Here is a 40586-nt window from a genome sequence, read left to right as displayed (position 1 = left end):
GGCACACCCGCCATCTTCAGCACGTTCGGCACATGACCGCCCCCACACCCCTCGATGTGGAACGCATGGATCGTCCGCCCGTCGAGCACCCGCAACGTGTCCTCGACGGAAAGACACTCGTTCAGGCCGTCACTGTGCAACGCCACCTGAACATCGTGCTCCTCGGCCACCCGCAGCGCCGTGTCCAGAGCACGCGTATGCGCACCCATGTCCTCATGCACCTTGAAACCCGACGCCCCGCCCTCCGCCAACGCCTCCACCAACGGCGCCGCATCAGAAGACGAACCACGCCCCAGGAAACCGATGTTCACCGGCCACGCGTCGAACGCACCGAACGCATGCTTCAGAGCCCACGGCGAGTTGACGCCAACCCCCCAGACAGGACCGAACTCCTGTCCGATGATGGTGGTCACACCCGAGGCGAGGGAGGCCTCCATGATGCGGGGGGACAGCAGGTGGACATGGGTGTCCACGGCACCGGCGGTGGCGATGAGGCCCTCGCCGGAGACGATCGACGTGCCGGTGCCGACGACGATGTCGACTCCGTCGAGGGTGTCGGGGTTGCCCGCGCGCCCGATGGCATGGATCCGGCCCTCACGGATACCGATCGACACCTTGCGGATGCCCTGAACCGCGTCGATCACCAGGACGTTGCTGATCACGACGTCGCAGGTCTCGCGGACGGCCGCCGCCTTGAGGTGAAGACCGTCGCGGGCGGTCTTGCCGAACCCGGCCAGGAACTCGTCACCCGGCTTCTGCGCGTCCGACTCCACCCGGACGACCAGCCCCGAGTCACCCAGGACCACCCGGTCGCCCGCACGGGGTCCGTGCACCGATGCGTACTCGTACGGGTCCATCACGCCTCAACTCCCAGGTAGCCGCAGGCCGCGGCGCGTCGCAGGGCCTCTTCCTTCGCGCCGGGCGCGTCCAGCGGTCCGTCGACCAGACCGGCGAAACCGATGGCGACGCGCGCGCCGCCGATCGGCACGAGGCCGACCTCGGCGTCACCGCCCGGGTCGAAGCGGAAGGACGCCCCGGCGGGGATCGCGAGCCGCATGCCGTAGGCGGCGGCCCGGTCGAAGTCGAGGCGCGGATTGGCCTCGAAGAAGTGGAAGTGCGAGGTCACGCTCACCGGGACCGTCGCCGTGTTGCGGACGTGCAGGCTCAGCGCGGGCGGTTCCGCCGCCTCGGTGGGGCCGGGCAGCAGCGCGCCCGGGGCGCTCTCGCCCAGCGAGGGACCGCCGATCGGGTCGGAGACGACCGCGAGCCGCGAGCCGTCGTCGAAAACGGCCTCGACATGCACTTCGGTGACGACATCGGCCACACCCGGCAGTACGTCGTCCGGGCCGAGCACGGACCGGGCGGCGGCGATCGCCTCGGCGAGCCGCCTGCCGTCGCGGGCCGCCTCGCAGACGGTGTCCGCGATGAGGGCCGTCGCCTCCGGCACGTTGAGCCGCAGGCCCCGTGCCCGGCGGGCCCGGGCGAGCTCCGCCGCGCCGAAGAGCAGCAGCCGGTCTCGTTCCGTGGGGGTCAGTCGCACGTCCACACACCTCCTGTTTGAGCGACACTCTAAACGTTCGACGCTTCGTATCCAAGCATTGACGAACGCGTCGGTAGTGGGTCACATTGAGCGCCACTCTAAATCCTGTCCACCCGCTTGCCCCGCAGGGAGCCCCATGCCGATCGAACAGCGCGGAGTCGACACCATCCCCGAGGCGGAACGCACCAGCGGCCCGCGAGACCTGTTGGCGATCCTCCTCGGCTCGAACCTCTGCCTCGGAGTGATCGTCTTCGGCTGGCTGCCGGTCTCCTTCGGCCTCGGGCTGTGGGCGTCGGTGACCTCCGTCGTCACCGGCACGCTCGTCGGCGTCGCCGTGACCGCCCCGCTCGCCCTCGTCTCGCTGCGCACCGCGACGAACCTCTCGACCTCCAGCGGCGCCTTCTTCGGCGTCCGCGGCCGGCTCGTCGGCTCGGTCGTGGGTCTGCTGCTCTCGCTCGGCTACACGGCGCTGACGCTGTGGATCGGCGGCGACGTGGTGGTCGGAACGCTCGCCCGGCTGACCGGCGTACCGACCGGGGACACCATGCACGCGGTGGTGTACGCGGTGCTCGCCGCCTGCACGGTCGTCTTCGCGGTCTTCGGCTACGGCCTGCTGCTCCGGCTCAGCAAGGGGCTCGCGATCGGCATGACCCTGCTGCTCGGCCTCGGACTCGTCGCGTACGCGGGCGACGTCACCGCGGCCCCGGTGCCCGACACCCCGTATCTGCTCGGCTCGTTCTGGCCGACCTGGGTGCTCTCGGCGGTGGCCGCCGGTCTCAGCGGCCCGGTCGCCTTCATCACGCTGCTCGGCGACTACACCCGCTACATATCCCCCGAGCGGTACAGCCCGAAGACCGTCTGGAGGACCACCTGCGTCGGCCTGGTCCTCGGCCTGCTGATCCCTCAGCTCTTCGGTACGTACACGGCGTTGGCGGCGCGCGGCGCGCTGGACTACGCGGGCCCGCTCGTCGCGGCCTCCCCCGCCTGGTACGTGGTGCCGCTGCTGCTCGCGGCGACCGCGGGCACCGTCGGCAACGCGGGTCTGATGCTGTACTCCATGGGCCTGGACCTGGACGCGATCCTGCCGCGGGCGACCCGGGCGCGGGCGACGCTGGTGGTGGCGGCGGTGGCCACGGCCTTCGTCTTCCTCGGCCACTTCGCCTCGGACGCGCAGTCGGCGATGACGTCGTTCGTCCTGCTGCTGACGGCGATCGGTACGCCGTGGGCCGTGATCACGCTGATCGGGCACGCGCGCTGTCGCGGCGCGTACGACCCGGAGGCGCTCCAGGTGTACAACCGCCGGGCGCGGGGCGGCGCGTACTGGTTCTCGGCGGGCTGGCACCCGCGGGCCACGGCCTGCTGGGCGCTGGGCGCGACGGTGGGCCTCGCCTCGGTGTCGACCCCACTGTACGAGGGGCCGCTGCTCGCCCTGACGGGCGGGATCGACTGCAGCTTCGTGCTGTCGGGCGTGGTGGGCGGGGCGCTGTACGCGGCGCTGACGCCGCGCGTCGCGGTGGCGCCGGAGCCGGCGGCGGAGCCCGCGGTCTGAGCGGCTCCGCGCACCCGGGTGAGTGGACCCGCGTGCGCGGCGATCCCGGGGGCCGTGCCCGCCCGTTCCTCCTCGTACGGAACGGACGGCCACGGCCCCCGGGTCGGGGATGACTAGCCGAGCTGGTGCGTCCAGCCGTGGACGTCCTCGGACTTGCCCGTCTGGATCGCGAGCAGCGCGTCGCGGAGCTTCATCGTGACCTCGCCGGGCTGCCCGCCCGACTGCTGCCACTCACCGCGCGCCGACTTCACCGTGCCGACGGGCGTGATGACGGCGGCCGTACCGCAGGCGAAGACCTCGGTGAGGGTGCCGTTCTCGCTGTCGGTCTTCCACTGGTCGATGGAGACGCGGCCCTCCTCGGAGGTGTAGCCGAGGTCCTTGGCGAGCTGGAGGAGCGAGTCACGGGTGATGCCGGCGAGCAGGGAGCCCGTCAGCGTCGGGGTGACGATCCTGTCCCCGTACACGAAGTACAGGTTCATTCCGCCGAGCTCCTCGACCCACTTGTGCTCCACGGCGTCGAGGTAGGCGACCTGGTCGCAGCCCTTCTCGGCCGCCTCGGCCTGCGCCAGCAGGGAGGCCGCGTAGTTGCCGCCGGTCTTGGCGTCGCCCATGCCGCCGGGGACGGCGCGGACGCGGTCCTCCGAGAGCCAGATCGAGACGGGCTTCACGCCACCGGGGAAGTACGGTCCGGCGGGCGAGGCGATGACGCAGAAGAGGTACTCGTTCGCCGGCCGCACGCCGAGGCCGACCTCGGTCGCGATCATGAACGGACGCAGGTAGAGCGACTCCTCGCCGCCGTGGGCCGGGACCCATGCCTTGTCCTGCTGGACGAGGACGTCGCAGGCCTCGATGAAGGTCTCGACGGGCAGCTCCGGCATGGCGAGCCGATGGGCGGAGGCCTGGAAGCGCCGGGCGTTGGCGTCGGGGCGGAAGGTGGCGACGGTGCCGTCGGGACGGCGGTACGCCTTGAGACCCTCGAAGATCTCCTGGGCGTAGTGCAGGACGTTCGTGGCCGGGTCGAGCGAGAGCGGGCCGTACGGCACGAGCTGACCGTCGTGCCAGCCGCGCCCCTCGGTCCAGCGGATGGTCACCATGTGGTCGGTGAAGTGGCGGCCGAATCCGGGGTTGGCCAGGATCGCCTCGCGCTCCGCGTCGGACAGCGGGCTGGAGGAGGGCTTGAGCTCGATCGTGGGCGTCGTCATGAGTGCTAGTCCTTCACCGGTTGTGTGTGACGGACCGCGCTCACGCCGCTATCAGTGCTCTGCTAGGACGTCCGAGCTTTACCGCATGCCGCGGCCCCACGTTCGATTATCGCCCGTGGGGACCGGTGCACGAAACGGTGTGTGGCGCGGTCCAGGGTCTGATGGTGGCACCCTGCGACCGCATAGGTACAGCCGCCGGGTGCTGGTGCGACCCGGCGGCTGTGTGTGTGGCTCGTCGGGTCAGCTCGCTACGCGTACCGCGAGCGCGTCGCCGATCTCGTCCGTCGTACGGACGGAGTCGCCCCGCTCGGTCAGGTCAGCCGCGACGGCGGCCTCGATGCGGCCGGCCTCGGACTCGTAACCGAGGTGGCGCAGGAGGAGGGCGACGGAGAGCACGGTGGCCGTGGGGTCGGCCTTGCCCTGGCCCGCGATGTCCGGCGCCGAGCCGTGCACGGGCTCGAACATGGACGGGAACTCGCCGCTCGGGTTGATGTTGCCCGAGGCGGCGACGCCGATGCCGCCGGAGACGGCCGCGGCCAGGTCGGTGATGATGTCGCCGAAGAGGTTGTCGGTGACGATCACGTCGAACCGCTCGGGCTGCGTGACGAGGAAGATCGTCGCCGCGTCCACGTGCAGGTAGTCGGTGGTGACCTCGGGGAACTCCTCGGCCACCTTGTTGAAGATGTTGGTCCAGAGGTGACCCGCGTACGCCAGGACGTTGTTCTTGTGGACCAGCGTCAGCTTCTTGCGCGGGCGGGCCTGGGCGCGGGCGAAGGCGTCGCGGACGACGCGCTCGACACCGAAGGCCGTGTTGACGGAGACCTCGGTGGCGACCTCGTGCGGGGTACCGGTGCGGATCGAGCCGCCGTTGCCGGTGTACGGGCCCTCGGTGCCCTCGCGGACCACGATGAAGTCGATCTCGGGCTGGCCCTTGAGCGGGGTCGACACGCCCGGGAGCAGCTTCGAGGGACGCAGGTTGACGTGGTGGTCGAAGAGGAAGCGGAGCTTCAGCAGGAAGCCGCGCTCCAGCACACCGGACGGGACCGAGGGGTCGCCGATCGCACCGAGCAGGATCGCGTCGTGCTGCTTGAGGGCCTCGACGTCGGCGTCGGTGAGGGTCTCACCGGTCGCGTGGTAGCGCTTGGCGCCGAAGTCGAACTCCTTCGTCTCCAGCTTCACGTCCTGCGGAAGCGCGGCAGCGAGGACCTTGAGGCCCTGGGCCACGACTTCCTGTCCGATGCCGTCGCCGGGAATGACTGCGAGATTGATGCTGTGAGACATGTCGGCACCCTACTCCTCGTCCCACCGTCTGACACGCGCAGTCCATCATGTGGACCCATCCGCGCCCGACGGAACCGGAGCCCCGGGCAGGGTGCCCGGGGCCTGCACTCGGGACGTCAGTGCCCGGTGGAGCCGCCGTTGTCACGGCGGTCGAGGGCACGCTGGAGGGCGGCGGCGGCGTTCTTGCGGGCGTCGTCGCCGCTGGGGCGGACGACGGAGTGGCGGACACGGCGGGTGGTCTCAGCGGCCATGAGGGATCGACTCCTTGAGATCAGTGATGATCCGAGATCAGTGGTGATCGAAGGCGCCGGAAGGGGCGGGGAGCGGGCCCGCAGGGGTTGCCTGCACGGGGGGCATCGCGCTCACGACCGCCATTCGCTGATGGAGCGAGACGTTCGGCTCCTACAAAGCTAGGACAGGTGGCCGCATCTGTCTCCACAATTACTCGGACTTCCTACTATCTGAGACGGCGATCGGCTCACACCGGTCGGCGGACGGCCCGCAGTTCCCGGACGAGCGCCCGCACCGCGAGGGATTTCCCCAGCTCAGGGGTGGTGACATAGCCGACGGTCCGAGTCGGTCGCTCCAGGCCGAGATCGGTGATCTCCACCGAGGGCGGTGCTCCGATCAGGGAGAGTTCCGGCATCACGGCCATGCCGAAACCACTGCTCACCATCGAGAGCACCGCTCCGTCGTCCTCGGCCTCGACGGTCGCCGCGGGCAGCCACTCCTGCTCCGCCCACCATCGCCGGGTGTAGGAGGTGCAGTTCTCCGCCCAGTCGACGAGCGGCAGCGAGCGCGGCGACGGATGCCCGGCCGGATGCACCAGCGCGTACGCCTCCTCCACCAGCACGCCCCCGACGAGCCGCGGCGGTACGGGAGAGGTCGTCCCGATCGTCGCGATGCCGAGGTCCGCCCGCCCGTCCAGGACTTCGCCGGCCGTCCCGCGCCCCACCTCCCGTACGATCCGCACCTCCGGGACGAGCTCCGGGTGCAGGGCGGCGAGCCGCTCCAGGGCGCGCGGCAGCAGATGCAGGGCGGCGCTACGGAAGGCGGCGATCCGCAGCGGCCCGGCGACGGTACCGCTCCCGGCCCCGCGCACCTCCGCGGCCATCACCTCCAGGAGCCGCAGCACGCGCCGGGCATGGGCCAGGGCCCGCTCCCCGGCAGCGGTGGGCGTGGCCCCGCTGCGCCCCCGGTCGAAGAGGACAGCGCCGAGCTTGCGCTCGCTGGTCCGTACGGAGTGGGAGACGGCGGACTGGGTCGTGCCGAGCGCCCGGGCGGCGGCCGAGAAGCCGCGCTCGCTCCCGACGGCGAGGAGAACGCGCAACTCGTGCGGCGCGAGGTCGATCATCGGGCTTCCACCTCGGAGTATGAGGAACTTCGATGGATCGGGGCGATCCATCGGAGCAACCTACTGCCCGGCCGCCGGATTCCTTCCTACGGTCTCCCCCATGACGCACAGCACCATGATCACCGTCCACCAGACCGCACGTCCGGACGGCTTCCCCACCGCCGGCCACTTCGCCTTCGTGGAGGCCCCGGTCCCCTCCCCGGCGCCCGGCACCGCGCTCGTCGAGAACCTCCTCTGGTCCGTGGACCCGTACCACCGCGAGGCGATGGACGGGGACGCCCTGTGGACCCTCGGCTCCCCCATGGAGGGCCGCACCCTGGGCCGTGTCCTGGCCTCCCGCACCCCCGCGCTCTCCGCCGGCGACCTGGTCCTGCACCGCAAGGGCTGGCGCACGCACTCCCTCGTCGCGCCCGACGAGGTGCGCGCCGTCCCCGACTTCGAGGGCGTTCCGCTCACCGCGCATCTGAGCGTCCTGGGCGGCACGGGCCTCTCGGCGTACGTCGGCCTGACCCGGATCGCCCGGCTCCAGCCGGGCGAGGACCTGTTCGTCTCCGCCGCCGCGGGCGGGGTCGGCACGGCGGCCGGCCGTTTCGCCCGGCTGCTGGGCGCCGGACGGCTCGTCGGCAGCGCGGGTTCGGCACGGAAGGTCGCGTACCTGACGCAGGAGGCGGGCTTCGACGCGGCCTTCGACTATCACGACGGGCCGGTGGCGGAACTGCTCGCGAAGGCGGCGCCGGAGGGTCTGGACGCGGTGCTCGACGGGGTGGGCGGGGACCATCTGGAGGCGGCGATCGCCTCGCTGCGGGAGCACGGCCGGATCGCCTGGGTCGGCGCCGTCGCGCAGTACCACGCGCTCTCCGCTCCCCCGCCGGCCCCGCGCAACCTCTTCGACCTGGTGGAGAAGAGCATCCGCCTCGAGGGCTTCCTGGTCTCCCACCACGCGGACGCTCAGCAGGAGTTGTACGACTTCGCCGTGCCGCATCTGCGCAGCGGCCGGCTGCCGCTCGACGTGACGGTGGTGAACGGCTTCGAGCACATCGTGGACGCGTTCCTGGGGATGCTGCGCGGCGAGAACATCGGCAAGATGCTGGTGTCCCGATCCAGCTAGCATCGCCATCTAGGTTGCATTCCTACCTAGCTGGTGATGGAATACAGCCATGGCCGCAGACCGCAGATCAAGTTGGCTCAAGGGCGTCCTGGACCTCCTCGTCCTCTCCTGCCTCACGGAGGGCGAGAGCTACGGATACGAGATCTCCAAGGCACTCGCCGAGGCGGGGCTCGGGGAGATCAAGGGCGGGACCCTCTATCCCGTACTGAACCGGCTGGAGGAGGCCGGGCTGGTGGAGGCCGAGTTCCGGGCCGCGGAGCGGGGACCGGGGCGCCGCTACTACCGCCTCACCGAGCAGGGCCGGAGCCACCTCACCACCGAGAGCGGGGCGTGGCTGACCTTCCACACCGCCGTACAGACCATGCTGAAGACCGGGGGAACACGATGAACACCGAGCCGAGCGCGTACTTCGACGAGCTGACCGCCGCGCTGCGCGGGGCCGGCGTACCGGCGGAACAGATCGCCTCCACCGTCGCCGAGCTGCGCGGACACCTCTCCGACACGGGCACGTCGCCGGAGGAGGAGTTCGGCCCGGCCGCCGGCTTCGCGGCGCGACTGGGCGGCACGGCGCCGGTGGCGGCCGAGCCCGCCGAGCAGGCCGAGACCTGGCTCTGGACGGCGGACATCTACAACGACCGGCGCCTGCTCGACCTCCACGGCGACCAGGGCTGGGAGGTCGAGGGGCTCGACACGCTCGGCCGGTTCATGTGCAGGCGCACACCCGGGGCCGCGCTGCGCTGGGAGTACCGCCGTGAGCTGATCAACGGGAAGCGGCGCGACCCGGTGCTGGAGCGACTGACGCCTGAGGGGTGGGAGCTGTGCGGGGAGTGGATGCTCTTCGCCTACTTCAAGCGCCCGAAGGCGGCGAGCGAGGGGCCGGCCGCGGCTCTCGGCACGCTGCCCGAGCGGCCCGGCCGATGGCTCTTCCTCAGCCGCAAGGGCAAGGCGCTGCTCGCGGTCTGGCTGATCATGGTCCTCGCCGCGGTCGTGGCGACCACCGTCGGCGCCTTCGACCTGCCGCCCTACACGGCGCTCTTCGCCGCACTGTTCGGCGCGGCAGGCGGGGCGATCGGCCTGCGCCGGGACGCCGCCAAGGGCTGCCGGGGCTGAGTCCGACACCATCCCCGCTAACCACTTAACTCTCATTGACAGGTTAGAGCCGCGCCTGCTTCACTCTCACCGTCAACCAGTCAGAGCACATTGAGGGGTTAGTGATGACGTCTCCGCTGCAGCCGGTCCACCACCGCACCGTCACCGTCCGCGGCCATGAGATCCACTACCGGGAGGCCGGCCCCGTCGACGCACCCGTCCTGCTTCTGCTGCACGGCTTCCCCACCAGCTCGCACATGTTCCGCGACCTGATCCCGCGGCTCGCCGACCGGTTCCGGCTGATCGCCCCCGACCATGTCGGCTTCGGCCGCAGCGCGGCGCCGCCGGCGGAGGAGTTCGACTACACCTTCGCCGAACTGGCGGCCGTCACGGCCGAGTTCACCGAGGCCCTCGGCCTGGACCGGTTCGCGCTCTACATCCAGGACTACGGCGCCCCCATCGGTCTGCGCCTCGCCCTCGCCCACCCCGAGCGCGTCACCGCGATCGTCACCCAGAACGGCAACGCGTACGAGGAGGGCCTCGGTGACGAGGCCTGGGCGCCGGTCCTCGCGATGATCGCCGACAGGACCCCCGAGACCGAGGAGCCCGTACGCTCCATCCGCTCGCTCGACGGCATCCGATGGCAGTACGAGACGGGCGTCCCGGCCGAGCTCCGCGACCTGCTCAGCCCCGACGCCTGGCACCACGACGCCGCCCTGATGGCCCGGGACGGCCAGGACGCGATCCAGCTCGGCCTGATCGGCGACTACGGTTCCAACTTCGCCCTCTACCCCGCCTTCCAGGAGTACTTCCGCACCACGCAGGTCCCCCTGCTGGCCGTCTGGGGCGAGGGCGACGAGGTCTTCGTACCGGCGGGCGCGAAGGCCTTCCTCGGCGACCTTCCGGACGCGGAGGTCCACCTCCTGCCGACGGGCCACTTCGCCCTGGAGACCCACGCGCCGCGGATCGCCGAGCTGATCGCGGACTTCCTCGCGCGGCGCGTCCCCGTCAGGCCGTAGCCTTCTCCAGATCGCGGACCATCCGCTCCATCCAGTCGGTGAACTCCGCTCGGCCGCGAGCCTCGTCCCCGCACATGGCCGCGACCTGTCCGTCCGTGATCCGGTCGGGTCCCGACACGGTCAGCAGCCGGTGCAGCTCCTTCATCAGGGACGTCATCCGCACCGCGTCGAGGTGGTCGATCGCGTCGACCCCGTGCCCGGGGCCGAGCGTCGTCGAACCAGGCATGTCGTACCTCCTCGCCGAACCCCCTCCCAGCAGCGTAAGCCCCGCGCATGAGAACCGCCCCCGTCCTGGTTTGGGGGTCCAGGAGGGGGGCGGTGTCAGGGGTGGGCCTCAGGGAGGCCCGGGGGGCGTCAGCCCAGGGGGGCGTCAGCCCATGTGGGGGTAGCCGTACTCGGTCGGCGGGACCAGCGTCTCCTTGATCGCGCGGGTCAGCGTCCAGCGCATCAGGTTCTGCGGGGCGCCCGCCTTGTCGTTCGTACCCGAGGCGCGGCCGCCGCCGAAGGGCTGCTGGCCGACGACGGCACCGGTCGACTTGTCGTTGATGTAGAAGTTGCCCGCGGCGAAGCGGAGCTTCTCCATCGTGTACGCCGTGGCGGCACGGTCGCCGGAGATGACCGAGCCGGTCAGCGCGTAGTCCGAGGCCGACTCCATCTGGGTCAGCATCTCGTCGTACTTGTCGTCCTCGTAGACGTGGATCGCGAGGATCGGGCCGAAGTACTCGGTCGTGAAGACCTCGTTCTCCGGGTCGGTGCACTCGATGACGGTCGGGCGGACGAAGTAGCCCTCCGAGTCGTCGTACGTGCCTCCGGCGACGATCGTGCAGGTCTCGTCGGCCTTCGCACGGTCGATCGCGGCCTTGTTCTTGGCGAACGAACGCTCGTCGATGACGGCGCCGATGAAGTTCGTCAGGTCGGTGACGTCACCCATCTTGATGCCGTCGACCTCGGCCGCGAACTCCTCCTTGAAGCCCGAGTTCCAGAGGGAGGCCGGGACGTACGCACGCGAGGACGCGGAGCACTTCTGGCCCTGGAACTCGAAGGAGCCGCGGGTCAGCGCGGTCTTCAGGATCGCGCGGTCGGCGCTCGGGTGGGCGACGACGAAGTCCTTGCCGCCGGTCTCGCCGACGATCCGCGGGTACGAGCGGTAGGACTCGATGTTGTTGCCGACCGTCTTCCACAGGTGCTGGAAGGTCTTGGTCGAACCGGTGAAGTGGATGCCGGCCAGGTCGCGGTGGTTCAGGGCCACCTCGGAGACGGCGATGCCGTCGCCCGTCACCAGGTTGATGACGCCCTTCGGCAGACCGGCCTCCTCCAGGAGCTCCATGAGGAGCACGGCGGAGTGGGTCTGGGTCGGGGACGGCTTCCAGACCACCACGTTGCCCATGAGGGCGGGGGCGGTGGGCAGGTTGCCCGCGATGGCCGTGAAGTTGAACGGCGTGATCGCGTAGACGAAGCCCTCGAGCGGGCGGTGGTCGAGGCGGTTCCACACGCCGGGCGAGTTCGCCGGCGGCTGCTCGGCCAGGATCTGGCGGGCGTACGCCACGTTGAAGCGCCAGAAGTCGACGAGCTCGCAGGGGGTGTCGATCTCGGCCTGCTGCGCGGTCTTGGACTGGCCCAGCATGGTGGACGCGGCCAGCGTCTCGCGCCAGGGGCCGGCCAGCAGCTCGGCGGCGCGCAGGATGATCGCGGCGCGGTCGTCGAAGGACATCGCGCGCCAGGCCGGGGCGGCGGCCAGGGCGGCGTCGATGGCGTCCTGGGCGTCCTGCTGGGTGGCGCCCGCGAAGGTGCCGATGACGGACTTGTGGTTGTGCGGCTGCACGACGTCGACGCGCTCGCCGCCGCCCATGCGCTTGACGCCGCCGATGGTCATCGGCAGGTCGCGCGGGTTGTCGGCCAGCTCCTTGAGCTTGGCCTCCAGACGGGCACGCTCGGCGGAACCGGGGGCGTAGCTGTGCACCGGCTCGTTGACCGGAGCGGGGACCTGGGTCACAGCGTCCATGAGTCTCGTAACTCCTTTTGAGGGGTGGGCTCAGCCCTTGGTGAGGATGGAGCGGACGAAGAAGAGGAGGTTGGCCGGCTTCTCCGCGAGGCGGCGCATGAAGTAGCCGTACCAGTCGGTGCCGTACGCGGTGTAGACACGCATGCGGTGCCCCTCGGCGGCGAGACGGTTCTGCTCCTCGCTGCGGATGCCGTACAGCATCTGGAACTCGTACTCGTCCAGCTTGCGCCCCGCACGGCGGGCGAGCTCCTGGCCGATGGAGATCAGCCGGGGGTCGTGGGAGCCGATCATCGGGTAGCCCTCGCCCTCCATCAGGATCTTCATGATCCGGACGTAGGCCCTGTCGATCTCGGGCTTGTCCTGGATGGCGACGGAGGCGGGCTCCTTGTAGGCGCCCTTCACGATCCGGACCCGGGAGCCGTCGGCGGCGAGGCGGCGGGCGTCCTCCTCGGTCCGGAAGAGGTAGGCCTGGATGACGCAGCCGGTCTGCGGGAAGTCCTTCCGCAGCTCCTGGTGGATGGCGAACATCGAGTCGAGGGTGGTGTGGTCCTCGGCGTCCAGGGTGACCGTGGTGCCGATCTCGGCGGCGGCCGCGACGACCGGGCGGACGTTGGCGAGGGCGAGCTCGTGGCCGCCCTCCAGTGCTTGTCCGAACATCGAGAGCTTCACGGACATCTCGGCGCGCTCGCCGAGGCCCAGCTCCTTCAGGCGGCCGATGAGCTCCAGGTAGGCGTCGCGCGCGGCGTGGGACTGCTCGACGGTGGTGATGTCCTCGCCGACGACGTCGAGGGTGACCTCCAGGCCGCGGCCGGTGATGTCCTGGACGATCGGGATGACGTGGTCGACCGTCTCACCGGCGATGAACCGGTCCACGACCTGCTTGGTCCCGGGGGCGGCCGACACGAAACGGCGCATCTTGTCGCTGCGGGACGCGGCGAGGATCACGGGACCCAGCACGGGGACCTCCAGAAGGGCAGGGTGACGAAGGGTGCCTACCCGAACTTTCGTAAGCAATCGGGAACAGCACGGAGAACCACCGTGAAACCTAAGGATCGCTCCGATCCTCTGCCATCGACAGCTGTCACGCATCCGTGCGCGGCATCTCATACAAATGTCTGAAGGGGTGCGAGAATGGCGCCGTGAAGGGCGATTACCAAGAACTGGTGGACGAGATCTCCGCGCTTCTGGGAGCACCGGCGACGCTGGAGAACCGTGACTTCGGGCTGATCGCCTTCGGCGCCCACGACAGCGACGACGACGCGGCGATGGACCCGGTCCGGACACGGTCGATCCTGACCCGGAAGTCGACGCCGGCGGTCCGCGCCTGGTTCGAGGGGTTCGGCATCACCCGGGCGACGGGCCCGGTACGGATCCCGGCGGCCCCGGACGCCGGGGTGTTCCGGGACCGGATCTGTCTTCCCGTACGGCATCGGGGCGTCGTCCTCGGGTACGTCTGGCTGCTGGACGCCGAGCCCCATCCCACGCACGCCCAGCTCACGGCGGCCATGGAGGTCGCCACCCGCATCGGTGGCCTGCTCGCGGACGAGGAGCGCGCGGGCTCGGACCTCTCCCGCGAGCTGCGGGCGGCCCTGACGGCGGAGCGCGGCTGGCAGTACGACATGGCGCTCGCGGCGCTGCGCACGGCCCTGGGCCCGGACGCGGACGGGCTGCACGCGATGGTCTGCGTGGCGCCCTGGCCGGGCGAGGACAGCCCGTCGCCCCGTACGGTCCCGGCCGCCGCTGCTCTGTGCACCGTGCCGTGGCACCTCCCGCCGGCCCAGGCGGTGCGCGGCGGGACCACGGAGCCGGCCGGGGCCCGGGAGGCGCGCGGCGGCCGGGCCTCGGGCGGAGGCCGGGCCTCGGGCGCGAGCCGGGCCTCCGGCGGGGGTTCGGAAGCGCGTGGGGCCGGGGAGGCGGAGGGGGCGACCTCGGAGCTCGGCGGAACCTCGGGACTCGGCGGCGAGGGTGCCTGGGCGCTCGGCGTGCTGGTGCGGCTGCGGGCGGCGGACAACCTCGCGCCCGCCGCCTCCGCCGCCGGGCGGCTGCGGGACGCCGCGGGCGCGGGGGCCGTCGCCGGTGTCGCGCTCCCGCGCCGCGGGCTCGCCGACCTGGACACCGCCTGGAGCGAGGCCTCGGCGGGTGCGCGGGCGGCGACGGCCCAGCCGGCGCTCGGCCCGCTCGCCGAGTGGTCCGCCATCGGGCCGTACCGCCTGCTCACCGCGCTCCCCCGGACCGCCCCGGACCCGGCGGTCCGCGCCCTGCTCGGCGCCGCGCACAGCGAACTGGCCCACACCGCCGAGGTGTTCCTCGACCACGCGGGCCAGGCGGGCCGCACGGCGGCCGCGCTCGGCATCCACCGCCAGACGCTCTACTACCGCCTCTCGCGCGTCGAACAGCTGACGGGCCTCGACCTGGACGCGGGCGAGGACCGCCTGCTGCTGCACATGGCACTCAAGGCGGCCCGGCTCTGAACACGGGCCGCCCCGGACCGGTTTGTAGGATCTCCCCATGACCACGGGGAGTTGGGCGGCGCCGACGTACACCGAGCAGCTGCTGTACCAGGCACGCGGGGACCGGGCGGCCGTTCTCGACGCTCTCGGGCGAACCCGCCTCTACGTGCTCCTCCCGCGGCTCCACGCCGACGCGCCCGGCTACACCCCGCCGCTCCCCAGCCGCCGTGACAAGGCCGCCCGGCGCACCGTCGTACCGGTGCTGACCGAGGGCATGCTGCCGGCGTGGCACCCGGAGTGGGTCTTCAAACAGACCACGATCGACCGCCTCGCCGCCGCCTGGCCGAACGACCGGTGGTGGCTCGACGTCAACTCCGGCACCCCGTGCGCGCAGACCCTGCCCGCCAGACCCTCGGACCGGCGGGCCTGGCAGGAGGCCGGCACGCAGGGCGGAGGACCCGCCCGGCTGCGCCTGCTCACCCACGCCGGAGAGCATCTGCACGGGCCGGTCGCGCACGCCCTCGCGCTCGGCGCGCACCTCGCCGTGCTCAACGGCCTGGTGTGGAACCGGCTCGGCGCCCAGTACGAGGACTACCCCACCGACGTCTCCCGGCTGCGCCGTCCCTGGGCCGTCCACCACCGCGCGGACTTCCGGGACAAGGTGCGGACCCTGATCGCCACCCGCCTCGTCGGCCGGGTCCCCGAGGCCGTCCTCGGGGTCCGGCGCCGTCTCACCGCGCGGCTGGGCGGCCCGCCCACCGACGAGCAGTGGGCGGCGGCGGTCACCGAGACGTTCCAGCGGGAGGACCCCTACGGCGAGGACCGGGCCGAGGCGGTGGAGTTCCTTCGCCGGATCACCCACTACGAGGGGCGGTTCCGCGTCGACGGCCTCCTCCCGCCGGGCGGCCGGGTCGACACCCTCGCCGCCTTCGACCACGGCCGCGCCGTCAACGTCGTACGGCTGGCGCTCGGCGCGCGCTACTGCGATCCGCAGGAGGCGGAGCAGTCCGTCCTGAGCGTCCTCGACGCCGCCCGGCGCGCCTACGGCTCCTGGGAGGAGTTCTCGCTCGGCTACGTGCTGGCCCGGCTGATCCACTTCGACGAGGGTGACCCCGAGCCGATGTACCGGGAATCCCTCACCCTCCACCGCACGCTCACGCAGGACGCGTCGAGCCCCTACCGGAACATCCCGTGGTCATGAGCCCTCGCCGCCCGCCCGCACCGCAGGGCGCCCCCTGGATCCCGCCGTCCGAGACCGAGCAGCTGCTGTACGAGGCGGGACAGCGCGGCGATTTCGCGGGACAGGTCCGCGTCCTGGCCGGGGCCGAGCTCTTCATCGCCGCCCCCAAGGCCGAGGTGGACGCCGACCCGGACACCGTCTGGTGGCGCCCCCAGCAGGCGGCCAAGGGGCTCGTCGTGCGGCCGGTCCTGACGCGCGGGATGCTGCCGCCCTGGCATCCGGAGTGGGTCTTCCACCAGGTCACCCTGCGCTGGGCCGCCGAGTTCGGCTGGCGCGACCCCCGGGTTCTCCTCTCGGTCAACGGCGGCACCCCCGGCCAGTTGCTGCTGCCCGCCACGCCCGAGCACCGCGCGGGGTGGCTGCGGGTGTACGCCGAGAAGGAGCGGGGTCCTGGCGACCGGTTCGTCGCACTGCGGCACGGCCCCCTGCACGGCCCGCTCGCCTTCGGCCTCGCCTGCGGCGCCCATCTGGCGTTCGGCAACGGCGTCCCGTGGAACGACGTGGGCTCGGCCTACATGGGGTACACCACCATCCTCGACACGCTCCGCGACGGGTGGGACGTCACCGACCGCGCGGGCTGGCGCAAGGAGCTGGACGCCCTGCTCGACGGGCGCAACAGCCCGCCGGAGCCGGACTTCGCCCTCCGGGTCCGCGAGGAGCTGCGGGCCGCCCGTGGAGCGGTGCCCTCGCCGGACGAATGGCGCGAGACGGCCGCCGGGCACGCCCAGGACCTGGGCGCGAGCCCGGTGACGGTGCGGCACATCGAGGCGCTGGTGCGCCGCATCCTGCGCTACGAGGCCCGGTTCCGGGCCGACGGGCTGCTGGCGCCGGACGGGCGGGTGCGCAAGACGGTCGCGTACGACTACGGCCGGGCGGTGAACGTGGCCCGCTGGGGTCTGACGGCCCGGTTCTGCGCGCCCCCGGAGGCGGAACAGGCCGTCGTCCACGCGGGTGCGCTCGCCCGTTCGGCGTACGGGTCGTGGGAGGAGTACTCGGCGGGGTACGCGCTGGGGCGGGTGCTGCGCTTCGACGGGGAGGAGTACGGCTCCTACCACGAGGACAACGTGGCCGCCCACCGTGTCCTGACGGAGCACGAGGGCAGCCCCTGGCGGAACATCCCGTGGCGCTGAGGCGTGGCGCCGCGCCGGCTCCGGGCGTATCCCGCGCCATCACTCCCCCATCAGCACCTTGAGCCCTTCGGTCAGGTCGTCGGCCGTGGGGGCCGTCTCCGGGTCCACCATCCACTGGATCATCACGCCCGTCGCCAGGGCCTGACAGAGGAGCCCCGCGACCCGGGCCTTCTCCGGGTCGGCCTCCGGGTCCAGGCCGAGGAACATCTCGGCCATCCCCAGCCGGCCCTCGCGCTGCGGGTCCTTGATGGCCTCGCGGAGCTTCTCGTCGTCGTCGAGGCGGGTGACGACCTCGGTCTGGAGCTTCCAGACCGGGCGGCTGGCGTCGGCGGCGGCGATGACCTGCTCCCAGACGCCGTGGAAGCGCTCGTACGGGTCGGCGGGGAGCGTCGCGTCGCCCTCACCGCTCCCGGCCGTGCCCACCCGGTTGCCCCACTCCTCCGTGAGCGCGAGGAACGCCTGCTGGAGCAGGGCCTCCTTGGAGCCGTAGTGGTAGCCGATGGAGGCCAGGTTGGTGCCCGAGGCGGCGACGATGTCGCGGGCCGTGGTGCGGGCGTACCCCTTCTCCAGGAGGCAGCGCTTGGCGCCGTCCAGCAGGTCTTCCTTGTGTCCCATGACAGCACTGTACCCGGCGGCTAGACAATCGTGTAAGACGATCGTCTAGCGCACCGGGTACGGGTACCTGTGCGGTCCGGGCCGGGCCCGGACGGGGATCAGACCAGGTTGACCGAACGGGCCGACGCCGCGCCGATCTCCTCCGAGATCTCCGCGAGCACCGCCGGCGGGACGGTGTCGTCCACGGTGAGGACGACGAGCGCCTCGCCGCCCTCCTCCGCGCGCGCCACCTGCATGCCCGCGATGTTCAGGCCGGCCTCGCCGAGGATACGGCCCACGGTGCCGACGACACCCGGGCGGTCCTCGTAGCGGAGCACCACCATGTGGTCGGCGAGCGCCACGTCCACGTCGTAGTCACCGACGGCGACGATCTTCTGGAGGTGCTTGGGGCCGGCCAGCGTGCCGGAGACCGCGACCTCCTCGCCGCTCGACAGCGTGCCGCGCACCGTGACCACGTTGCGGTGGTCGGGCGACTCGCTGGAGGTCGTCAGACGGACCTCGACACCGCGCTCCTGCGCGAACAGCGGGGCGTTGACGTACGAGACGGTCTCGTCGACGACGTCCTCGAACACGCCCTTGAGTGCGGAGAGTTCGAGCACCTTGACGTCGTGCTGGGTGATCTCGCCGTACACCTCGACGTCGAGCCGCGCCGCGACCTCGCCCGCGAGCGCGGTGAAGATCCGGCCGAGCTTCTCGGCGAGCGGCAGACCCGGCTTGACGTCCTCGGCGATGACACCGCCCTGGACGTTGACCGCGTCCGGCACCAGCTCGCCGGCGAGCGCGAGGCGCACCGAACGGGCGACCGCGATACCGGCCTTCTCCTGGGCCTCGTCCGTGGACGCACCGAGGTGCGGGGTGCAGACGACCTGGTCGAGCTCGAAGAGCGGGGAGTCCGTGCAGGGCTCCTTCGCGTACACGTCGAGACCGGCACCGGCGACCCGGCCCTCCTTGAGGGCGGAGAACAGCGCGGCCTCGTCGACGATCCCGCCGCGCGCGGCGTTGACGATCCGGACGGACGGCTTGACCTTGTGCAGGGCCTCGTCGCCGATGAGACCGAGGGTCTCGGGGGTCTTCGGCAGGTGGACGGTGATGAAGTCGGCGACCTCCAGGAGCTCGTCCAGGGCCAGCAGCTTCACCCCCATCTGCGCGGCGCGGGCGGGCTGCACGTAGGGGTCGTACGCGACGATCTTCATGCCGAACGCGGACATCCGCTGGGCGACCAGGACGCCGATGCGGCCGAGACCGACGACGCCGAGGGTCTTCTCGCTGAGCTCGACACCCGTGTACTTCGAACGCTTCCACTCGCCGTTCTTCAGCGCGGTGTTGGCCTGCGGGATGTTGCGCGCGGTGGCGACGAGCAGACCGCAGGCGAGCTCGGCGGCGGTGACGATGTTGGAGGTCGGGGCGTTCACGACCATCACGCCGGCCTTGGTGGCGGCGGAGACGTCGACGTTGTCCAGGCCGACACCGGCCCGGGCCACGACCCGGAGCTTGTTCGCTGCGGCGATGGCCTCCGCGTCGACCTTGGTGGCGGAGCGGACCAGGATCGCGTCCACGTCGGCGATGGCGGGGAGCAGCTCGGCGCGGTCCGCGCCGTTGCAGTGCCGGATCTCGAAGTCCGGGCCCAGTGCGTCGACGGTGGCGGGCGACAGCTCTTCAGCGATGAGTACGACGGGTTTCGAGCTCACGTGAGTCCTCACAGATCCAGTGCGGACGGCCGTCCCGACGGCCGCAGGCGGTGGAGGGGGCTTGCCGCGTGAAAGCGCACGACGCTGTGGGCCTGAACGCGAATGTTGTTGAGCAGTGTAGTGGTGCATCGGCGCCGATCATGCGCCTCGTTGGAAGGATCACCCGTCCGTGGTTGGACGGCCTGTCCAACGGTGTGGCACGGGGCCGGACAGTGTGTCCGGCCCCGTGCCGAAGGCTTACGCCTCCTCGTCGTTCACCCAGCTCATGAGCTTGCGCAGCTCCTTGCCGGTGGTCTCCAGGAGGTGCTTCTCGTCCTGGGTCTTGTACTCGTTGTACTTCTTCAGACCGCCGTGGTACTCGTCCATCCAGTTCTGGGCGAAGGTGCCGTCCTGGATCTCCGCGAGGACCTTCTTCATCTCGGCCTTGGTGGCGTCCGTGATGATGCGCGGGCCGGTGATGTAGTCGCCCCACTCGGCCGTCTCGGAGACGGACCAGCGCATCTTCTCCAGGCCGCCCTCGTACATGAGGTCGACGATGAGCTTCAGCTCGTGCAGGCACTCGAAGTAGGCGATCTCCGGCTGGTAGCCGGCCTCGACCAGGGTCTCGAAGCCCGCCTTGACGAGGGCGCTGGCGCCACCGCACAGGACGGCCTGCTCACCGAACAGGTCGGTCTCGGTCTCCTCGGTGAAGGTCGTCTTGATGACACCCGCACGCGTGCCGCCGATGGCCTTGGCGTAGGAGAGCGCCAGGGCGAAGGCGTTGCCCGTCGCGTCCTGCTCGACCGCGGCGATCGCGGGGACGCCGCGACCCTCCTCGTACTGGCGGCGGACCAGGTGGCCCGGGCCCTTCGGGGCGACGAGCGCGACGTCGGCGCCGGCCGGGGGCTTGATGAAGCCGAAGCGGATGTTGAAGCCGTGCGCGAAGAAGAGGGCGTCGCCGTCCTTCAGGTTCGGGGCGATCGACTCCTCGTAGACCTTGGCCTGGATCGGGTCCGGGATCAGGATCATGATGACGTCGGCCTCGGCGGCGGCCTCGGCGGGCGTCACCACGCGCAGGCCCTGCTCCTCGGCCTTGGCCTTGGACTTGGAGCCCTCGTGCAGACCGACACGGACGTCGACACCCGAGTCACGGAGCGACAGCGCGTGGGCGTGGCCCTGGCTGCCGTAACCGATCACCGCGACCTTGCGGCCCTGGATGATGGACAGGTCGGCATCGTCGTCGTAGAACAGCTCGGCCACTGGGATTCTCCTTGGTGTGCTGGTGTTGCGTCCCACCGTACGGCGGGCGGGGGAAGGGAAGTCTTCTGTCTCGTCAGGCGGACCGGTCGACGGACGCGTCGGCCGGCCGCCCGGGAGGCCGGCCGGGGAGGCCGGTCAGGCGCTGCGGTCGAGGGCCCGCAGGGAACGGTCCGTGATGGACCGCGCACCACGCCCTATGGCGATCGTGCCGGACTGCACGAGCTCCTTGATGCCGAACTGCTCCAGCATCTTGAGCATCGCGTCGAGCTTGTCACTCGAACCGGTGGCCTCGATGGTGACCGCCTCGGGCGAGACGTCCACGGTCTTGGCGCGGAACAGCTGGACGATCTCGACGATCTGGGAGCGGGTCTCGTTGTCGGCGCGGACCTTCACCAGGACGAGCTCGCGCTGGATCGCAGCGGAGGGCTCGAGTTCGACGATCTTCAGGACGTTGACCAGCTTGTTGAGCTGCTTGGTCACCTGCTCCAGCGGCAGGTCCTCGACATTGACCACGATGGTGATGCGGGAGATGTCGGGGTGTTCGGTGACACCGACGGCGAGCGAGTCGATGTTGAAGCCGCGGCGGGAGAACAGCGCGGCGATCCGGGCGAGGATGCCGGGGGTGTTCTCCACCAGGACGGAGAGCGTGTGCCTAGTCATGTGTCGTTCCTCTTCCTACGGCTCTCGGTCTCAGTCGTCTTCGTTGTCGCCGAAGTCGGGGCGGACGCCCCGGGCGGCCATGACCTCGTCGTTGGAGGTGCCCGCGGCGACCATGGGCCAGACCTGGGCGTCCTCGTGGACGATGAAGTCGATCACGACCGGGCGGTCGTTGATGGCGTTGGCCTCTTCGATGACCTTGTCCAGGTCGGCCGGGTCCTCGCAGCGCAGGGCGACACAGCCCATGGCCTCGGACAGCTTGACGAAGTCCGGGATACGGGTGCCCTTGCGGGGCGCCGTGCTGGCACCGACCTGGGAGCCGGTGGCATCGTGGCCGGTCTCGTCGGCGTGCAGGACCGTGCTGGAGTAGCGCTGGTTGTAGAAGAGGGTCTGCCACTGGCGGACCATCCCGAGGGCGCCGTTGTTGATGATGGCGACCTTGATCGGGATGTTGTTGAGCGCGCAGGTGACGAGTTCCTGGTTCGTCATCTGGAAGCAGCCGTCGCCGTCGATCGCCCAGACCGGGCGGTCCGGCATGCCGGCCTTGGCGCCCATGGCGGCGGGGACCGCGTACCCCATCGTTCCGGCGCCGCCGGAGTTCAGCCAGGTGGCGGGCTTCTCGTAGTCGATGAAGTGCGCCGCCCACATCTGGTGCTGGCCGACGCCGGCCGCGTAGATGGTGTCGGCGGGGGCGAGCTGGCCGATGCGCTGGATGACCTGCTGCGGGGAGAGGCTGCCGTCCTCCGGCAGGTCGTAGCCGAGCGGGTACGTCTCGCGCCAGCGGTTCAGGTCGCTCCACCAGGAGGTGTAGTCGCCCTGGTTGCCCTCGCTGTGCTCGGCCTGGACGGCCTGGACCAGGTCGGCGATGACCTCGCGGGCGTCACCGACGATCGGGACGTCGGCGGCGCGGTTCTTGCCGATCTCGGCCGGGTCGATGTCCGCGTGGACGATCTTGGCGAAGGGGGCGAAGCTGTCCAGCTTGCCGGTCACGCGGTCGTCGAAGCGGGCTCCGAGGGCGACGATCAGGTCGGCCTTCTGCAGCGCGGTGACGGCGGTGACCGCACCGTGCATGCCCGGCATTCCCACGTGCAGCGGGTGGCTGTCGGGGAACGCGCCCAGCGCCATCAGGGTGGTGGTGACGGGGGCTCCGGTGAGCTCGGCAAGAACCTTCAGCTCGGCGGTGGCGCCGGCCTTCAGGACGCCGCCGCCGACGTACAGGACCGGGCGCCGGGCGCCGGTGATCAGCTTGGCGGCCTCGCGGATCTGCTTGGCGTGCGGCTTGGTCACCGGGCGGTAGCCGGGCAGGTCGGTCTGCGGCGGCCAGCTGAAGGTGGTCTTCGCCTGCAGGGCGTCCTTGGCGATGTCGACCAGGACCGGGCCGGGGCGGCCGGTGGAGGCGATGTGGAAGGCCTCGGCGATCGTCCTCGGGATGTCCTCGGCCTTGGTGACCAGGAAGTTGTGCTTGGTGATCGGCATCGTGATGCCGCAGATGTCCGCCTCCTGGAAGGCGTCCGTGCCGATGGCCTTGGAGGCGACCTGGCCGGTGATCGCGACCAGCGGGACGGAGTCCATGTGGGCGTCGGCGATCGGGGTGACCAGGTTGGTGGCGCCGGGACCTGAGGTCGCCATGCAGACGCCGACCTTGCCGGTCGCCTGGGCGTAGCCGGTGGCGGCGTGGCCCGCGCCCTGCTCGTGGCGGACCAGGATGTGGCGGACCTTCTGGGAGTCCATCATCGGGTCGTACGCGGGGAGGATGGCGCCGCCCGGAATACCGAAGACGGTGTCGGCCCCCACTTCCTCGAGAGAACGGATGAGGGACTGCGCACCCGTGACGTGCTCGACGGTGGTGGCGGTCTGTCCGCCGCTACGGGCCCGCGGCTGCGGATGGTGCCCGGTGGCCTGCTCGGTCATCAGCATTCTCTTCTCGAAGCAGAGGGTTTTTGCGAGGGTTTGGGAGGAGCCGGTGCAACAAAAAACCCCTCGTGCCGGGAGGCAAGCGAGGGGAGCGCGTCGGTAGCGTTTCAAGCCGGGCCGTCATGGCCCTGCTTCAGCCGACGCGCTTTCCAAGTACGAGAATTCGGGTGCGCATGGCACTGACCCTCCCCCCGACGCACCATCAGTGTCAAGTGGGTGGGACGGGCGTCTCATTATTTGAGCGCATCGGGGGATGGTTTCCGGCCGGAACCGCCTCCCCGCCTGGGACGGGGTACTCCTCCCGGACGAGGGCGCGCCGCAGCCGGTACTCGTCGAGCGGGCCCGAGAACGCCATGCCCTGGCCGTGGGTGCAGCCCATGGCGCGCAGGGCGAGCACCTGCTCGGGGACGTCCACGCCGTCGGCGACGGACTGCAGCCCGAGATCGGAGGCGATCCGGAGCAGCCCGCTGGTGATCTTGCGGAGCCGGGCGGACTCCACCACGCCCTCGACGAGCCCCCGGTCCAGCTTCAGTACGTCGACGGGGAGGCGGCGCAGCGCGTTGATGGCCGCGTAGCCGCTGCCGAAGCCGTCGAGCGCGATCCGGACCCCGAGCCGGCGCAGGACGACCAGACGCTGCTCCAGGTCGTCGAAGGAGACCCGGGGGTCGCTGTCGGCCAGCTCGATCATCAGGGAGCCCGAGGGGAGCTCGTACCGCGTCAGGAGCGCCTCGACGGAGCCGAGCGGCAGCGAGCGGTCGAGCAGGCGGCGGGCGGAGAGCCGGACGGAGACCGGGGTGCGGTGGCCCAGCGCCGCCCGCTCGGCGGCCTGCTCGACGGCCTGCTCCAGGAGCCAGCGGCCGAGCTGGGCGACCCGCTCGCCGTCCTCGGCGACCCGCAGGAACTCGGCCGGGGTGAAGAGGACGCCCTGGGCGGAGCGCCAGCGCGCCTGGGCGGCGACGGCGGTGATCCGGCCGGTGGAGAGGTCCACCACCGGCTGGTGGAGCAGGGCGAACTCTCCGTCGTCCAGCGCGGTGCGCAGCCGGGTGGCCAGTTCGGTCCTGCGGACGATCTCGGCCTGCATCTGCGGGGCGTACATCTCGACGCGGTCCTTGCCGGCCGCCTTGGCCCGGTACATGGCCAGGTCGGCGTTGCGCAGCAGGTCCCCGGCGCCGATGCCGGGCTCGGCGAAGGCGACGCCGATGGAGGCGGCGACCCGCACCTCGTTCCCGCCCTCGACCTGGTACGGCTGGGAGAGCGTGAGGCGCAGCCGGTCGGCGATCTCGTGGACCTGGTACTCGCGGGCCGAGCGGTCGCGTGTGCCGTCGCCGAGGATGAGCGCGGCGAACTCGTCGCCGCCGAGCCGGGCGGCGGTGTCCCCGGCCCGTACGGAGTCCTGGAGGCGGCGCGCGGCCTGGACGAGCAGTTCGTCGCCCGCCTGGTGGCCGAGCCTGTCGTTGACCGCCTTGAAGCCGTCGAGGTCGATGAAGAGCACGGCGGTGCCGGGGTCGGAGGAGCGCCGGCCGGCGAGTGCCTTGCGGACGCGCCCGGTGAACAGCGCCCGGTTGGGCAGGTCGGTGAGCGGGTCGTGCTCGGCGTTGTGCTGGAGCTGGGCCTGGAGGCGGACCCGCTCGGTGACGTCCCGGCTGTTGAAGATCAGCCCGCCCTGGTGGCGGTTGACGGTGGACTCGACGTTGAGCCAGTCGCCGCGGCCCGAGCGGAAGCGGCACTCGATCCGTGTCGTCGGCTCCTCCGAAGGAGGAGCGGCCAGGAAGCGCCGGACCTCGTGGACGACTCCGCCGAGGTCCTCGGGATGGATGAGCGAGGCCAGTTCGGAGCCGATCAGGTCCTCGGCCTCCCGTCCGTAGACCCCGGAGGCGGCAGGGCTGACGTAGCGGAGTATGCCGGTGGGCGCGGCGATCATGATGACGTCGCTGGAGCCCTGCACCAGGGACCTGAAGTGGTTCTCCTTCTGGGCCAGTTCGTGGGTGAGGGCGATGTTGTCGAGGAGCATGATGCCCTGCCGTACGACCAGGGCGAGCACGACCGTACAGCCGGTGAAGACGACCACGCGGTCCACTCTGCGTCCCTCGACGACGTTGTACAGGATGCCGAGCGTGCAGACCGCCGCGGCGAGATACGGGGTGAGGGCGGCCAGCGAGCCGGCGACGGGCCGGCTGTGCTGGCGCTGTCCGCGCGGGGACGGGACGCCCTCGGGCGTCCGGCGCGCTCCCCAGGGGGCATAGGCCAGGAGCAGCGAGCCGGCGAACCAGCCGGCGTCGAGCAGCTGCCCGGAGGTGTAGTTCTCGCGGAGCAGCGGCGAGGTGAACAGGGCGTCGCACAGGACGGTGAGGGCGAGGGCGGCGATGGCGGTGTTGGTCGCCGAGCGGTTCGACTGCGAGCGGCGGAAGTGCAGGGCGAGGACCATGCTGACGAGAACGATGTCCAGCAGGGGGTACGCCAGGGTGAGCGCGGCCCGGGCGACGCTCTCGCCCTCGAAGTGGGCGGTGTGCGCGAGGGCGAGGCTCCAGGAGAGGGTGAGCAGCGAACCGCCGATGAGCCAGGCGTCGAGGGCGAGGCAGACCCAGCCGGCCCGGGTGACGGGCTTCTTGGCGAGGACGAGCAGGCCGACGATGGCGGGCGGCGCGAAGAGCAGGAAGAAGATGTCCGCGACGGAGGGGCTGGGCACCTCCCTGTGGAGCACGACTTCGTACCACCCCCAGACGGCGTTCCCCGCGGCGGCCATCGCCGAGGAGAAGGCGAAGAGCAGCCAGGCGGGGCGGGAACGGCTCTCGTGGACGCGGGCGTAGAGGAAGCACGAGACGCCCGCGGCGAGGGCGGCGACGCTGAGACCGAAGTCGCCCATGATCAGAGCCAGCTGTTCGGAGCCCCAGCCGAGGGCGGCGCCCGTCGCGTATCCCCCGCAGACGAGGCCGAGGAGGATCTGGGCCAGGAACACCGGGGAACCGGAGCGGGCGGGGCCGCGTCGGCGCTCCCCGGGACCGGGGGCGGCGGCGGGCCTCGCGACGCGGCCGCGCTCGATGAGCGCGCCGGGGGCGCTCATCGCCGCCACCGGGCTTTCGTGCGCACCAGGGCGCGGTGATGCGGTGAAGCGCCGGGCGCGAGGACGCGCGGCGCCCGCGGCGTGGCCCGCACCGGCCTCGGCGATGCCTGGGGCGACCACCGCGACGGCTGAAGCCGCCGGGGCGGAGGCTGAGGGTGCCGAGGGCGGGGCGAGGGGGGCCGGGGCGACCGCGTCGCGGTCCGGGGCGTCCGGCCCCTCGGCCGCCGCGTCCGGTCCCGAGACGTCCGGCTCGGCGGTGCGGCGGTCGACCTGGACGGGGAGGCCGGCTCCGCCGGCCGGCCCGCGGAGGCCCGCGCCCGGGTGGGGCGGCCCCGTGCCGTCGTCGCGTGCGAGGGTCGTCGACGGCGGCCCCGCCGCGTCGGATCGTCGGTCCATCGGCCGTACATCACCCGTCGCCCCCCTCGGAATCTGATGACCCGTCACGTTGCTCCCCGGCGTCAGCTCGTACTCGACGCAGCCCCCCGCTCCGGGACGATACACCAGGACCGTCACTCAGGGACAGGGGTGCTGTACGCTGCGTGACGGCCCTGGGGTTCGCGACAGGCGCACTGAGGGGGCGCGCTGCACGGCCGCTCGGCTCAGGTGGTCAGGACCACGTTCGCCAGCCGCTCCCCCGCCGCGAACCGGGTGAGCTGGGCGGCGATCAGCCGCTTGGCCCGGGGCATGAACGCCGAAGTGGAGCCGCCGACATGGGGACTCACCAGAACACCGGGAGCGTGCCACAACGGGTGGCCCGGCGGCAGCGGTTCGGGATCGGTGACGTCGAGCGCGGCGGTGATCCGCCCGCTCTCGACCTCCTTGAGCAGCGCGGCGGTGTCGACGACGGGACCGCGGGCGACGTTCACCAGAAGGGCGCCGTCCTTCATCCGGGCGAGGAACCCCGCGTCGGCGAGATGCCTGGTCGCGGGCGTGAGCGGAGTGGAGAGCACGACCACGTCCGCCTGCGGCAGAAGGGCGGGCAGTTCCGCGAGGGGATGGACGGGACCGCGCTCCGTGGTGCGTGCGGAGCGCGCGACGCGCACCACCCGCGCGCACTCGAAGGGCACGAGCCGGTCCTCGATGGCGGCGCCGATCGATCCGTACCCCACGATGAGGACGGACTTGTCGGCGAGGGCCGGATAGAAACCGTCCCGCCACTCCTCCTTGTCCTGGCCCCTGACGAAGCCGGGGATCCCGCGCAGCGAGGCGAGGATCAGGGCGAGCGTCAGCTCGGCGGTGCTGGCCTCGTGGACGCCCTTCGCATTGCACAGCTCCACGCCCGGGGCCAGCGAGCCGAGACCGGGCGCCACATGGTCCGTGCCCGCCGAGAGCGTCTGCACCGCGCGCACCGAGGTCATCGCGGCGAGCGGCCGGACGGCGACCTCCGAGCCCTTCATGTACGGGACGACGTAGAAGGCACAGCGCGCCGGATCGGCGGGGAAGTCGGGACCGCCGTCCCAGAGACGGTAGTTGAACCCCGACGCGGCCGGGTCGGGAAGCCCTTCGATCTCGTCCGCGGGAATCGGAAGCCACACGTCGGCGGTCGTCTCATCGAGTGTCATGACCGGGAGGCTATGCGAAGAATCCCCCTCGCCATTGGTTACTTTGGGGGCGGCACAGGGAGGGGTACCGGCAGGTGGAGCGCAGGACTATCGGGGCGGCGGCGCTCGACGTGGGCGCGGTCGGCCTGGGCTGTATGCCGATGAACTGGGCCTACAGCGCCTCGCAGCAGCGCGGTGACCGCTCGCTGCGAACGGTGCACGCGGCGCTCGACGCCGGGGTGAGTCTGCTCGACACCGCGGACATGTACGGCCCGTTCACCAACGAGCTGCTCGTGGGACGGGCCCTGAAGGAACGCCGGGCGGAGGCGTTCGTGTCGACGAAGTGCGGTCTGCTCGTGGGCGACCAGCACATCGTGGCCAACGGCCGGCCCGGATACGTACGGCGGGCCTGCGACGCCTCGCTGCGGCGGCTGCAGACGGACGTGATCGATCTCTACCAGCTGCACCGGGCGGACCCCGAGGTGCCGGTCGAGGAGACCTGGGGCGCGATGGCCGAGCTGGTGTCCGCGGGCAAGGTGCGGGCGCTCGGGTTCTGCGCGGTCGGGGCGCGGGCGGCGCGCCGCGGCGGAACGGCACACGTGCACGAGGGAACGATCCGGCAGTTGGAGCGGATCCAGCAGGTCTTCCCGGTGAGCGCGGTGGAGGCGGAGCTGTCGGTGTGGTCCCCGGAGGCGCTGGAACGGCTGCTGCCGTGGTGCGAGGCGCGGGGTGTGGGGTTCCTGGCCGCGATGCCCCTGGGGAACGGGTTCCTGACCGGGACGCTGACGCCGGGCGGTGGCTTCGAGCCGGACGATCCGCGGGCCAGGCATCCCCGGTTCACCGCCGAGATGATGGCCGCGAACCAGCCGGTGGTGGCGGGGCTGCGGCGGGTGGCGGCACGGCACGGGGAGGCCGTCACTCCGGCGCAGGTGGCGCTGGCGTGGGCGCTGGCGCAGGGGCCGCACGTGGTGCCGATCCCGGGGACGAAACGGGAGTGCTGGGCGGTGGAGAACGCGCGGGCGGCGGAGCTGGTGCTCACGGCCGGGGATCTCGCGGAGATCGCGGGCCTTCCCGGGCCGCGCGGATCATGGGACTGAGAGCGCGGGATCGCGAGCGGGGGCCGAGCGCGGGAACCTGATCGGGCCGGGCGGTGTATCAAGGGTAGTGATCGCCGTTCGAAGGGATCGGGACCGTGGGACGAGCTTGTGTGGGAGCCGTGGGGGCCGCCGCCGTTCTGGGGCTGCTGGCGGGTTGTGCGTCGGGCGGCGACGGGGAGGGAGCCGCGTCGCCCTCGGGAGCGCCCTCCGTGTCCGTGTCCGCCACGGATCCGGGGACGCGGGGCTCCGGGGGTTCCGTGCGCGTCGCCGGGACGCTGACCGGGGATCTGGAGTCGCCGTGGGGCGTGGCCGCCCTGCCGGACGGTGATCTCCTCGTCGCCTCGCGTGACGAGCGCACGATCACCCGGGTCGACGCGGAGACGGGAAGAAAGACGCCGGTCGGAGAGGTGCCGGGGGTGGTGCCCGGCGGTGAGGGCGGACTGCTCGGACTCGCCGTGCGGGACGGCCACGTGTACGCGTACTTCACGGCGGAGTCGGACAACCGCATCGTCCGCATGCCGTACGGAGGCGGGGCTTCGGACCGGCTCGGCGCGCCCGAGGTGGTCCTCGCGGGCATCCCGAAGGGGAACGTGCACAACGGCGGGCGGATCGCCTTCGGCCCCGACGGAATGCTGTACGCGGGCACGGGCGAGCGCGGCGAGACGGGGCTCGCGCAGAACGTGGAGTCGCTGGGCGGCAAGATCCTCCGGATGACGCCGGAGGGGAAGCCGGCGCCCGGCAATCCGTTCCCGGACTCGGTGGTCTATTCGTACGGTCACCGCAATGTGCAGGGCCTGGCCTGGGACGCGGACGGACGGCTGTGGGCGGCCGAGTTCGGCCAGAACACCTGGGACGAGCTGAATCTGATCCAGGCCGGAAAGAACTACGGCTGGCCGAAGGCCGAGGGCACGGCGGACGTGTCGGGCTTCGTGGACCCGGTGGCCCAGTGGAAGACGGACGAGGCGTCGCCGAGCGGTATCGCCTACGCGGAGGGCGCGATCTGGATGGCGGGCCTGAGAGGCGAGCGGCTGTGGCGGATCCCGCTGTCCGGAGCGGAACGCTCCGGGGAGCCCGAGGCGTTCCTCGTGGAGGAGTACGGCCGGCTGCGCACGGTCCTGGCGGCGGGTGACGGCCGGCTCTGGCTGACGACGAGCGAGACCGACACCCGGGGCACTCCCGAGGCCGGCGACGACAAGATCCTCCGCCTGGAGGTCGGATAGGGGCCCGATGTTCCACCTGATGGACGAGCTGTTCGCGCCGAGCCAGAAGCACTCGTCCGACGAGCGCCAGCGGCTCGAACTGACCCGGGAGGACCTGGGCGACGCCGACCCCGGGCGGGGCCCGGTCGACCTCGCCTCGGGCGCGGTGACGATACGCATGCCGGCCCTGGTGACCCGGGACGACGAGGACGGGGACGGGGCCGGCGGCGACGAGGACGGCGAAGAGGGCGAGGGGGCCTAGGCGGAGGACGGGCGCTCCAGGCGGAGGACAGGCCCTAGGGGCACCTAGGGGCACCTAGGGGCCCTAGGCGGTCGGCGAGGCCTCCTGTGGCGTCGGCTCCAGGAGGCGGAGACGGTGCGCAAGGGCGGCCGCCTCGCCGCGGCCGGAGACCCCCAGCTTGGCCAGGATGTTGGAGACATGGACGCTCGCCGTCTTCGGGGAGATGAAGAGCTCCTCGGCGATCTGGCGGTTGGTGCGCCCTTCGGCGACCAGGTGCAGGACGTCCTGCTCACGGGGGGTCAGGCCGAAGGCGTCGTCGCCCGGTTCGGGCTCCGGGGCCCGGTCGGGGGTCAGCGGGAGGCGGGCGCGGGCGGCCAGCAGCTCGACGTCCTCGCGGAGCGGGTGCGCGCCGAGGCGGACGGCCGTGGCGTGGGCCTCGCGGAGCAGCGCGGCGGCCTCGTCGCGCCGGCCGCCCTCGGCGAGGAGGGCGTCGGCGAGGCGGTGCCGGGCGTGGGCCAGCAGGTGGGGCCGCTCCAGCGGCTCGTGGGCGGCGACGGTCTCCGACCAGCGGTCCACCCGGTGGCGGCCCTCGGCGCGGTCCAGCTCCGCGGAGGTGTGCAGGGCGTACGCCTCCCAGACGGGTGCCGGGGTCGCCATCCCCCGGGCACAGCGGCGGAGCAGGGCGAGCGTCTCGGCACGGCCCTCCTCGGCGGCGGGCAGGCCGAGGGCGTCCGCCTCCGCGGAGGCGGCGGCGAGGAGCAGCGGCCAGGCCTCGCGGTGGGTGCCGGGCGGGAAGCCGGCCTCGACGGCGGCGGCGAGCACGGTCCGTACGTCCTGGATCCGGCCGGTGACGGCGGCGAGGCTCAGCTCGACCATGCGGGTGGGGATCACGTACTGGGGCATCGGGTCGGCCTCGCCGAAGTACTCGCGTGCGACGGCGAGCTGGGCGACGGCCACGGTCGGCTCGCCCCGGGAGATGGCCAGTTGGGCGAGGCGCAGTGCCACGGCGCCGCGCGGCTTGGACCGGATCCCGGACCGCTCCAGCCACTCGCAGTTGCGCTGCGCCTCGCACCAGAGACCCAGCGAGAGCTGCGACTCGGCCAGGTTGGAGCGGATCCAGCCCTCGCTGTCGAGGAGACCGTGGTCGCGGGTGAGCCGGATGCCGTCCTCGGCGACCTGGACGGCCTCCCGGGAGCGCCCGAGGTTCTCCAGGGAGTGGGAGAGGTTGACGTGGGCGCGGGCGGACTCGTGGTGGAGGCCGAGGGCGCGGGTGCGGTCGCGCACCTCGTCCATGGTGGCGAGTCCGGTCTCGCGGTCGCCGGCGCTGACCTGGAGGGTGCCGAGGGTGAGGCGGGCGGAGAGTTCGATGGACTCGTCCTTGACGAGGCGGGCGTACTCGACGGCCCGTTCGGCGGCGGCGAGGCTCTCGGGGCCGGGCTTGTGGAGCATCCCCCAGCCCGCGGCGACGACGAGCACGCGGGCGTGCACGCCGGACGGGGGCAGGCCCTTGACGAGTTCCTGGGCGGTGGCGATCTCGGCCCAGCCGTCGGAGCGGCCGAGTCCGGAGACGATGCGGGAGCGTTCGGTCCAGAACCAGGCGGACCGCAGCGGGTCGCGCTCCTCGGCCTCGTCCCCTTCGAGGAGCCGCAGCGCCATCTTGCCTGTCTTGAGGGCGCGTTCGCGCTCCCCGCACAGCCGGGCCGCGTACGCGGCCTCGGCGAGCAGGTCGAGATAGCTCAGCGGAGTGGTCTCGGGGTCGCAGCCGCACGGAGGGTAGGCCTCGGCGTAGTCCATCGGCCGCAGGGAGCGGCGCACCTCGTCGGGGGCCTCGTCCCAGAGCTCCATGGCCCGTTCGAGGAGCCGGAGCTGCTCGGCGTAGGCGTAGCGCTTGCGGGTCTCGACGGCGGCGCGGAGCACGGCCGGCAGCGCCTTCGCGGGGTCGTGCGCGTGGTACCAGTAGGTGGCGGTCCGGGTGGCGCGCTCGTCGGCGCGGACGAGGGAGGGATCGGCTTCCAGGGCCTCGGCGTAGCGCCGGTTGAGGCGGGAGCGTTCGCCGGGCAGCAGGTCGTCGCTGACGGCCTCGCGGACCAGCGAGTGGCGGAAGCGGTAGCCGTCGCCGTCCGGGACGGCGATCAGGATGTTGGCACCGACGGCGGCCCTGAGCGCCTCGATGAGTTCGTCCTCGGAGAGCCGGGCGACGGCGGCGAGCAGGGCGTACTCGACGGTGGAGCCGCCCTCGGCGACGATCCGGGAGACGCGCTGGGCGTCCTCGGGGAGCGCCTCGACCCGGACGAGCAGCAGGTCGCGCAGGGATTCGCTGAGGGAGCCGGGAGCGCAGCCGGCCTCGTGGGAGACGACGAGCTCCTCGACGAAGAAGGCGTTGCCGTCGGATCGGTCGAAGACCCCGTCGACGAGGGCGGCGTCGGGTTCGGCGGCGAGAATGCCGGTGAGCTGGCGGCGCACCTCGGCGCGGGTGAAGCGGGCGAGTTCGATGCGCCGGATGGTCCGCAGCCGGTCGAGTTCGGCGAGGAGCGGGCGCATCGGGTGGCGGCGGTGGATGTCGTCGGAGCGGTAGGTGGCGACGACGACGATCCTGCCGCGGCGCAGGGTGCGCAGGAGATAGGCGAGGAGGTGCCGGGTGGAGGCGTCGGCCCAGTGCAGGTCCTCCAGGACGAGCACGATCGTACGGTCGGCGGCGAGGCGTTCCAGGAGCCGGACGGTCAGTTCGAAGAGGCGGGCGGTGGAGTTCTCGTGGGAGGGCTCGTGGCTGCCGACGTCCCCGAGTTCGGGGAGGAGCCGGGCGAGTTCGCCCTCCTGGCCGGCCGCGGCTTCGGCCAGTTCGTCCGGGAGCCGGCGGCTCAGAGCGCGCAGGGCCGTGGAGAAAGGCGCGAACGGAAGCCCGTCCGCGCCGATCTCGACACAGCCCCCGACGGCGACGCAGGCGCCGCGGTCGTGGGCCGTGGCCACGAACTCCTCGATGAGCCGCGTCTTGCCGACGCCCGCCTCGCCGCCGACGAGCAGAGCCTGGGGCTCTCCGTCGGCGGCGCGGACGAAAGCGTCGGTGAGGGCGGTGAGTTCACCGGCCCGGCCGACGAACACGGGGCTGACTGACCTGGTCTCCACGGCGCCGAGCATCGCACAGACGTCCGACGTCCGGACCATGCGGGGCTCACGCGGCCCGGGCGAAGCGGCCGGGCTCGGCGCTCACCCGCCCCTCGGGTTCGTGGGTGCCGGACCGCTCGGCCTTCGCGGCCCGCCGCGCCTTGACGGCCTGGCGGGACAGGCGCTGGGCGGCGGCCTCGCGGATGAGCTCGGCGTGGTGCATGCGGTGCAGTTCGTACGCGAACATCTCGTTCTCCCCGGTGTCGGTATCGCTCCTTGCGATGCCTCGACTCTCGTCTCCCAGGGGGTGCGGCCACATCGGGCGAGTGCCGCATGTTCGGCGTACGGGGGGCCTTAGGAGTGCCGTGGGGGTCCTTAGGGCGCGGTCGGGAGGTTCAGGAACAGGTCGAAGTACATCCCCGCCGACAGGAACAGCCCGATCGCGCCCAGGACGGCGCCGCCGAGGGCCACCGCACGGACCCAGCCGGGCCGCTGCGGGCGGACCAGGACGAGCACGGCGACGACGAGGGCGAGGAACGCGAAGACGCCGTTGACCAGTGCGGTGCTGTGCCAGGCGTCGGCGTAGATCTCGTTGATCTGCTGGGCGGCGGTGCCGCCCTGGGCCTTGATCTGCCCGATGAGCGTCTCGCGCTCGCTGACGACCTTGCCCACCCAGGTGCCGGTCAGGGCGGCGAGCCCGAGGCCGGCCGAGACGACGGCCGCGGCGGCCGCGCCCACGCCGTCGCCGGAGGCCTCGGCGGAGGCAGGCCCGGCCTCGGTGTCGTCCTCGTCGTCGTCGAGCTCGTCGAGTTCGTCGTGCTCGTCCAGCTCCCCCTCCGCGGGCTTCACGGCCTCCGCGGGCTCCGCGGACTCGGCAGCCGCGCCCTCGGCGTCCTTCCGGCCCTTCCCGGCCTGATCGGCCTTATCGGCCTTCCCGGCCTTCTCCGCCGTCTCGTCGGGCGCCGGCGTCTCGTCAGTCTTGATAGTCATGAACCGCACGCTAGGTGCCGCGTATGAGAAGCGCCTTAACGAACAGCAGGGCCTCGGACAGGGGCCTCAGGACGCCTGCTCGGCCCTGAGGACCTTCCACTCCGGCGCGAGCACCGACCAGACCTCCATGTCGAGGCGCTTGCCCCGGTAGGCGTAGCTCTCGCGCAGGACGCCGTCCCGCGTCATCCCGAGCCGTCGGGCCACCGCGATGCTGCTCTCGTTCTTCGAGGAGACCATCCACTCGACGCGGTGGATGGAGCGTTCCCCGATCGCCCAGTCGATGATCGTCCGCGCGGCCCGGGTGACCAGGCCCCTGCCGACGGCCGACGGCTCCAGCCAGCACCCGGCCTCGGCCGTCCCCTGGTTCACGTCCATCGCGCGGAAGAGCACACCGCCGACGAGGGTGCCCTCGCTCCAGATGCCGTAGATCCGGCCCGCGTCGTTCGCGGCCTTCTCGGCGTACGCCTGGAGGAAGGAGCGGGCCGAGTCGAGGTCCGCCACCACGTCGGCGAGGGCGATGTGCTGCCCGACGTACTCCCGCCCCCGGTTCATGTGGGTGAGGAACTCCTCGGCGTACGAGGGCTCCAGCGGCCGCAGTTCGGCGCCGTCGTCACCCAGCGATATCGCGAACACTGTTGTCGTCCTCCGCAGTCGAAACCGTTACACGTTGTGCGGGGATCTTCGCACGGGCGTCGGCGGCGGCGCGGGACTCCGGCGGTTCGATGCTGATCCGGGGCAGCCGGCGGTCGAGCCAGCGGGGCAGCCACCAGTTCGCCCCGCCGAGCATGTGCATCAGGGCCGGTACGAGCAGGGTCCGCAGGACGAAGGCGTCCAGGGCGACGGCCGCCGCGAGCGCGATGCCGAACATGGCGACGACCCGGTCGCCGGAGAGGACGAAGGCGAGGAAGACGGAGATCATGATGACCGCCGCGGAGTTGATCACGCGGCTGGTCTCGGCGAGCCCGACCCGGACGGCGCGCCGGTTGTCGCCGGTCTCCAGCCACTCCTCGTACATCCGGCTGACCAGGAAGACCTGGTAGTCCATGGAGAGCCCGAAGAGCACCGACACCATGATGACCGGCAGGAAGGGTTCGATCGGGCCTGCGCTGCCGAGGCCGAGGAGCTCGCTCCCCCAGCCCCACTGGAAGATCGCGACGACGATGCCGAAGGCGGAGGCGACGGCGGCGACGTTCATGAGCGCGGCCTTCAGCGGGATGCCGAGGGACCGGAAAGCGACCAGGAGCAGCAGACAGCCGAGCGCGATGACGACGCCCACGAAGAGCGGCAGCTTGCCGACGATGATCTCGGCGAAGTCGTCGTAGGAGGCGGTGACGCCACCGACGTGGACATCGAGCGAGGTGCCCTGCTCGGCCGCCGGGAGCACGTCCGTGCGCAGCCGGTCGACGAGGTCGCTCGTGGCCTTCGACTGCGGTGAGGAGTCCGGTACGACGGTGAGGACGGCGGTGTCACCGCCGCTGTTGTGGACGACCGGGGAGACGGAGTCGACTCCGCGTGTGTGCGCCAGCTCGGCGGGCAGCTCGCCCATCGCGACGCGGTCGTCGGCTCCGTCGATGTGGGCGACGAGGGTGAGCGGCCCGTTGACACCGGGCCCGAAACCTTCGGCCAGCAGGTCGTACGCCTGCCGTGTGGTCGCCGTGGCCGGGCCGTTGCCCTGGTCGGAGGTGCCGAGGTGGAGGGAGAACGTCGGCAGGGCGAGGACGAGCATGACGACGGCGGCGACCGCGCCGAGCAGCTTGGGGTGGCGCTCGACGAAGGCGGACCAGCGGGCCGCGAAGCCGGTCGGCAGCTCGGGCTGCGGCCCGTGCTCGGCGAGGTGCCGGCGCTCGCGGCGGGAGAGCGCCCGCATGCCGATGAGGGAGAGCAGCGCGGGCAGCAGGGTGACGGAGGCGGCGACCGTGAGGACCACGGTCAGCGAGGCGGCGATGGCGACGCCGTTGAGGAAGCTGAGCCGCAGGATGAGCATGCCGAGGAGGGCGATGCAGACGGTCGCGCCGGCGAAGACGACGGCACGGCCGGTGGTCGCCACCGCGATCTGTGCGGATTCGGGGACCGAGAGCCCGCGTTTGAGCCCCTTGCGGTGGCGCGTGACGATGAAGAGCGCGTAGTCGATGCCGACGCCGAGGCCGATGAGCATGCCCAGCATCGGGGCGAAGTCGGCGACGGTCATGACGTGGCCGAGGAGCACGATCCCGGAGTACGCGATGCCGACGCTGACGAGCGCGGTGGCGATGGGGAGCGCGGAGGCGGCGAGCGAGCCGAAGGCGAGGAAGAGGACGACGGCCGCGACGACGACGCCGACGGCCTCGGCGACATGGCCGCCGGAGGCTTCGGTGAGGGCGACGGCACTGCCGCCGAGCTCGACCTGAAGGTGGTCGGATGCGGCCCCCCGAGCCGTGTCGACCAGGGCCTGGGCCTGCGCCTTCGGGATGTCGTCGGCCTGCGCGTCGAAGATCACGGGAGCGTAGGCGGTCCGCCCGTCCTCGCTGATCTGCGCCTGGGCGGCCGGGCCGTCGTCGTACGGGGAGGTCACGGACGCGATGCCGGGCAGTTCGGCGACCTCGTCGAGCACCTCGGTCATGCGCTGCTCGACCCCGGTGGCGCGGACGCTGCCCTGGTCGGTGTGCCAGACGATCGTGTTGCTGTCGCCGCCGGAGCCGGGGAAGCCCCTCTCGAGGAGGGCGGTGGCACGTCCCGACTCGGTGCCGGGGACCTCGTAGTCGTTGGAGTAGGCCGAGCCCGCGACCGATGCTCCGGCGACGGATCCGCCGAGGGCGATGAGCCAGAGCAGAACGGCGACGAGGCGGTGCTTGATGCACCACCGTGCGATGGCTGCCAAAGGACGTGCTCCCTGGTGGTTCGTGGATCTTTACCGGGGAACAGCCCGCAAAGAACGCATGACCTGGATAAGGCCACTGTTACAGCCTTAAGAGATCCTTTGTCCCTTTCGTGTCGTTACTCACAGCGGTGCGCGGAAGCTCGGGCCTTTGGTCCCGGGCTCCCGCGCGTGCCGTGTACGGAGGGGTGCCGCGTACGGAAGGGTGCCGTGTACGGGGGGGTCGGCCGGTCAGCCGGAGACGCTCGCCCGCCCGTTCTCGATGTGCCCCATGAGCCGGCGGCGGAAGCCGCCGGGAGAGGTCACCTCGACGTCGTACCAGCCGTGCGCGTCGGCCGCCGAGTGGACGAGGGTACGGCTCCGGCCGGGCTTCACGGTGACGGTGCGGGTCCAGTCGCGCAGGTCGTCGCGGTCCACGTAGCCGAGCGGGCGGACGGTGAAGGAGACCGCCGCGGTGCCCGTGTTCCGTACGGTGAGATGCAGGTCACGGTCATGATGGTCGATGTGCGAGGCGAGGTCGGCGCCGCCCGCGGCCGGGCCCTCGAACTCGCGGCGGAAGCCGTTCGGGCCGGTGATCGTGAAGCGGTAACGATCACGCGTAAGGGGTACCGCCCATTGCGCCGTGCCCCTGACGTCGCGGTGCTGGGGGGCGGTGAACTCACCGGCGTACGGGTACAGCGCGAAGTGCGCGGAGGCCTTTCCGCTGTTCTTCAGGTCGACGGTGACCGCACCGGGGCCGACGCGGGCCTGGGCGTCCGGCTGGTACGGCAGCGGGCGGGCCGGGCGGGTGCCCGGCTCCTGGACCGGCATCTGCTGGACGGCCGGGGGCTGCGGCCGCCAGCGGCCGGAGAACGGCGGGATCGGGCCGGGCTCCTCGACGTCGGGCTGCCGGTGCGCGCGCCGGAAGTCGAAGGCGGAGGTCAGGTCGCCGGTGACGGCCCGCCGCCACGGGGTGATGTTGGGCTCCTGGATGCCGGTGAGCCGCTCAAGGAACCGGATCACGGAGGTGTGGTCGAAGGTCTCGGAGCAGACGTAGCCGCCGACCGACCAGGGCGAGACGACGAGCAGCGGGACGCGGATGCCGAGACCGGTGGGCAGGCCCTTCCAGCGCTCGTCCGTGTCGTCGGCCGGCGGGACGGGCGGCGGCACGTGGTCGAAGAAGCCGTCGTTCTCGTCGTAGTTGATCAGGACGACGGTGTGGCGCCAGACGTCCGGGTGCGAGCCGAGGGCGTCGAGCACCTTGTAGACGAGCGAGGCCGAGGCGATCGGCGAGGAGGAGCCGGGGTGCTCGGAGTCGATCGCGGACGGGACGAGGTACGAGACCTCCGGGAGCGTCCCGGCGGCCACGTCGGCGCGGAAGGCGTCGGCGAGCTTCCCGGTCTCGACGCGGCGCAGGCCTCGCTCGAAGAGCGAGCGCTCGGCGGCGGTGAGCGTGGCGACACCGTCCTCCAGGGCGGCGAGGAGCCTGGCGCGCTCGCTCGGGTCCTCCGTGTCGCGGACGGCGGCGTAGAAGGACTCCATGAAGGTGTGCCCGCCGGTGGCGTCGAGGGCCTTGCGGGCGATCTTCTTGAAGGAGGTGAAGAACTCGATGTTGTTGTCGGTGAAGTTCTCCCACTCGGTGTACGTCTTCCAGCTCCGCCCGGCCGCTTCGAGGCGCTCGGCGTAGGTGGGCCAGGGGTAGCCGGGGTGGGTGCCCTCGGCGTACGCGGCGTTGGTGACGGCGCGGCTGCCGTCGGCCTCGTAACCGGTCCAGCCGGACCAGAGGTGGTTGCGGTTGGGGCTCGTCGAGGTGTGGGTGGACGAGTGGTAGGCGTCGCAGACGGTGAAGGTGTCGGCGAGTTCGTAGTGCAGCGGGATGTCCTGGCGGTCGTAGTACGCCATCGTCGCCGCGGTCTTGGCGGAGACCCAGCCGTCCATCCAGCCGTCGTGCCAGGCCTTGGCGCCGCCGCTCCAGGAGTGGTCGAGGTCGCCGATGTACTGCAGGTCCTTCTTCTGCGTCTCGGCGGCGCCGCGGATCGGGAACGGCAGGACGGTCCGGCCGAGGGCGGCGGGCTGCTCGAACACGGGAGTGCCGGAGGGGAGTTCGATCGCATTGCGGTCACCGAAGCCGCGGACACCGCGGAGGGTGCCGAAGTAGTGATCGAAGGAACGGTTCTCCTGCATGAGGACCACGACATGGCGGACGGCCGACAGACCCCCGGCCGGCGGTCCCGCGGCGATCGCTTCCTGGAGCGACGGCGGGAGCAGCGAGCTTGCGGCGGCGGCGCCGAGGGCGCCTCCGCCCAGCGCGAGGACCCTGCGGCGGGACATGCGGGACTTCTCGGGGGACAAGACCGACCTCCAGTCGACGGCCAATGGTTCGCCTTCGAGCCATTGGGTGGTACTCCGGGGACGGTAGTGAGGCCGGATGACGCGCGGAAGACCCGACGCGGGCCGGGCGGTGAACGTCCAACAGCCGCCGACAGGAGTCCAAGCGCGGAAATATTCGGTGCCGCACAGGTCCACGGGTGTGCAGACTTGATCCATGGCGGACATGTGGGCGTTCCGGGACGCGGTCGGTGACTGGGCGGCGGGCGGTCCGGGCGGACCGGCGCGGGAGCTGGCCGCGCACCTGGGGCTGCGGACGGCGGTGCTGCTGGAGGGGCCGAGCGACCTCGCGGCCGTCGAGACGCTGGCCGCACGGCGAGCCCGGGACCTGGCCGCCGAGGGCGTGTGCGTGGTCTCGATGGGCGGGGCGATGAACGTGGGCCGCTACGCGGGCCTTCTCGGGCCGCCCGGTCTCGGCCTGCGCCTGGCGGGACTGTGCGACGAGCGCGAGGCGCCGTACTACGACCGCGGTCTGGAGCGGGCCGGGGCGCCGCGCGACGGCGTCTTCGTGTGCGTGGCGGACCTGGAGGACGAACTCATCCGCACGCTGGGCACGGAGAGGGTCGAGGAGATCGTGCGGGCCGAGGACGACGACCTGCGCGCCTGGCAGACGTTCCTGCGCCAGCCGGCCCAGCACGGCCGGACCCGGCATCAGCAGCTGCGGCGCTTCCTCGGCACGAAGAAGGGCCGCAAGATCCGTTACGGCCACCTCCTGGTGGACGCCCTGGCCCCCGACAAGGTCCCGGCCCCGCTCGACGACCTCTTCAGGAGCCTGTGACCGCCGGGCCCGCGCCCCGGTGAACCCGGGAGGAACCAGGCCGGTGCCCGCCCCGTGTGCTGCCCGGGGCGGGCACGTCGCGCGTCTACCCGGAAGTCGGCCGTTGGCACCGTGTGCGGTACGCACGCGCAAGGGGCGGTGGGGGGGGGGGGGCGGCGCCCCCCCCCCCCCCGGGGGGGGGGCCCCCCCCCGGCGGGGGGGGGGGGGGGCGCCCCCGCCCCCCCCCCCCCCCGGCCGCCCCGCGGGCACCACGCAGCCCGGGGAGCCGGGGGCGGGGAC

Annotated in this window: 34 protein-coding genes; 12 read left to right on the top strand and 22 right to left on the bottom strand. The window is 71.9% G+C overall.

The window, feature by feature from the left end; translation table 11 throughout:
- A partial coding sequence (locus tag ACFVGW_RS34940; RefSeq protein ID WP_385854821.1) for an urease subunit alpha occupies positions 1–857 on the bottom strand: 857 nt, incomplete at its 3' end.
- Positions 857–1540 carry an urease subunit gamma gene (ureA, locus tag ACFVGW_RS34935; RefSeq protein WP_385854820.1) on the bottom strand — a complete coding sequence of 228 codons (684 nt, stop codon included), beginning with the start codon at positions 1538–1540 and terminating at the stop codon, positions 857–859. The genes ureA and ACFVGW_RS34940, both read right to left, overlap by 1 nt.
- Before the next feature lie 136 nt (positions 1541–1676).
- Here ureA and ACFVGW_RS34930 point away from each other — a divergent pair, with 136 nt between their 5' ends.
- On the top strand, positions 1677–3089 hold the full coding sequence (locus tag ACFVGW_RS34930) for a cytosine permease (RefSeq protein WP_385854819.1): 1413 nt from the start codon (positions 1677–1679) through the stop codon (positions 3087–3089).
- Between the two features lie 113 nt (positions 3090–3202).
- On the opposite strand, the gene ACFVGW_RS34925 is transcribed toward ACFVGW_RS34930, so the two are convergent.
- The 4 genes from ACFVGW_RS34925 to ACFVGW_RS34910 form a co-directional block, all read right to left on the bottom strand.
- Positions 3203–4291, bottom strand: a complete 1089-nt coding sequence (locus ACFVGW_RS34925) for a branched-chain amino acid aminotransferase (protein WP_385854818.1) — start codon at positions 4289–4291, stop codon at positions 3203–3205.
- A 240-nt stretch (positions 4292–4531) separates the two neighbouring features.
- The gene (locus ACFVGW_RS34920; protein WP_385854817.1) at positions 4532–5572 is read right to left on the bottom strand and encodes a 3-isopropylmalate dehydrogenase; all 1041 of its coding nucleotides are present in this window, start codon (positions 5570–5572) and stop codon (positions 4532–4534) included.
- A gap of 116 nt (positions 5573–5688) precedes the next feature.
- Positions 5689–5823 carry a hypothetical protein gene (locus ACFVGW_RS34915; RefSeq protein ID WP_352191220.1) on the bottom strand — a complete coding sequence of 45 codons (135 nt, stop codon included), beginning with the start codon at positions 5821–5823 and terminating at the stop codon, positions 5689–5691.
- A 227-nt stretch (positions 5824–6050) separates the two neighbouring features.
- Entirely contained in the window at positions 6051–6926 is an 876-nt protein-coding gene (locus tag ACFVGW_RS34910; RefSeq protein ID WP_385854816.1) for a LysR family transcriptional regulator, read from the bottom strand.
- A gap of 100 nt (positions 6927–7026) precedes the next feature.
- Between ACFVGW_RS34910 and ACFVGW_RS34905 the strand changes: the two genes are divergently transcribed.
- The 4 genes from ACFVGW_RS34905 to ACFVGW_RS34890 all read left to right on the top strand — a co-directional run bounded on the left by ACFVGW_RS34905 (position 7027) and on the right by ACFVGW_RS34890 (position 10142).
- Positions 7027–8034 (top strand): zinc-binding dehydrogenase, encoded by a 1008-nt coding sequence (locus ACFVGW_RS34905; protein WP_385854815.1) that lies wholly within the window; start codon positions 7027–7029, stop codon positions 8032–8034.
- 49 nt (positions 8035–8083) lie between these two features.
- A complete protein-coding gene (locus tag ACFVGW_RS34900) occupies positions 8084–8422 on the top strand; it encodes a PadR family transcriptional regulator (RefSeq protein WP_352191223.1) in 339 nt (112 codons plus the stop codon).
- Positions 8419–9144: a hypothetical protein gene (locus ACFVGW_RS34895; RefSeq protein ID WP_385854814.1), complete on the top strand. Its 726-nt coding sequence runs from the start codon at positions 8419–8421 to the stop codon at positions 9142–9144. The genes ACFVGW_RS34900 and ACFVGW_RS34895 overlap by 4 nt, the downstream gene beginning before the upstream one ends.
- 104 nt (positions 9145–9248) lie before the next feature.
- Positions 9249–10142, top strand: coding sequence for an alpha/beta fold hydrolase (locus ACFVGW_RS34890; protein ID WP_385854813.1), 894 nt, complete (start codon positions 9249–9251; stop codon positions 10140–10142).
- Here ACFVGW_RS34890 and ACFVGW_RS34885 read toward each other — a convergent pair.
- From ACFVGW_RS34885 to ACFVGW_RS34875, 3 genes are all read right to left on the bottom strand, one after another.
- The gene (locus ACFVGW_RS34885) at positions 10132–10368 is read right to left on the bottom strand and encodes a hypothetical protein (RefSeq protein WP_352191226.1); all 237 of its coding nucleotides are present in this window, start codon (positions 10366–10368) and stop codon (positions 10132–10134) included. The genes ACFVGW_RS34890 and ACFVGW_RS34885 overlap by 11 nt on opposite strands.
- A gap of 144 nt (positions 10369–10512) precedes the next feature.
- Positions 10513–12144 carry an L-glutamate gamma-semialdehyde dehydrogenase gene (gene pruA / locus ACFVGW_RS34880; protein ID WP_352191227.1) on the bottom strand — a complete coding sequence of 544 codons (1632 nt, stop codon included), beginning with the start codon at positions 12142–12144 and terminating at the stop codon, positions 10513–10515.
- A 30-nt stretch (positions 12145–12174) separates the two neighbouring features.
- Positions 12175–13101, bottom strand: coding sequence for a proline dehydrogenase family protein (locus ACFVGW_RS34875; RefSeq protein ID WP_385854812.1), 927 nt, complete (start codon positions 13099–13101; stop codon positions 12175–12177).
- Between the two features lie 182 nt (positions 13102–13283).
- Here ACFVGW_RS34875 and ACFVGW_RS34870 point away from each other — a divergent pair, with 182 nt between their 5' ends.
- From ACFVGW_RS34870 to ACFVGW_RS34860, 3 genes are read left to right on the top strand one after another with little or no spacing between them, the layout of a single operon-like run.
- Positions 13284–14615, top strand: coding sequence for a PucR family transcriptional regulator (locus tag ACFVGW_RS34870; protein ID WP_385854811.1), 1332 nt, complete (start codon positions 13284–13286; stop codon positions 14613–14615).
- Positions 14616–14652: 37 nt separating this feature from the next.
- Entirely contained in the window at positions 14653–15795 is a 1143-nt protein-coding gene (locus tag ACFVGW_RS34865; RefSeq protein ID WP_385854810.1) for a DUF1266 domain-containing protein, read from the top strand.
- Entirely contained in the window at positions 15792–16964 is a 1173-nt protein-coding gene (locus ACFVGW_RS34860) for a DUF1266 domain-containing protein (RefSeq protein ID WP_385854809.1), read from the top strand. Before ACFVGW_RS34865 ends, ACFVGW_RS34860 begins: the two co-directional genes overlap by 4 nt.
- A gap of 39 nt (positions 16965–17003) precedes the next feature.
- On the opposite strand, the gene ACFVGW_RS34855 is transcribed toward ACFVGW_RS34860, so the two are convergent.
- The 7 genes from ACFVGW_RS34855 to ACFVGW_RS34825 all read right to left on the bottom strand — a co-directional run bounded on the left by ACFVGW_RS34855 (position 17004) and on the right by ACFVGW_RS34825 (position 27700).
- Positions 17004–17579 carry a TetR/AcrR family transcriptional regulator gene (locus ACFVGW_RS34855; RefSeq protein ID WP_385854808.1) on the bottom strand — a complete coding sequence of 192 codons (576 nt, stop codon included), beginning with the start codon at positions 17577–17579 and terminating at the stop codon, positions 17004–17006.
- Between the two features lie 98 nt (positions 17580–17677).
- Positions 17678–19267, bottom strand: coding sequence for a phosphoglycerate dehydrogenase (gene serA / locus ACFVGW_RS34850; RefSeq protein ID WP_383226580.1), 1590 nt, complete (start codon positions 19265–19267; stop codon positions 17678–17680).
- Between the two features lie 237 nt (positions 19268–19504).
- Entirely contained in the window at positions 19505–20506 is a 1002-nt protein-coding gene (gene ilvC / locus ACFVGW_RS34845) for a ketol-acid reductoisomerase (RefSeq protein ID WP_352191234.1), read from the bottom strand.
- 135 nt (positions 20507–20641) lie between these two features.
- Entirely contained in the window at positions 20642–21166 is a 525-nt protein-coding gene (gene ilvN, locus ACFVGW_RS34840; RefSeq protein WP_215065241.1) for an acetolactate synthase small subunit, read from the bottom strand.
- Positions 21167–21196: 30 nt separating this feature from the next.
- Positions 21197–23074: an acetolactate synthase large subunit gene (locus ACFVGW_RS34835; protein ID WP_352191235.1), complete on the bottom strand. Its 1878-nt coding sequence runs from the start codon at positions 23072–23074 to the stop codon at positions 21197–21199.
- Positions 23075–23285: 211 nt separating this feature from the next.
- Entirely contained in the window at positions 23286–26138 is a 2853-nt protein-coding gene (locus ACFVGW_RS34830; RefSeq protein ID WP_385854822.1) for a putative bifunctional diguanylate cyclase/phosphodiesterase, read from the bottom strand.
- Between the two features lie 599 nt (positions 26139–26737).
- A complete protein-coding gene (locus ACFVGW_RS34825) occupies positions 26738–27700 on the bottom strand; it encodes a 2-hydroxyacid dehydrogenase (RefSeq protein WP_383226577.1) in 963 nt (320 codons plus the stop codon).
- A 74-nt stretch (positions 27701–27774) separates the two neighbouring features.
- Here ACFVGW_RS34825 and ACFVGW_RS34820 point away from each other — a divergent pair, with 74 nt between their 5' ends.
- The 3 genes from ACFVGW_RS34820 (at position 27775) to ACFVGW_RS34810 (ending at position 30237) form a co-directional block, all read left to right on the top strand.
- Positions 27775–28776: an aldo/keto reductase gene (locus ACFVGW_RS34820; RefSeq protein WP_385854807.1), complete on the top strand. Its 1002-nt coding sequence runs from the start codon at positions 27775–27777 to the stop codon at positions 28774–28776.
- A 110-nt stretch (positions 28777–28886) separates the two neighbouring features.
- A complete protein-coding gene (locus tag ACFVGW_RS34815) occupies positions 28887–29996 on the top strand; it encodes a PQQ-dependent sugar dehydrogenase (protein ID WP_385854806.1) in 1110 nt (369 codons plus the stop codon).
- A 19-nt stretch (positions 29997–30015) separates the two neighbouring features.
- Entirely contained in the window at positions 30016–30237 is a 222-nt protein-coding gene (locus tag ACFVGW_RS34810; protein ID WP_385854805.1) for a DUF6191 domain-containing protein, read from the top strand.
- Between the two features lie 63 nt (positions 30238–30300).
- Here ACFVGW_RS34810 and ACFVGW_RS34805 read toward each other — a convergent pair whose 3' ends face one another.
- The 6 genes from ACFVGW_RS34805 to ACFVGW_RS34780 form a co-directional block, all read right to left on the bottom strand.
- On the bottom strand, positions 30301–33378 hold the full coding sequence (locus ACFVGW_RS34805) for an AAA family ATPase (protein ID WP_385854804.1): 3078 nt from the start codon (positions 33376–33378) through the stop codon (positions 30301–30303).
- 7 nt (positions 33379–33385) lie between these two features.
- Positions 33386–33565, bottom strand: a complete 180-nt coding sequence (locus tag ACFVGW_RS34800) for a hypothetical protein (protein ID WP_383229581.1) — start codon at positions 33563–33565, stop codon at positions 33386–33388.
- A gap of 128 nt (positions 33566–33693) precedes the next feature.
- Positions 33694–34308 (bottom strand): hypothetical protein, encoded by a 615-nt coding sequence (locus ACFVGW_RS34795; protein ID WP_385854803.1) that lies wholly within the window; start codon positions 34306–34308, stop codon positions 33694–33696.
- Between the two features lie 66 nt (positions 34309–34374).
- Positions 34375–34941, bottom strand: a complete 567-nt coding sequence (locus ACFVGW_RS34790; protein ID WP_383229577.1) for a GNAT family N-acetyltransferase — start codon at positions 34939–34941, stop codon at positions 34375–34377.
- Positions 34919–37165 carry an MMPL family transporter gene (locus ACFVGW_RS34785; RefSeq protein WP_385854802.1) on the bottom strand — a complete coding sequence of 749 codons (2247 nt, stop codon included), beginning with the start codon at positions 37163–37165 and terminating at the stop codon, positions 34919–34921. The genes ACFVGW_RS34790 and ACFVGW_RS34785 overlap by 23 nt, the downstream gene beginning before the upstream one ends.
- 228 nt (positions 37166–37393) lie before the next feature.
- Positions 37394–39472 (bottom strand): phosphocholine-specific phospholipase C, encoded by a 2079-nt coding sequence (locus ACFVGW_RS34780; protein WP_385854801.1) that lies wholly within the window; start codon positions 39470–39472, stop codon positions 37394–37396.
- Positions 39473–39686: 214 nt separating this feature from the next.
- On the opposite strand from ACFVGW_RS34780, the gene ACFVGW_RS34775 reads away from it, so the two are divergent.
- Positions 39687–40307: a TOPRIM nucleotidyl transferase/hydrolase domain-containing protein gene (locus tag ACFVGW_RS34775; RefSeq protein ID WP_383570899.1), complete on the top strand. Its 621-nt coding sequence runs from the start codon at positions 39687–39689 to the stop codon at positions 40305–40307.
- The last annotated feature ends 279 nt before the right edge of the window (positions 40308–40586 follow it).

It is taken from the genome of Streptomyces sp. NPDC127129 (assembly GCF_042671585.1).
Classification (GTDB): Bacteria; Actinomycetota; Actinomycetes; order Streptomycetales; family Streptomycetaceae; genus Streptomyces.
Note: the sequence above shows the minus strand (reverse complement) of the source record. Positions and strands in the feature narration are given on the sequence as shown.

Excerpts from the sequence above, each read along its gene's own strand:
- ACFVGW_RS34930 (WP_385854819.1), top strand. The coding sequence starts at position 1,677 with ATGCCGATCGAACAGCGCGGAGTCGACACCATCCCCGAGGCGGAACGC.
- ACFVGW_RS34925 (WP_385854818.1), bottom strand. The coding sequence starts at position 4,291 with ATGACGACGCCCACGATCGAGCTCAAGCCCTCCTCCAGCCCGCTGTCC.
- ACFVGW_RS34920 (WP_385854817.1), bottom strand. The coding sequence starts at position 5,572 with ATGTCTCACAGCATCAATCTCGCAGTCATTCCCGGCGACGGCATCGGA.
- ACFVGW_RS34915 (WP_352191220.1), bottom strand. The coding sequence starts at position 5,823 with ATGGCCGCTGAGACCACCCGCCGTGTCCGCCACTCCGTCGTCCGCCCC.
- ACFVGW_RS34910 (WP_385854816.1), bottom strand. The coding sequence starts at position 6,926 with ATGATCGACCTCGCGCCGCACGAGTTGCGCGTTCTCCTCGCCGTCGGG.
- ACFVGW_RS34905 (WP_385854815.1), top strand. The coding sequence starts at position 7,027 with ATGACGCACAGCACCATGATCACCGTCCACCAGACCGCACGTCCGGAC.
- ACFVGW_RS34900 (WP_352191223.1), top strand. The coding sequence starts at position 8,084 with ATGGCCGCAGACCGCAGATCAAGTTGGCTCAAGGGCGTCCTGGACCTC.
- ACFVGW_RS34895 (WP_385854814.1), top strand. The coding sequence starts at position 8,419 with ATGAACACCGAGCCGAGCGCGTACTTCGACGAGCTGACCGCCGCGCTG.
- ACFVGW_RS34890 (WP_385854813.1), top strand. The coding sequence starts at position 9,249 with ATGACGTCTCCGCTGCAGCCGGTCCACCACCGCACCGTCACCGTCCGC.
- ACFVGW_RS34885 (WP_352191226.1), bottom strand. The coding sequence starts at position 10,368 with ATGCCTGGTTCGACGACGCTCGGCCCCGGGCACGGGGTCGACGCGATC.
- pruA (WP_352191227.1), bottom strand. The coding sequence starts at position 12,144 with ATGGACGCTGTGACCCAGGTCCCCGCTCCGGTCAACGAGCCGGTGCAC.
- ACFVGW_RS34865 (WP_385854810.1), top strand. The coding sequence starts at position 14,653 with ATGACCACGGGGAGTTGGGCGGCGCCGACGTACACCGAGCAGCTGCTG.
- ACFVGW_RS34860 (WP_385854809.1), top strand. The coding sequence starts at position 15,792 with ATGAGCCCTCGCCGCCCGCCCGCACCGCAGGGCGCCCCCTGGATCCCG.
- ACFVGW_RS34855 (WP_385854808.1), bottom strand. The coding sequence starts at position 17,579 with ATGGGACACAAGGAAGACCTGCTGGACGGCGCCAAGCGCTGCCTCCTG.
- ilvN (WP_215065241.1), bottom strand. The coding sequence starts at position 21,166 with ATGACTAGGCACACGCTCTCCGTCCTGGTGGAGAACACCCCCGGCATC.
- ACFVGW_RS34835 (WP_352191235.1), bottom strand. The coding sequence starts at position 23,074 with ATGACCGAGCAGGCCACCGGGCACCATCCGCAGCCGCGGGCCCGTAGC.
- ACFVGW_RS34830 (WP_385854822.1), bottom strand. The coding sequence starts at position 26,138 with ATGAGCGCCCCCGGCGCGCTCATCGAGCGCGGCCGCGTCGCGAGGCCC.
- ACFVGW_RS34825 (WP_383226577.1), bottom strand. The coding sequence starts at position 27,700 with ATGACACTCGATGAGACGACCGCCGACGTGTGGCTTCCGATTCCCGCG.
- ACFVGW_RS34810 (WP_385854805.1), top strand. The coding sequence starts at position 30,016 with ATGGACGAGCTGTTCGCGCCGAGCCAGAAGCACTCGTCCGACGAGCGC.
- ACFVGW_RS34805 (WP_385854804.1), bottom strand. The coding sequence starts at position 33,378 with ATGGTCCGGACGTCGGACGTCTGTGCGATGCTCGGCGCCGTGGAGACC.
- ACFVGW_RS34800 (WP_383229581.1), bottom strand. The coding sequence starts at position 33,565 with ATGTTCGCGTACGAACTGCACCGCATGCACCACGCCGAGCTCATCCGC.
- ACFVGW_RS34795 (WP_385854803.1), bottom strand. The coding sequence starts at position 34,308 with ATGACTATCAAGACTGACGAGACGCCGGCGCCCGACGAGACGGCGGAG.
- ACFVGW_RS34780 (WP_385854801.1), bottom strand. The coding sequence starts at position 39,472 with ATGTCCCGCCGCAGGGTCCTCGCGCTGGGCGGAGGCGCCCTCGGCGCC.
- ACFVGW_RS34775 (WP_383570899.1), top strand. The coding sequence starts at position 39,687 with ATGGCGGACATGTGGGCGTTCCGGGACGCGGTCGGTGACTGGGCGGCG.